Annotated in this window: 47 protein-coding genes and 1 pseudogene (2 of these 48 cut by a window edge); 24 read left to right on the top strand and 24 right to left on the bottom strand. The window is 60.5% G+C overall.

From position 1 onward, the window contains the following. Positions 1–336, bottom strand: partial view of an RNase E specificity factor CsrD gene (csrD, locus tag ACJ8PI_RS16755; protein WP_033636174.1) — the beginning only. 1599 nt of this gene lie to the left of the window's left edge; the window shows 336 of its 1935 coding nt (coding positions 1–336); it begins with the start codon at positions 334–336; the stop codon falls past the left edge of the window. Positions 337–541: 205 nt separating this feature from the next. On the opposite strand from csrD, the gene acuI reads away from it, so the two are divergent. The 11 genes from acuI (at position 542) to fis (ending at position 10277) form a co-directional block, all read left to right on the top strand. Beyond that, positions 542–1519 carry an acrylyl-CoA reductase (NADPH) gene (acuI, locus tag ACJ8PI_RS16750; RefSeq protein ID WP_047570383.1) on the top strand — a complete coding sequence of 326 codons (978 nt, stop codon included), beginning with the start codon at positions 542–544 and terminating at the stop codon, positions 1517–1519. A 156-nt stretch (positions 1520–1675) separates the two neighbouring features. Further along, positions 1676–2677: a protein-methionine-sulfoxide reductase catalytic subunit MsrP gene (msrP, locus tag ACJ8PI_RS16745; protein WP_033636176.1), complete on the top strand. Its 1002-nt coding sequence runs from the start codon at positions 1676–1678 to the stop codon at positions 2675–2677. Continuing rightward, positions 2678–3277, top strand: coding sequence for a protein-methionine-sulfoxide reductase heme-binding subunit MsrQ (msrQ, locus tag ACJ8PI_RS16740; protein WP_041036869.1), 600 nt, complete (start codon positions 2678–2680; stop codon positions 3275–3277). It begins immediately after the preceding gene. Positions 3278–3564: 287 nt separating this feature from the next. Next, positions 3565–4017 carry a type II 3-dehydroquinate dehydratase gene (gene aroQ, locus ACJ8PI_RS16735; protein ID WP_004936891.1) on the top strand — a complete coding sequence of 151 codons (453 nt, stop codon included), beginning with the start codon at positions 3565–3567 and terminating at the stop codon, positions 4015–4017. Between the two features lie 32 nt (positions 4018–4049). Continuing rightward, positions 4050–4517 carry an acetyl-CoA carboxylase biotin carboxyl carrier protein gene (gene accB, locus ACJ8PI_RS16730; protein ID WP_033636178.1) on the top strand — a complete coding sequence of 156 codons (468 nt, stop codon included), beginning with the start codon at positions 4050–4052 and terminating at the stop codon, positions 4515–4517. Positions 4518–4529: 12 nt separating this feature from the next. Beyond that, positions 4530–5879: an acetyl-CoA carboxylase biotin carboxylase subunit gene (gene accC, locus ACJ8PI_RS16725; RefSeq protein WP_004936886.1), complete on the top strand. Its 1350-nt coding sequence runs from the start codon at positions 4530–4532 to the stop codon at positions 5877–5879. Positions 5880–6030: 151 nt separating this feature from the next. Next, positions 6031–6273, top strand: a complete 243-nt coding sequence (locus ACJ8PI_RS16720; RefSeq protein WP_033644445.1) for a YhdT family protein — start codon at positions 6031–6033, stop codon at positions 6271–6273. Beyond that, complete coding sequence (gene panF / locus ACJ8PI_RS16715) at positions 6263–7708, top strand: sodium/pantothenate symporter (protein ID WP_033636180.1); 1446 nt, start codon at positions 6263–6265, stop codon at positions 7706–7708. Before ACJ8PI_RS16720 ends, panF begins: the two co-directional genes overlap by 11 nt. Positions 7709–7719: 11 nt before the next feature. Next, on the top strand, positions 7720–8601 hold the full coding sequence (prmA, locus tag ACJ8PI_RS16710; protein ID WP_033636181.1) for a 50S ribosomal protein L11 methyltransferase: 882 nt from the start codon (positions 7720–7722) through the stop codon (positions 8599–8601). A 393-nt stretch (positions 8602–8994) separates the two neighbouring features. Then, a complete protein-coding gene (dusB, locus tag ACJ8PI_RS16705; RefSeq protein ID WP_004936856.1) occupies positions 8995–9999 on the top strand; it encodes a tRNA dihydrouridine synthase DusB in 1005 nt (334 codons plus the stop codon). Further along, a complete protein-coding gene (gene fis / locus ACJ8PI_RS16700) occupies positions 9981–10277 on the top strand; it encodes a DNA-binding transcriptional regulator Fis (protein WP_000462905.1) in 297 nt (98 codons plus the stop codon). Before dusB ends, fis begins: the two co-directional genes overlap by 19 nt. A gap of 128 nt (positions 10278–10405) precedes the next feature. Here fis and ACJ8PI_RS16695 read toward each other — a convergent pair whose 3' ends face one another. Continuing rightward, complete coding sequence (locus ACJ8PI_RS16695) at positions 10406–10747, bottom strand: hypothetical protein (protein ID WP_004936850.1); 342 nt, start codon at positions 10745–10747, stop codon at positions 10406–10408. A gap of 257 nt (positions 10748–11004) precedes the next feature. Here ACJ8PI_RS16695 and lpxO point away from each other — a divergent pair, with 257 nt between their 5' ends. The 3 genes from lpxO (at position 11005) to ACJ8PI_RS16680 (ending at position 13946) form a co-directional block, all read left to right on the top strand. Continuing rightward, positions 11005–11910 (top strand): lipid A hydroxylase LpxO, encoded by a 906-nt coding sequence (lpxO, locus tag ACJ8PI_RS16690; protein WP_164134686.1) that lies wholly within the window; start codon positions 11005–11007, stop codon positions 11908–11910. Between the two features lie 297 nt (positions 11911–12207). Further along, positions 12208–13128 carry a kdo(2)-lipid IV(A) palmitoleoyltransferase gene (gene lpxP, locus ACJ8PI_RS16685; RefSeq protein ID WP_033648968.1) on the top strand — a complete coding sequence of 307 codons (921 nt, stop codon included), beginning with the start codon at positions 12208–12210 and terminating at the stop codon, positions 13126–13128. Positions 13129–13247: 119 nt separating this feature from the next. After that, positions 13248–13946, top strand: a complete 699-nt coding sequence (locus ACJ8PI_RS16680) for a CTP synthase C-terminal region-related (seleno)protein (protein ID WP_319861418.1) — start codon at positions 13248–13250, stop codon at positions 13944–13946. A gap of 48 nt (positions 13947–13994) precedes the next feature. On the opposite strand, the pseudogene ACJ8PI_RS16675 reads toward ACJ8PI_RS16680, so the two are convergent. The 3 genes and pseudogenes from ACJ8PI_RS16675 to ACJ8PI_RS16665 all read right to left on the bottom strand — a co-directional run. Beyond that, positions 13995–28532 (bottom strand): annotated as a pseudogene (locus ACJ8PI_RS16675) (amino acid adenylation domain-containing protein); the annotation flags it as partial. A gap of 705 nt (positions 28533–29237) precedes the next feature. After that, positions 29238–29927: an LrgB family protein gene (locus ACJ8PI_RS16670; RefSeq protein ID WP_004936833.1), complete on the bottom strand. Its 690-nt coding sequence runs from the start codon at positions 29925–29927 to the stop codon at positions 29238–29240. Beyond that, positions 29920–30342 (bottom strand): CidA/LrgA family protein, encoded by a 423-nt coding sequence (locus tag ACJ8PI_RS16665; RefSeq protein ID WP_004936830.1) that lies wholly within the window; start codon positions 30340–30342, stop codon positions 29920–29922. Before ACJ8PI_RS16665 ends, ACJ8PI_RS16670 begins: the two co-directional genes overlap by 8 nt. Before the next feature lie 140 nt (positions 30343–30482). Here ACJ8PI_RS16665 and ACJ8PI_RS16660 point away from each other — a divergent pair, with 140 nt between their 5' ends. After that, positions 30483–31370: a LysR family transcriptional regulator gene (locus ACJ8PI_RS16660; protein ID WP_025304429.1), complete on the top strand. Its 888-nt coding sequence runs from the start codon at positions 30483–30485 to the stop codon at positions 31368–31370. Between the two features lie 73 nt (positions 31371–31443). Here ACJ8PI_RS16660 and ACJ8PI_RS16655 read toward each other — a convergent pair whose 3' ends face one another. From ACJ8PI_RS16655 to ACJ8PI_RS16635, 5 genes are all read right to left on the bottom strand, one after another. After that, positions 31444–33093, bottom strand: a complete 1650-nt coding sequence (locus ACJ8PI_RS16655) for a Na+/H+ antiporter (RefSeq protein ID WP_025304430.1) — start codon at positions 33091–33093, stop codon at positions 31444–31446. 196 nt (positions 33094–33289) lie between these two features. Continuing rightward, positions 33290–34651 carry an NCS2 family permease gene (locus tag ACJ8PI_RS16650; RefSeq protein WP_033636185.1) on the bottom strand — a complete coding sequence of 454 codons (1362 nt, stop codon included), beginning with the start codon at positions 34649–34651 and terminating at the stop codon, positions 33290–33292. Between the two features lie 332 nt (positions 34652–34983). Continuing rightward, on the bottom strand, positions 34984–35391 hold the full coding sequence (locus tag ACJ8PI_RS16645) for a VOC family protein (protein WP_103830357.1): 408 nt from the start codon (positions 35389–35391) through the stop codon (positions 34984–34986). A gap of 47 nt (positions 35392–35438) precedes the next feature. Continuing rightward, on the bottom strand, positions 35439–36107 hold the full coding sequence (locus ACJ8PI_RS16640; RefSeq protein ID WP_039569625.1) for a glutathione S-transferase family protein: 669 nt from the start codon (positions 36105–36107) through the stop codon (positions 35439–35441). Beyond that, positions 36104–36547, bottom strand: coding sequence for a lipocalin-like domain-containing protein (locus ACJ8PI_RS16635; RefSeq protein ID WP_041036882.1), 444 nt, complete (start codon positions 36545–36547; stop codon positions 36104–36106). Before ACJ8PI_RS16635 ends, ACJ8PI_RS16640 begins: the two co-directional genes overlap by 4 nt. Positions 36548–36743: 196 nt before the next feature. Here ACJ8PI_RS16635 and bhsA point away from each other — a divergent pair, with 196 nt between their 5' ends. Together bhsA and ACJ8PI_RS16625 are read left to right on the top strand one after the other, a co-directional pair. Next, a complete protein-coding gene (gene bhsA, locus ACJ8PI_RS16630) occupies positions 36744–37004 on the top strand; it encodes a multiple stress resistance protein BhsA (protein ID WP_033636189.1) in 261 nt (86 codons plus the stop codon). A 149-nt stretch (positions 37005–37153) separates the two neighbouring features. Continuing rightward, on the top strand, positions 37154–37903 hold the full coding sequence (locus ACJ8PI_RS16625; RefSeq protein ID WP_039569629.1) for a 3-oxoacyl-ACP reductase family protein: 750 nt from the start codon (positions 37154–37156) through the stop codon (positions 37901–37903). A gap of 62 nt (positions 37904–37965) precedes the next feature. Here ACJ8PI_RS16625 and ssb1 read toward each other — a convergent pair whose 3' ends face one another. After that, the gene (gene ssb1 / locus ACJ8PI_RS16620; RefSeq protein ID WP_033654707.1) at positions 37966–38499 is read right to left on the bottom strand and encodes a single-stranded DNA-binding protein SSB1; all 534 of its coding nucleotides are present in this window, start codon (positions 38497–38499) and stop codon (positions 37966–37968) included. A 277-nt stretch (positions 38500–38776) separates the two neighbouring features. Here ssb1 and uvrA point away from each other — a divergent pair, with 277 nt between their 5' ends. Both uvrA and ACJ8PI_RS16610 read left to right on the top strand, forming a co-directional pair. Continuing rightward, entirely contained in the window at positions 38777–41605 is a 2829-nt protein-coding gene (uvrA, locus tag ACJ8PI_RS16615) for an excinuclease ABC subunit UvrA (protein WP_060427051.1), read from the top strand. A 229-nt stretch (positions 41606–41834) separates the two neighbouring features. Further along, positions 41835–42887, top strand: a complete 1053-nt coding sequence (locus ACJ8PI_RS16610) for an NAD(P)-dependent alcohol dehydrogenase (RefSeq protein ID WP_060438292.1) — start codon at positions 41835–41837, stop codon at positions 42885–42887. A 30-nt stretch (positions 42888–42917) separates the two neighbouring features. On the opposite strand, the gene maa is transcribed toward ACJ8PI_RS16610, so the two are convergent. From maa to ACJ8PI_RS16585, 5 genes are all read right to left on the bottom strand, one after another. Further along, positions 42918–43475, bottom strand: coding sequence for a maltose O-acetyltransferase (gene maa, locus ACJ8PI_RS16605; protein WP_041036886.1), 558 nt, complete (start codon positions 43473–43475; stop codon positions 42918–42920). 150 nt (positions 43476–43625) lie between these two features. Then, a complete protein-coding gene (locus ACJ8PI_RS16600; RefSeq protein ID WP_019453210.1) occupies positions 43626–43979 on the bottom strand; it encodes an MmcQ/YjbR family DNA-binding protein in 354 nt (117 codons plus the stop codon). A gap of 4 nt (positions 43980–43983) precedes the next feature. Continuing rightward, positions 43984–44400, bottom strand: a complete 417-nt coding sequence (locus ACJ8PI_RS16595) for a secondary thiamine-phosphate synthase enzyme YjbQ (RefSeq protein ID WP_004936779.1) — start codon at positions 44398–44400, stop codon at positions 43984–43986. Between the two features lie 126 nt (positions 44401–44526). Continuing rightward, the gene (locus ACJ8PI_RS16590; RefSeq protein ID WP_033649714.1) at positions 44527–45720 is read right to left on the bottom strand and encodes an amino acid aminotransferase; all 1194 of its coding nucleotides are present in this window, start codon (positions 45718–45720) and stop codon (positions 44527–44529) included. An 86-nt stretch (positions 45721–45806) separates the two neighbouring features. Beyond that, a complete protein-coding gene (locus ACJ8PI_RS16585; protein ID WP_004936775.1) occupies positions 45807–46274 on the bottom strand; it encodes an Lrp/AsnC family transcriptional regulator in 468 nt (155 codons plus the stop codon). A gap of 215 nt (positions 46275–46489) precedes the next feature. On the opposite strand from ACJ8PI_RS16585, the gene ACJ8PI_RS16580 reads away from it, so the two are divergent. Beyond that, positions 46490–47257 carry a transporter substrate-binding domain-containing protein gene (locus tag ACJ8PI_RS16580; RefSeq protein WP_033636197.1) on the top strand — a complete coding sequence of 256 codons (768 nt, stop codon included), beginning with the start codon at positions 46490–46492 and terminating at the stop codon, positions 47255–47257. Positions 47258–47301: 44 nt separating this feature from the next. On the opposite strand, the gene alr is transcribed toward ACJ8PI_RS16580, so the two are convergent. Both alr and dnaB read right to left on the bottom strand, forming a co-directional pair. Beyond that, complete coding sequence (gene alr, locus ACJ8PI_RS16575) at positions 47302–48381, bottom strand: alanine racemase (RefSeq protein ID WP_039569648.1); 1080 nt, start codon at positions 48379–48381, stop codon at positions 47302–47304. Positions 48382–48398: 17 nt separating this feature from the next. After that, the gene (dnaB, locus tag ACJ8PI_RS16570; RefSeq protein WP_025160134.1) at positions 48399–49823 is read right to left on the bottom strand and encodes a replicative DNA helicase; all 1425 of its coding nucleotides are present in this window, start codon (positions 49821–49823) and stop codon (positions 48399–48401) included. Positions 49824–49990: 167 nt separating this feature from the next. On the opposite strand from dnaB, the gene ACJ8PI_RS16565 reads away from it, so the two are divergent. Next, a complete protein-coding gene (locus ACJ8PI_RS16565) occupies positions 49991–50974 on the top strand; it encodes a quinone oxidoreductase (RefSeq protein WP_033654713.1) in 984 nt (327 codons plus the stop codon). 301 nt (positions 50975–51275) lie between these two features. Here the strand turns inward: ACJ8PI_RS16565 and pspG are convergent, their stop codons facing one another. Both pspG and dusA read right to left on the bottom strand, forming a co-directional pair. Next, entirely contained in the window at positions 51276–51494 is a 219-nt protein-coding gene (pspG, locus tag ACJ8PI_RS16560) for an envelope stress response protein PspG (protein ID WP_033636200.1), read from the bottom strand. 157 nt (positions 51495–51651) lie between these two features. After that, positions 51652–52662: a tRNA dihydrouridine(20/20a) synthase DusA gene (gene dusA / locus ACJ8PI_RS16555; protein ID WP_164134856.1), complete on the bottom strand. Its 1011-nt coding sequence runs from the start codon at positions 52660–52662 to the stop codon at positions 51652–51654. 225 nt (positions 52663–52887) lie between these two features. On the opposite strand from dusA, the gene ACJ8PI_RS16550 reads away from it, so the two are divergent. Further along, positions 52888–53319, top strand: a complete 432-nt coding sequence (locus ACJ8PI_RS16550) for a tetratricopeptide repeat protein (RefSeq protein WP_249263195.1) — start codon at positions 52888–52890, stop codon at positions 53317–53319. Between the two features lie 115 nt (positions 53320–53434). Here the strand turns inward: ACJ8PI_RS16550 and ACJ8PI_RS16545 are convergent, their stop codons facing one another. Continuing rightward, a complete protein-coding gene (locus ACJ8PI_RS16545) occupies positions 53435–53596 on the bottom strand; it encodes a hypothetical protein (protein WP_160909115.1) in 162 nt (53 codons plus the stop codon). Between the two features lie 741 nt (positions 53597–54337). Between ACJ8PI_RS16545 and ACJ8PI_RS16540 the strand changes: the two genes are divergently transcribed. Further along, positions 54338–55348: an acyltransferase family protein gene (locus tag ACJ8PI_RS16540; RefSeq protein WP_164134857.1), complete on the top strand. Its 1011-nt coding sequence runs from the start codon at positions 54338–54340 to the stop codon at positions 55346–55348. 171 nt (positions 55349–55519) lie between these two features. On the opposite strand, the gene ACJ8PI_RS16535 is transcribed toward ACJ8PI_RS16540, so the two are convergent. Continuing rightward, positions 55520–55804, bottom strand: a complete 285-nt coding sequence (locus ACJ8PI_RS16535) for a hypothetical protein (RefSeq protein ID WP_164134858.1) — start codon at positions 55802–55804, stop codon at positions 55520–55522. Between the two features lie 122 nt (positions 55805–55926). On the opposite strand from ACJ8PI_RS16535, the gene zur reads away from it, so the two are divergent. Continuing rightward, a complete protein-coding gene (gene zur / locus ACJ8PI_RS16530; protein ID WP_015379223.1) occupies positions 55927–56439 on the top strand; it encodes a zinc uptake transcriptional repressor Zur in 513 nt (170 codons plus the stop codon). A 102-nt stretch (positions 56440–56541) separates the two neighbouring features. Here zur and ACJ8PI_RS16525 read toward each other — a convergent pair whose 3' ends face one another. Next, positions 56542–56751 (bottom strand): CsbD family protein, encoded by a 210-nt coding sequence (locus ACJ8PI_RS16525; RefSeq protein WP_033636203.1) that lies wholly within the window; start codon positions 56749–56751, stop codon positions 56542–56544. 315 nt (positions 56752–57066) lie between these two features. Next, a protein-coding gene (gene dinF / locus ACJ8PI_RS16520; protein ID WP_033636205.1) for an MATE family efflux transporter DinF crosses the window boundary here: on the bottom strand, positions 57067–57671 show its end. Its footprint extends 733 nt past the window's final position; the window shows 605 of its 1338 coding nt (coding positions 734–1338); its start codon lies off the right edge, out of view; its stop codon occupies positions 57067–57069.

Here is a 57671-nt window from a genome sequence, read left to right as displayed (position 1 = left end):
CAGGGGACGCGAGACCTGACGATAACCGTTCAGCGCATCCCAGTGCTCTTTTTCCTGCGTCGGCAATTGATAGTCGAGCAGTTGGCTGCTACCGGCCTCTATGCGGATCGACACGATGCCGAGCGTGCGCATGACGATCGGCAACCATTTTTCCTGCTCCTGCGGCGGCTCGCTCAGCATGGCTTGATCGAGAGTGGTGACCAGCGAATCCAAGCGGCGCTCCTGGCGATCCTGGGTAACGTAAAAGAAGCTGTATGAGCATCCCATCAGCATCAAAAACATCGCCAGCGCGACCAACAGAGTGATCAATGCAGAGAGTTTGGTGGTAAATCGCATCCCTGTGCCTTGTCCGCTATGGTTAAGTGAGTGTTCACCCTTTAGCTAAAAGGGGCCGTCCAACCCTAACAAGCCTTGCCGAGGAATTAAACCTGCAAGCGCCATTTTTGTCCTTTATCAGGACTTGGGCCGCTTATTATGCATATAGTCAAATAACTGTGATTCAGCCATTGAATAGAAAAGTGTAAACGAGAGGAAGAGTGACATGCGTGCACTGTTATTGGAACAACAAGACGACCAAACTCTGGCTCATATCAAAGATATCGACAGCGATCGGTTGCCGGAAGGCGATGTCACCGTCGACATCAACTGGTCCAGCCTGAACTACAAGGACGCGCTGGCGATCACCGGCAAAGGCAAGATCGTGCGCAACTTCCCGATGGTGCCGGGCATCGACTTCGCCGGCACCGTGCGCCACAGCCGCGACGATCGCTTTAAAGAGGGGCAAAGCGTGGTGCTCACCGGCTGGGGCGTGGGCGAACACCACTGGGGCGGGTTGGCCGAGCAGGCGCGCGTCTCCGGTGAGTGGCTGGTGCCGCTGCCGAACGGCCTGGATGAGCGCAAGGCGATGATCATCGGCACCGCCGGCTTTACCGCCATGCTGTGCGTGATGGCGCTGGAGGAAGGCGGTGTGCACCCGGACGACGGCGATATCCTGGTCACCGGCGCCAGCGGCGGCGTGGGCAGCACCGCCATCGCCCTGCTGGCGGCGCTGGGTTACCGGGTGACCGCCATCAGCGGCCGCGACAGCAATACCGACTACCTGAAAGCGCTCGGCGCCAAAGAGGTGATGCCGCGCGATGGCTATATCGACATGCCGCGTCCACTGGAGAAACAGCTGTGGGCCGGCGCGGTGGACACCGTCGGCGACAAACTGTTGGCGCGGGTGCTGGCGCAGATGAACTATAACGGCACCGTCGCCGCCTGCGGCCTGGCGGGCGGTTATCAGCTGCCGACCACCGTGATGCCGTTCATTCTGCGCAACGTGCGCCTGCAGGGCGTGGATTCGGTGCATACGCCGCTGCATCGCCGCCAAACCGCCTGGGAACGGCTGGCCGGCATTCTGCCGGACAGCTTCTATCAGCAGGCCACGCACGAAATCTCCCTCGAGCAGGCGCCGGCCACCGCCGCCGCGCTGTTGAACAACCAAATCACCGGCCGCACCCTGGTGAAAATCCGCTGACCCTATCCCCCCGGCGACGGGGGGATCGCCCGCTTCTGCGAAATTTCATATTTTCCTGCGTCCCCTCGCTTCCGGCCGCCTTTAGCGCCATGCTTATTTCATGGAGACCCGTCAGCCGCTCGCAGGCGGCGGGAATCAGTCGCGGAGAACATAAGCATGAACAAACACCCCAAATTGACCGAGGCCGACGTCACGCCGGAGAGCGTATTCCACCAGCGGCGCAAGGTGCTGCAGGCGCTCGGCATCACCGCCGCTTCGCTGGCGCTGCCCACCGGCGCACAGGCGGACCTGCTGTCGTGGTTCAAGGGCAACGATCGCCCCAAGGCGCCGCCGGGCAAAGCGCTGGAATTCAGCAAACCGGCCGCCTGGCAGGCGCAGCTGGCGATGACGCCGGAAGACAAGGTCACCGGCTACAACAACTTCTATGAGTTCGGCCTCGACAAGGCCGATCCGGCCGCCAACGCCGGCGGGCTGAAAACCGAAGGCTGGAAAGTGCGCATCGACGGCGAAGTGGCGAAGCCGATAACGCTGGATATCGACGATCTGATGAAGCGTTTCCCACTGGAACAGCGCATTTACCGCATGCGCTGCGTCGAGGCCTGGTCGATGGTGGTGCCGTGGATCGGTTTCGAGCTGGGCAAGCTGATCAAGCTGGCCGAACCGAACGGCAACGCGCGCTACGTGGCCTTCCAGACGCTGTACGATCCGGAGCAGATGCCCGGCCAGAAAGATCGCTTTATCGGCGGCGGCCTGAAATACCCCTACGTCGAAGGGCTGCGGCTGGACGAGGCGATGCATCCGCTGGCGCTGCTGACCGTCGGCGTGTACGGCAAAACCCTGCCGCCGCAAAACGGCGCGCCGCTGCGGCTGATCACGCCGTGGAAATATGGCTTCAAGGGCATCAAATCGATCGTGCATATCCGTTTGGTGCGCGATCGGCCGCCGACTACCTGGAACCAATCCGCGCCGAACGAGTACGGTTTTTACGCCAACGTGAATCCGCACGTCGATCATCCGCGCTGGTCGCAGGCCACCGAGCGTTTCATCGGCTCCGGCGGCATTCTCGACGTCAAACGCCAGCCGACGCTGCTGTTCAACGGCTATGCCGACCAGGTGGCGTCGCTGTATCGCGGCATGGATCTGCGGGAGAATTTCTAAGTGCGCCTGACGCCTGTTCATATCAAATGGCTGAAAGCCGCCCTGCATTTAGCGGCGTTTCTGCCCTTTCTCTGGCTGGTGCTGGCGGTGGATCAAGGCTGGTTCAGCGCCGATCCGTCCAAGGACATCCAGCATTTTACCGGCAGGATGACGCTGAAACTGCTGCTGGCCACGCTGGCTATCGCCCCGCTGGCGCGCTACGCCCGCCAGCCGCTGCTGATTCGCTGCCGCCGCCTGGTGGGGCTGTGGTGCTTTGCCTGGGGCACGCTGCACCTGATAAGCTACTCCACGCTGGAATTGGGGCTAAGCAACCTCGGCCTGCTGGGCAGCGAGCTGGTGAACCGCCCTTATCTGACGCTCGGCATCCTCACCTGGCTGATCCTGCTGGCGCTGGCGGCCACCTCAACGCTGTGGGCGATGCGCAAACTGGGCGCCAAATGGCAACTGTTGCACAACTTCGTCTATCTGGCGGCGATCCTCGCCCCCATCCACTACCTGTGGTCGGTCAAAACGTTTTCCCCCCAGCCGTTCATCTACGCGCTGCTGGCGGTGGCGCTGTTGGGCCTGCGCTACAAGAAATTCCGCGCCTGGTGGCGCTGAACTACGCGGCGGCGCGCGTTATTGGTACGGAAAAACGCGCGCCGCCGGCGGGAACTTTTTCTGTGTTCCAGCGCTCATATTCCTGTCACGGATCCCCGAGTTCGTCGATTTGGGGTTGAATATCTTCGCTGATAAGACCAGTATTTAGCTGCGAATTGCTACGATATCGTTATAATGCCCGACCTTGTTTCTGTTCTCAGGGTGAATTTGCCCCTTAACAGGTGACAAATCGATAACATCGGGTTATTTTCTACGATGATGGTTTTATTGCCGGAGATACCAGCACAATGGCGGATAAGTTTCACATTTTGCTTCTGAACGGCCCCAATCTCAATCTGCTGGGGACGCGTGAGCCGGAGAAGTACGGCAGCACGACGCTGACAGAGATTGTTAACGGATTGGAAAACCAGGCATCCGCATTGGATATTACCCTGAGCCATCTGCAGTCCAACGCCGAGCATCAGCTGATCGATCGCATTCATCAGGCGCGCGGCAACACCGATTTCATTCTGATAAATCCGGCGGCGTTCACGCACACCAGCGTGGCGCTGCGCGATGCGTTGCTGGCGGTGCAGATCCCGTTCATCGAGATCCACCTGTCCAACGTGCACGCCCGCGAACCTTTCCGCCATCACTCTTATCTCTCGGACGTAGCGGTAGGGGTGATTTGCGGCCTCGGCGCGGATGGCTACGCTTTCGCTTTACAGGCAGCGGTTAACCGTCTGTCGAAAACCCACTAATTGCTCCACAAAAAGAGTACGGAATCACACTCATGGATATTCGTAAAATCAAGAAACTGATCGAACTGGTTGAAGAATCAGGCATTTCTGAACTGGAAATCTCTGAAGGCGAAGAATCGGTTCGCATCAGCCGTGCCGCACCGGCGCAGGCTTATCCCGTCATGCAGCAGGCCTACGCGATGCCGGCACAGCAGCAGCCAGCCCTGGCTAACGCCGTTGCCACCGCGCCTGCGGCAGAAACCCCTGCAGCACCGGCGGCCGTGAGTGGCCACGTCGTTCGTTCCCCAATGGTAGGCACCTTCTACCGCACCCCAAGCCCGGACGCGAAAGCCTTCGTGGAAGTGGGCCAGAAAGTGAACGCCGGCGATACCCTGTGCATCGTTGAAGCCATGAAAATGATGAACCAGATCGAAGCGGACAAGTCCGGCGTCGTGAAAGCCATCCTGGTGGAAAACGGCCAGCCGGTCGAATATGACGAGCCGCTGGTCGTCATCGAATAACGAGGCGCCCCCATGCTTGATAAAATTGTTATCGCCAACCGCGGCGAGATCGCGCTTCGCATCCTGCGTGCCTGTAAAGAACTGGGCATCAAGACCGTTGCGGTTCACTCCGCGGCCGACCGCGATCTGAAACACGTGCTGCTGGCCGACGAGACCGTCTGCATCGGTCCTGCGCCATCGGTAAAAAGCTACCTGAACATCCCGGCCATCATCTCGGCGGCGGAAATCACTGGCGCGGTGGCGATCCACCCGGGCTACGGCTTCCTGTCCGAGAACGCCGACTTCGCCGAGCAGGTTGAACGCTCCGGCTTCATCTTCATCGGCCCGAAAGCCGAGACCATCCGCCTGATGGGCGACAAGGTTTCCGCGATCAACGCCATGAAGAAAGCCGGCGTGCCGTGCGTACCTGGCTCCGACGGCCCGCTGACCGACGACATGGATAAAAACCGTGCCTTCGCCAAGCGCATCGGTTATCCGGTGATCATCAAGGCCTCCGGCGGCGGCGGCGGTCGCGGCATGCGCGTGGTGCGCAGCGACAAAGACCTTGAGCAGTCCATCAACATGACGAAAGCGGAAGCCAAAGCGGCTTTCAACAACGACATGGTGTACATGGAAAAATACCTGGAGAATCCGCGCCACATCGAGATTCAGGTATTGGCCGACGGCCAGGGCAACGCCATCTATCTGGCCGAGCGCGACTGCTCCATGCAGCGCCGCCACCAGAAAGTGGTCGAAGAAGCGCCGGCGCCGGGCATCACCAGCGAAATGCGCCGTTACATCGGCGAGCGCTGCTCGAAAGCCTGCGTGGAAATCGGCTACCGCGGCGCGGGTACCTTCGAGTTCCTGTATGAAAACGGCGAGTTCTATTTCATCGAAATGAACACCCGTATTCAGGTAGAGCACCCGGTTACCGAAATGATCACCGGCGTGGATCTGATCAAAGAGCAGCTGCGCATCGCTGCCGGTCAGCCGCTGTCGATCAAACAGGAAGAAGTGAAGATCCACGGCCACGCGGTAGAATGCCGCATCAACGCCGAAGATCCGAACACCTTCCTGCCGAGCCCGGGCAAGATCACCCGCTTCCACGCGCCAGGCGGTTTCGGCGTGCGTTGGGAATCTCATATCTACGCCGGTTATACCGTACCGCCGTACTATGACTCCATGATCGGCAAACTGATCACCTTCGGCGAAAACCGTGACGTGGCGATTGCCCGCATGAAAAACGCCCTGGCTGAACTGATCATCGACGGCATCAAAACCAACGTTGAGCTGCAGCAGAAGATCATGAACGACGAAAACTTCCAGCACGGTGGCACCAACATCCACTATCTGGAGAAGAAGCTGGGTCTGCAGGAAACCTAAGGCAGCACGCAGCATCGTCTGACGAAAGGCCGGTTAATCACCGGCCTTTTTCTTTGGCGTTGCCGCCAGTAACGGCTTGGCAAAACGCCGTCATGCCGTAAAATTCCCTACCTTTGATGAATCCATCACCGTAAACCTATGGGAGACACGGATGGACAAACGCTTTATTCAGGCGCACCGCGAAGCGCGCTGGGCGCTGGGGCTGACGCTGCTCTACCTGCTGGCCTGGGGGCTGGCGGCCTATCTGCCGGACAGCGCTATCGGCGTCACCGGCCTGCCGCACTGGTTCGAAATGGCCTGCCTGCTGGTGCCGCTGCTGTTCATCGGCCTGTGCTGGCTGATGGTGCGCACGGTGTTCCGCGACATTTCGCTGGAGGACAGCGATGCAAACTGAAGTGATCCTGCCGCTGGTCGCCTACCTGTTGCTGGTATTCGGCCTGTCGGTATACGCCTATCGCCGCCGTCAGAATGGAAATTTCCTCAGCGAATATTTCCTCGGCAACCGCTCGATGGGCGGCTTTGTGCTGGCGATGACCCTGACCGCCACCTACATCAGCGCCAGTTCGTTTATCGGCGGCCCCGGCGCCGCCTACAAATACGGCCTGGGCTGGGTGCTGCTGGCGATGATCCAGCTGCCGGCGGTGTGGCTGTCGCTCGGCGTGCTGGGCAAGAAATTCGCCATCCTGGCGCGCCGCTACAACGCTATCACCCTCAATGACATGCTGTATGGCCGCTACCAAAGCCGCCTGCTGGTGTGGCTGGCCAGCCTCAGCCTGCTGGTGGCGTTCCTCGGCGCCATGACGGTGCAGTTTATCGGCGGCGCACGCCTGCTGGAGACCGCCGCCGGCATTCCTTACGACACCGGCCTGCTGATCTTCGGCATCAGCATCGCGCTGTACACCGCCTTCGGCGGCTTCCGCGCCAGCGTGCTGAACGACGCCATGCAGGGGCTGGTGATGCTGCTCGGCACCGTGCTGCTGCTGGTGGCGGTGATCCATGCCGCCGGCGGACTGGACAGCGCAGTCAGCAAACTACAGCAGATCGATCCGGCGCTGGTGTCGCCGCAGGGCGGCGATCAGATCCTCAGCCTGCCGTTTATGGCGTCGTTCTGGATCCTGGTGTGCTTCGGGGTGATCGGCCTGCCGCACACCGCCGTGCGCTGTATCTCCTACAAGGACAGCAAGGCGGTGCACCGCGGCATTCTGCTCGGCACCGTGGTGGTGGCGGTGCTGATGTTCGGCATGCACCTGGCCGGCGCACTCGGCCGCGCGGTGTTGCCGGATCTCAAGATCCCCGATCAGGTGATCCCGACGCTGATGATCACCGTGCTGCCGCCTTACGCCGCCGGGATTTTCTTGGCGGCGCCGATGGCGGCGATCATGTCGACCATCAACGCCCAACTGCTGCAATCCTCCGCCACCATCATCAAGGATCTCTACCTTGGCGTACGCCCACAGCAGATCCACAACGAGCGGCTGATCAAGCGCTTCTCCAGCCTGACCACGCTGATCCTCGGCCTGTTGGTGCTGTTGGCGGCCTGGCGGCCGCCGGAGATGATCATCTGGCTCAACCTGCTGGCTTTCGGCGGGCTGGAGGCGGTGTTCCTGTGGCCGCTGGTGCTGGGCCTGTACTGGGAACGCGCCAATGCTCAGGGAGCGCTTAGCTCAATGGTGTCGGGTGCGGTATGCTATACGCTATTGGCCAGCTTCAACCTGCAGCCGGCGGGGCTGCACCCTATCGTGCCTTCGCTGTTGCTCAGCCTGTTGGCGTTTTATCTCGGTAACGTCGTCGGCGAAAAGCGCCGGACGGCGTCATCATTACCCTCTTGAAGAGAATTGCTATGCCTTGGATCCAACTCAAACTGAACACCACCGGCAGCCAGGCGGAAGACCTGAGCGACGCGCTGGTGGAAAGCGGCGCCGTGTCGGTGACCTTCCAGGACACCCACGACAACCCGGTGTTCGAACCTTTGCCGGGTGAAACCCTGCTGTGGGGCGATACCGACGTGATCGGCCTGTACGACGCGGAAACCGATATGGCCGAGGTGGTGGCGATGCTGGAACAGCACCCGCTGCTGGGCGCCGGTTTCCGCCACAAGATAGAGCAGCTGGAAGATAAGGACTGGGAGCGCGAATGGATGGATAACTTCCACCCGATGCGCTTCGGCGAGCGTTTGTGGATCTGCCCGAGCTGGCGCGACGTGCCGGATCCCGATGCGGTCAACGTGATGCTCGATCCGGGCCTGGCGTTCGGCACCGGCACCCACCCGACCACCGCGCTGTGCCTGCAGTGGCTGGACGGCCTCGATTTGGCCGGCAAAACCGTTATCGACTTCGGTTGCGGTTCCGGCATCCTGGCAATCGCCGCGCTGAAGCTGGGTGCAGCGCGCGCTATCGGCATCGACATCGATCCCCAGGCCATTCAGGCCAGCCGCGACAACGCGCAGCGTAACGGCGTTTCAGAGCGTCTGGAGCTGTATCTGCCGAAAGACCAGCCGGCGGACCTGCTGGCGGACGTGGTGGTCGCCAACATCCTCGCCGGCCCGCTGCGCGAGCTGGCGCCGCTGATCGGTTGCCTGCCGAAGGCCGGCGGCCATCTGGGGCTGTCCGGCGTGCTGGCCAGCCAGGCGAGCAGCGTTGCGCAAGCCTACGAAGAGAAGTTCACGCTCGACCCGGTCGCCGAGCGTGAAGAGTGGTGCCGCATCACCGGCCGCCGCAAGTAAGCGTCACGGTCTATTGCTCCCTCATCCACCGGCCCTGCGCCGGTGGATTTTTTTTGCCTGGCGATCGGCCCGCGGGCGAGACAAAATTTTATGCAATTTTTCGCCGTTCAACGACGGATCGCCCTGACAATGCGCCTTCCAGGCAGGCTATCCCGGCAAAAAACGCGGGTGAATGCAGATAATATTCTGCGCAAAGGCGAATATTTTACCGCACACAAAATAAGCACTTTTCGTCAACTCATTGTAAAATATATACAATATTTTTATGAATCACTGCGCAGCGCATTTTTTGCCCTAATATCGCGCCAATTGGTTAAAGTTTGGCCTTTCATCTCGGCGCAAAAATGCGTAATATACGCGCCCTTGCGGACACAGTATGGTCACTCTTTGTCTATGCGCATTGGACACCACCAGCTTACTAATTGCCTGATTGCGGCCCCGATGGCCGGTATTACAGATCGCCCGTTCAGAACCCTCTGTCATGCAATGGGTGCTGGGATGGCTGTATCCGAGATGCTCTCCTCCAACCCGGAGGTGTGGCGGACGGATAAGTCGCGTCTGCGTATGGTGCATAGCGATGAACCAGGGATCCGCTCCGTGCAGATTGCCGGATGCGATCCTGATGATATGGCCGCCGCCGCGCGTATCAACGTGGCCAGCGGCGCGCAGATCATCGACATCAATATGGGATGCCCGGCCAAAAAAGTGAACCGGAAGCTTGCCGGGTCCGCCTTGTTGCAGTACCCGGATCTGGTTAAACGGATCCTCCACGCGGTGGTTGACGCGGTGGATGTGCCGGTAACGCTGAAGATTCGCACCGGCTGGGCGCCAGAGCATCGTAACTGTGTAGAGATTGCCCAACTGGCCGAAGACTGTGGTATTCAGGCCCTGACGATTCACGGCCGAACCCGCGCCTGTCTGTTTAACGGCGACGCGGAATACGACAGCATTCGGGCAGTTAAGCAGAGTGTTTCCATTCCGATTATCGCGAATGGGGATATTACTGACCCGCATAAAGCCAGAGCAGTGCTCGACTACACCGGGGCCGATGCCCTGATGATAGGCCGCGCTGCTCAGGGGAGACCCTGGATCTTCCGGGAAATCCAGCATTATCTGGACACTGGGGAGTTGCTGCCGCCGCTGCCGCTTGGCGAGGTGAAGCGCTTGTTGATTGGGCACATTCGGGAATTGCACGGCTTCTATGGCCAAGGCAAGGGATTCCGGATTGCTCGTAAGCACGTGTCCTGGTATCTCCAGGAACACGCTCCGAATGACCAGTTTCGGCGCACATTCAACGCCATAGAGGATGCCAGCGAACAGCTGGAGGCGTTGGAGGCATATTTCGAAAATCTTAGCGTAAAAAAAGAGCTGACAGAACTATGTTCGAACAACGCGTAAATTCTGACGTACTGACCGTTTCTACCGTTAACTCACAAGATCAGGTGACTCAAAAGCCTCTGCGTGACTCGGTTAAACAAGCACTGAAGAACTATTTTGCTCAACTGAACGGTCAAGACGTAAATGACCTGTATGAGCTGGTACTGGCTGAAGTTGAACAGCCACTGTTGGACATGGTGATGCAATACACCCGTGGCAACCAGACCCGCGCAGCCCTGATGATGGGCATCAACCGCGGCACGCTGCGCAAGAAGCTGAAAAAATACGGCATGAACTGATACTAGTCAGTTAACGTGTTGAAAAGGCGCTTTATCTCATTTGATAAGCGCCTTTTTCTTTTGGGGCGCCCCCGGTTTGCGGGCAATAAAAAAGGCCGCAGTGCGGCCCTTGTGGCAAAGCGGCGACCTTATTCGGTCACTTTGTTCTTGAGGCTTTCCGCCCCTTGCTTGGTCTTATCCCAAGCCTTCTCTGAACCTTGCTTGGTGGAGTGCCAGGCCTTTTGCGAGCCTTCGCTCACTTTGCTGCCGACGCTGTCGCTCTTGCCTTCGGCGGCGTGCTTGGCTTTCAGCTTCAGCTCTTCACCCTTGTCCTGAGACTGGTGCAGCTTTTCTTTGGCGGTATCCGCTCCTTTGTGCGCTTCGGCAACGACCTCGTTGCTGGCGTGAGCGGCGGTGTCGGTCGCGGTCTCAGCGGCGAACACCGGGGAAGCGAGCAGCAGTGCAGACAAGGCAATGATTGATTTCTTCATAAGTCCCTCTTTTCTCAGATACGTGCCATTCGTCATGAAATAAGATGGCACACAATCACGTTAAAGAAACCTAAGAATAGTACGAAAACCAAAAATACCAACATAAAATATCAACACTCACATCTTTATTAACTTTTCATGCCATCTACGTTCAACAATGGCGAAATGGCACGAAAAAGTTAAATTTTATCTGTCACAAAACTATAATTTTTACGTTTTTTACCTCGTAATAATCAGTAATGACAGGGATGGATTCTATGGTTGCCGTCATCATCATAGGCGTTTTTATCGTCAGCTTCCTTTACGCACACTCCCGCGGCAAGGAGAAACAAAAGCTTACCCGCCAACTGTTCGATCACTCCACCTTTATGGGGCCGATCAATATGTTTATGACCGGTTTCTCCCGTTTGCCCGCCAGGCAGCCCTATTTCGACGAAAAAGGTTTCCCGGAGCTGCAGACGCTGACCGACAACTGGCAGGTGATCCGCGAGGAAGCGGTGCGCTTGCAGCATCACATCAAAAAGGCGCAGTCGCACAACGATGCGGGGTTCAACACCTTCTTCAAACGCGGCTGGAAACGTTTCTATCTGAAGTGGTACAGCGACAGCCACCCTTCGGCGCAGGCGCTGTGCCCAAAAACCGTCGAGCTGCTCAACCGCATCCCGTCGGTCAAGGCCGCGATGTTCGCCGAGCTGCCGCCCGGCAGCCATTTGGGTAAACACCGCGATCCTTACGCCGGCTCGGTGCGCTATCACCTGGGGTTGATGACGCCCAACGACGATCGCTGCTTCATCGAGGTGGACGGCGAGCAGCACAGTTGGCGCGACGGCGAGGCGGTGATCTTCGACGAAACCTACGTGCACTGGGCGCAGAACGCCACCGACCAGACGCGTATCATTCTGTTTTGCGACGTCGAGCGGCCGATGAAATGGCGCTGGGCGCAGGCGGTCAACCACTGGGTCGGTTCAACGCTGATGTCGGCGGCCAGCTCGCCGAACGACGATCAGGATCGCACCGGCGGCATCAACCGCATCTTCAAATACGTCAACGCGGTGCGCGATGCCGGCCAACGCCTGAAGGCGCGCAACCGCCGCGGTTACTACCTGCTGAAATGGCTGGTGATCGCTGCGATCTTCGCCGCGATTATCATTCCCAGCCTATAAAACGAGCCAATCTTCAACTCAGGGGCAACGCGAATGAGAATATTCGCATGCCCCTCTTCCGCCACACCCCGTACCCTGTGTTAACATACACGTTCCTAGAGCCGCCTCCGCTGGCCAACAGCTATCCCTCCGAAGCCTGATAGCAGCGCAAACCGCCCTTCGAATGTAAATGTTTAGTCAATTATGGAATTCCGACTAAACCCTGGCCGTACTTGGGTGTCTGAGTAGTCGTATCGCTATCGAGTGGATCCTTTATGCGTTACAGGTTGCTACCCCCTAACGCATAAACGAGCTGCTATGAAACGCCAAAAGAGATTTCAACTTTCCTTGCTGCACCCGCGCTACTGGCTGACCTGGTTCGGCCTGGCTCTGCTGTTCCTGCTGGTACAGCTCCCTTACCCGTTGCTCAATCGGCTGGGGGTGTGGATGGGGCGCACTTCGATGCGTTTTCTTAAGCGTCGCGTCACCATTACCCGCCGCAACCTCGAACTGTGCTTCCCCGAGATGGACGAAGCGCAGCGCGAACGTAAAGTGGTGGGCAACTTCGAATCGCTCGGCATGGGCCTGCTGGAAACCGGCATGGCCTGGTTCTGGTCGGATAAACGCGTCAAGCGCTGGTTCAACGTCTCCGGCATCAACCACCTCAAAATGGCGCAGCGCGACGATCGCGGCGTGCTGGTGATCGGCGTGCACTTTATGTCGCTGGAGCTGGGCGGCCGGGCGATGGGCCTGTGCCAGCCGATGATGGCGATGTACCGCCCGCACAACAACAAGGCGATGGAGTGGGCGCAGACCAAGGGCCGCATGCGCTCCAACAAAGCGATGATCGATCGCAAGGATCTGCGCGGCATGGTGCACGCGCTCAAGCGCGGCGAGGCGGTATGGTTCGCGCCGGATCAGGACTACGGCCCGCGCGGCAGCGTATTCGCGCCGCTGTTCGCCGTCGATCAGGCCGCCACCACCAGCGGCACCTTCATGCTGGCACGCATGGCCAACCCGGCATTGGTGCCGGTGGTGCTGATCCGCCGCGAAGGCGGCCGCGGCTACGACCTGCTGATTCAACCGGCCCTGGAAGACTACCCGCTCAGCGACGAACAGGCGGCGGCGGCTTACATGAACAAAGTGATCGAGAAAGAGATCATGCGGGCGCCGGAGCAATACATGTGGCTGCACCGCCGCTTCAAAACCCGACCGGCCGGCGCGCCCTCGCTGTACTGAGCCTCTTTTTTCTTTCCAGCCCGGCCAACGCCGGGCTTTTTTGTGCGCCACGTTTAAAAAGCGGCGGCTCGACACTCTACTTTCCTGTAATCTCCTTTTTTACCCGCACAGGAAAGGAAATGATGAAAGCTCAAGTTCGCATTGCTCTGGTCGGTGATTACAACCCGCAAGCCGTGGCCCATCAGGCCATCCCCGTGGCGCTCCAGCTCACCGCCGCCCATCTCGACATCGACGTGCAGCCCCAATGGCTACCGACAGAAACCCTGACCTCCCCCGACGTCCTGCAAAATTTCGACGCCATCTGGGTGGTGCCGGGCAGCCCGTATCGTTACGACGACGGCGCCTTTATGGCGATCCGCCATGCGCGGGAAAACGACGTGCCGTTCCTCGGCTCATGCGGCGGTTTTCAATACGCCATCGTCGAGTACGCCCGCAACGTGATGGGCTGGCACGACGCCGGCCATGCGGAAACCGACAGCGGCGGCCGATTGGTGATCGCCCCGCTGAGCTGTTCGCTGGTGGAAAAAACCGGCGACATCGCTTTTCAGCCTGACACCCGCGTCGCGCAGGCCTACGGTAGCCTGAACACCCATGAAGGCTACCACTGCAACTTCGGCGTAAATCCGGAGTTCGTCGCCGATCTTGAGCGCTTCCCGCTGATCGTCAGCGGCCACGACATCGAAGGCGACGTGCGCGCCATCGAACTGCCGGGCCGGCGTTTTTACGTCGCCACGCTGTTCCAGTCGGAACGCGCCGCGCTGCGCGGCGAGCTTTCACCGCTGGTGGTGGAACTCGTCAAAACCGCCGCCAACGGGTAAAAAAAAGCCCTCTTGCGAGGGCTTTCTCATCGGATACATCTCGCCGGCTTACGCCTGTCCGAGCTCGCGCAACGCCAGGTTGAAGTGTTGCCCCAGTTCACGCCGATGAACCGGATGCTCCATCATCGACACATGGTCGCCGTTGACCTGGCTGACGCGGACGGTCGCCGGCGGCAGCAGCTTATCCCATCCCAACGCGGAAGCGTCTTCGCGGCAATATCCCGCCTGCTTGATCCTCTGCCAATACGCCTGGAACTGTGCGTTCTGCGAATTGACGGAAACCTGCTCCTGCTTCGCCTTGAACAGATGGATTTTCAGCGATGCGGGCTGCACCAGGGTCGCTTCCACCAGTTTGGCGTAGTGGTGTCGCTGCTGCCAGAGCGCCGCCTCGTCGGCCACTTCCTCACGCTGAGTCTTGATCCCGGCGCGTTGCACGGCCGCGATCGCCTCCGGCAACGGCAGCTCGGCCAACTGCTGACAGAACTGCGGATCCGGCCTTTCCTGCGTTGACTCCACCCAGTTCAGCAACAGCTGGACCGGGCTGTGCATCGCCTCCACCGGCCGCAACGTGTCGATCAACCCCAGGAAGGCGACCGCTTCCCCGGCCGATTGCAGCTGCTCGGCGATGGCATAGGCCAACACCCCGCCGGAAGAGTACCCCGCCAGATGGTATGGCCCCTGCGGCTGCACTTCGCGAATCAACGCCACGGCGCTGGCGGCCATATCGGACATGGTGGCCGGCTTCTCCTCCACCGCCGGCCACGGCACAGCGTAGACCGGGAAGGTCTCGTCGATCTCCTTGGCCAATTCAAACACGTAGGAGTGGTCGCCAAAGCCGGTCGGGACGAAGAATAGCGGCGGCCGGCTGCCGCTGCTGCGAGCCGGCACCGCTTTGCGCAGCGGAGCCTCTGCGGTGCGACGATCTATCTGCTCGGCCAGCTCGGCCAATATCGGATGGTTGAAGATCGCCTGTACCGGCAAGGTGATGCCTTGCTGACGCAGCTGGCTGGAAAGACGTACCGCCAGCAGCGAATGGCCACCGAGCTCGAAGAAATTGTCGTGGCGCCCTATCTGGCCAATCTCGAGCAGCTCGCACCATACCCGCGCCAGCGTCGTTTCGGTCTCCCCCTGAGGCGCCGCATATTCCCGAGTGCCGACTGCCGCACGCTCCGGCTCCGGCAAGGCACGCCGATCCAGCTTGCCGTTGGCGGTCAACGGCAGCGCATCCAGCCAGACATAAGCCGACGGCACCATATACTCCGGCAAACGTTCGCTCAGATAGGCCCGTAGCTGTCCCTGCAACGCGCTGTGGTCAACGTCGGCCGTCGGTACGATCCAGGCGACCAGGCGCGGATGATGTTCCGTCGAACAAACCTGCACCACCGCTTCCCGCACCCACGGGCTCGCCGCCAGCTGCACCTCAATCTCGCCCGGTTCGATGCGGAACCCGCGCAGCTTGATCTGCTGATCGCATCGCCCCTGGTATTCAAGACTGCCGTCCGGTAAATAACGCGCCAGATCGCCGGTGCGATACATGCGGCCGCCGCCGACCGGATTGAACGGATCGCTCAGGAAGCGCTGTGCCGTCAGTTCCGGTCGGTTCAGGTAGCCCAACGCCACCCCCACGCCGCCGATATGCAATTCCCCCACCGCCCCCATCGGCACCGGGCGCCCGCGGGCGTCCAGCAAGTAAGCGCGGGTATTGCCGATCGGTTTCCCAATCGGCAAGCGCGCCTCCCCTTCAGCCCGCTCGATACGTGCCGTTGTCGCAAAGGTGGTGGTCTCCGTCGGCCCATAGGCATGGATCAGGTGCACCGGCCCCCGCTCTTGCAACAACCGCGCATAAGCGCCCGGATCCTCTTTCTCCCCTCCGCTAATCAGATATTTCAACTGCGCCAGTGCGCCACTGATGCTGTGCACATACTGATTGAACAGCGCAGTGGTCAAGAACAGCGTGGTGATGCGATGGCGTTGCAGTTCGGCCGCCAGACGCTCGGCCTCCATCATCACCTCCGGCGCGATCACCACCAGCGCACCGCCATTCAACAGGGCGGCCCAAACCTCCATCGTGCTGGCATCAAATGCCGGATTGGCGGCAAAGGCAATGCGGTCGTCGGCGTCAAAAGCGGCGTAGCGGTTGTTGCGCACCAAACGCGTGATCCCCTGGTGCGGCGTCATGACGCCTTTCGGCGTACCGGTCGAGCCGGAGGTATACATGATGTAAGCCGTCGCGCCGCTCGACACGCGCAACGCCGGGTTACCGTTATGATCTTCAGCTTCGCGATCCTCGACCGTCAGCTGCGGGATCTCCTCGTCGCCGATGGCGTCCGTCAACATCAGGCAGGCGCCGCTGTCGTCGGCGATCCACGCCTGACGCGCGGCCGGCAGTTGCGGATCGATGGGCACATACGCCGCCCCGGCCTTGATTACCGCCAATTGGGCGCAGACCAGTTCGATGCTGCGCGCCAGCCGCACCGCGACCCGGTCGCCCGGTTGTACGCCGCGCTCAATCAGCCGATGCGCCAACCGGTTGGCGCGCGCATTCAACTGTGCGTAGCTGAGCCGTTGCGCATCCTGGATCAAAGCGATGGCCTGCGGCGTCTGCAGCGCCTGCTGTTCAAACAGTTCGTGCACGCAGGTATCCGCTGGGTAAGCTTCCGCCGTATGATTCCAGCGGCACAGCTGCAGCGCATACTCTTCATCCGGCATCACCTCCAGTTCACAGACCGGTGTCTGAGGCGCCTGCTCCAATGCCTGCGCCAATGCGCTCAACGCCTGCGCCATATAGCCACACACGCGCTGCGCTTCAATCGGCTGCCTGACCTGCGCCGTCAGGCCCAGCGAATCACCGCCGTCCTCGACCGACAGCACGAACGGATAGTTGGTGCGTTCCTGGCTATCGAGCAGCGTTACGCCGGTCGGCAATGCGGTGTCCTCGCCACTGTTATGCCGGTAGTTCAGCAGGGCACTGAACAGCGGCGTGCCCGCGGCGACGCCGTTGCAGCGCTGCGCCAACGCCAGCGGCGCATGCTCATGGGCCAACAGCCCGCTCAGCCGGATGTGCGCCTGCAACACCGCCGATTCCGCGCCGACCTCGTTGACATCCAGCCGCAGCGGCAACGTATTGATAAACAATCCGAGCGCCCGTTCCGCCCCGTCTCCGGCCTGCATGCGGCCCAACAATACGGTGCCGAATACCACCTCATCGCGGCCGGTAGCGCGCGCCAACACCTGCGCCCAGGCCAGGTGGCACAGGCTGGCCAGGCTGACGCCCAGCCGCCGCGCCTGCCGCCGCAGCTGTTGGTTGAGCGCAGGCGGTAAAGCCAGGTGCGCCGTCGAGATATCCCGCCCTTCGCCATGCACGTCGCTCAGGCCGAACGGCAGCGACGGTTCATCGATATCCGCCAGCATAGTGCGGAAGAACCGTTCGTGTTCTGCCTTGCTGACGCCGAGCCTTGCCTGCGCCACCGCGTTGCGGAACGGCGGTGCCTTGGCCAGTTCGTCCCCGCGCCCGGCCAGGATCAGGTTGATCTCCTCCTGCATCACCGCCAGGGTCGAGTGGTCGCCGATCAGGTGATGCCATTGCTGGAGCACGCACCAACTGCCTTCTTCCCCCTGTGCGGCGACAAAGCTCAGCAACGGTGCGCGCGTCAGATCAGGCCGCACGCGGCGCGGATCAAACAACGCCGTCAGCCGCGAACCGATCTCGCCCTCTGCCGGATTGAGCCGCAGTTCTCGCAGCGACAACTCGGCCTTGCGCCACACCACCTGCACCGGTGATGACACGCCCTGCGTGATGAACGCGGTGCGCAGAATGTCATGGCGATCGATCACCTGCTGCATCGCCGCCAGCCAGGCGTCCAGGCGCGCACGGCTGTCGAAACGCAGCACCGCGGACAGCTGGTACGGGTCGCCCCGTTCCGCCAGCAGATGGTGGAACAAAATCCCCTCCTGCAGCGGCGACAAGGCGTAGATATCCTGTACGTTGGCCACGCCGCCCGGCACCTGCGCCACCACCGCGTCGATCTCCGGCTGGCTCAGCGTCGCCAGCGGCAACATCTCCGGCGTAATGGCTACGCAGCCCGGTAGGATACCGTTGGCCGGCACGCTCACTTCCTGCTGCGTGACCAACGTCTGCGCCAGCGTTGACAGCGTCGGCGCGGTGAACAGCGTTTGCACCCCGGCGCTCAGCCCGACACGGCGCAGCTGCGCCATCAACTTCACCGCCAGCAGCGAGTGGCCGCCCAATTCGAAGAAGTTATCGTGGCGCCCGACCCGCTCAATGCCCAGCAGCTCGCGCCAGATCCCCGCCAGCAGCGTTTCCAGTTCGCCTTCAGGTTCGGCGTAAACCTCACGCACGTAGGCGTCCTCCTGCGGCTCAGGCAGCGCGCGCCGATCCAGTTTGCCGTTCGGCGTCAGCGGTAGCGTATCCAGCGCCACCCAGGCCGCCGGCAGCATAAACTCCGGCAACATCCCCGCCAGATACTGTCGCAGCGTCACCGCCAACGTCTGGCGATCCGCGTCAGCCTCCGGCACCACCCAAGCTACCAGTCGCTTATTGTCCGCTTCGCCGAGGACATCCACCACCGCTTCGCGCACCGCCGAATGACCGGCCACTCGCGCCTCGATCTCACCGCATTCGATGCGGAAGCCGCGAATTTTCACCTGCCGATCGTTGCGTCCCAGGTAGTCGATATTGCCGTCCGGCAGATAGCGTGCCAGATCGCCGGTGCGATACATCCGCTCGCCTGGGTTAAACGGATCCGCCAGGAATCGCTCTGCCGTTAACTCTGCGCGGTTGAGATAACCCAGCGCCACCCCGGGGCCGGCGATGTAGATCTCGCCGGTCGCGCCGAGCGGCACCGGTTGCCCGTGCTCATCCAGCAGATAAATCCGGGTATTGCCGATCGGCCGCCCGATAGGCAAACGCTGCCATGGATCCACTCGCTCGATCGTGGCCGTCGTGGCGAACACCGTACACTCGGTCGGCCCATAAGCGTTGATCAGCCGTACCGGCCCAGCCTCTTTCAGCATGCGGGCAAAGGCGTGCGGATCCGCCGCTTCACCGCCGCTCAGCAGATATTTCAACTGCGCCAGCGTCGCGGCGATGCTATGGGCATATTGGTTAAACAACGAGGTGGTCAGGAACAAGACGTTAATCCCTTGCCGCACCAGCGCCGCCGCCAACGCCTCGGCTTCCGTCAACACTTCCGGCGCAATGATCGCCAGACTGGCGCCATTCAACAGGGCTCCCCACATTTCCAGCGTGCTGGCGTCAAACGCCGGATTGGCGGCGAAAGCGAAGCGATCGCCGCGTTCAAACGACGCAAAACGATTGTTGATCGCCAGCCGGAGGATGCCTTGGTGCGTCACCATGACGCCTTTAGGCGTACCGGTCGAGCCCGAGGTATACATGATGTAGGCCGGCGCGTCGCCGGCGCGAGGCACCGCCGGATCGTGGGTCGGATTCTGCCGCAGCCGATCGATACGCAGGCAGGCGATCTCGCCGGCTATCTCGCGGTCGATATCGCGATCGCACAAGATCAACGACGCCCCGCTGTCGCCGATGATCCACGCCTGCCGCGCTACGGGCAGGTGCGGATCGAGCGGCACATAAGCGCCCCCCGCCTTGAGGATCGCCAGTTGGGCGATGACCAGAGAAACGCTGCGTTCAAGCGACGTGGCCACGCGATCGCCCGGGCGCACGCCCTGCGCGATGAGTTGGTGCGCCAGTTGGTTGGCGTGGGCGTTCAATTGGGCGTAGCTCAGGCTGTCCCGATCGTTCACCACCGCAACGGCGTCCGGCGTACGCTGCACCCACTGTTCAAACAGGACGTGGGCACTGCTCTGCGCCGGATAAACTTCCGCGGTTCGGTTCCAGCCGTACAACAACAGTTCGCGCTCGGCAGCCGGCAGCAGATCGAGATGCGACGCAGGCTGCGTAGCATTTGTCGCCATCGCCCGCAGCACCTGCACCAGGTAAACGCCGTAACGTTCGGCGGTAGCGCGGTCGAACAGCGCCGTGGCGAAGTTCAGCGTCCCGCTGATTTGCTCGTCGCGCTCCGCCAGATCGAGCGTCAAATCATACTTGGCGATCTGATAGCCCAACTCGGCACTCTCAGCCTGCAGCCCAGGCAGCGAGATATCGCGCACCGAGCCGTCCTGCCAGGCCAACATCACCTGGAACAGCGGGGTATAACCCAGGTGGCGCGGCGGATTGACCAGCTCCACCACCTGCTCGAACGGCAGATCGCGATTTTCCCGAGCCGCCAGCACCGCGTGGCGGATCCGCGCGATCAGCGTCGGCAGATCAGGATCGTCGCGAAGATCGATGCGCAGCGCCAGCGTGCTGACGAAGAAGCCGACCAGCGATTCGGTTTCCAGCCGGCCACGGTTGGCCTCCGGCGTACCGATCACCAGCTCCTGCTGCCCGGCCATGCGCGCCAGCACCAGGCTCCAGGCCGCCAGCACCGTCATGAACAACGTGCCGCCATGCTGCCGGCTGAACTGCCGCAGCGCCTGCGTCAGCTCGGCGTCGATCGCGATCGGCACCTCCCCGCCGCTGAAAGACTGCACCGTCGGACGCGGCCGGTCGGTCGGCAGCGTCAGCAGCGCCGGCGCATCGCTCAGCGTTTCGCGCCAGTATTGCGCCTGCGCCGCCAGCCGCTCCGGCGTCAGATAGCGACGCTGCCAGGCGGCGTAATCTGCGTATTGCAGCGGCAGCGGCGGCAGCGGATCGGCATCGCCGCGACGCAAAGCGCCGTACAACGCCCCCAGTTCACGCAGCAGAATGCCGGTCGACCAACCGTCGGAAATGATGTGATGACAGGTGAGCAGGAACAGGTGCTCCTCATCCGCCAGGCGGATCAGCGCGGCGCGCACCAGCGGCCCCTGCGTCAAATCAAAAGGCGCCTCCGTCAGGCGCTGCGCCAGTTGCCGCGCCTGGCTCTGAGCATCCTGCCGCCCACGCAGATCGTGAACCGTCAACGGCAGCGCGTCTGCCGGCAGAATGTGCGCCTGCGGCTGCCCCTCGACGGTGACAAACCGGCTGCGCAACGCTTCGTGGCGGGCATAGAGCGCATCCAGGCTCTGCCGCCAGGCGGGCAGATCCAGCTCGCCGCGCAGGCTCAGCGCCAGGGGAATATGGTAAGTTTCACTCAGGCCTTCCAACTGCGTCAGGAACCACAAACGCTGCTGAGCAAACGACAGCGGCAACGCGGCGCCGCGTGGCATAGCCTCGATCGGCGGCAGCGCCTCATCGGTTCTCCGCAGTTGCTGCGCCAATGCCAGCAGCGTCGGATTGGCGAACAGGACCTGCAACGGCAGCTGCCATTCCATCTGCTGCAGACGGTTGGTCAGACGCACCGCCAGCAGCGAGTGCCCTCCCAGTTCGAAGAAGTTATCGTGGCGCCCGACCCGCTCCACGTTCAGCAGCTCGCGCCAGATCGCCGCCAGCAGCGTTTCGTGTTCACCCTGCGGCGCTTCGTACGCTGCCTGGCTCTGCGCCCCCTGCGGCTCCGGCAACGCCCGCCGATCCAGTTTGCCGTTCGGCGACAGCGGCAACGCCGCCACCACCACCCAGGCCGACGGCACCATATAGTCCGGCAGCGCCGCGCTCACATGCTGCCGCAGCGCGCCCGCCAGCGTCTCTTCCGCCACGTCCGCGGCCGGCACCACCCACGCCACCAGCCGTTTGTCGTCGCCCACCGCCCGTGCATCCACCACCGCTTCGCGCACCGCCGGGTGCGTCGCCAGCGCCGCCTCTATCTCGCCGCATTCGATGCGGAAGCCGCGGATTTTTACCTGCTGATCGTTGCGCCCCAGGTACTCGATGTCGCCGTTCGCCAGATAACGCGCCACGTCGCCGGTGCGGTACATCCGCCCGCCCGGCGCGAACGGATCGCTCAAGAAGCGCTCCGCCGTCAGTTCAGGCCGGTTCAGGTAGCCCCGCGCCACCTGCACCCCGCCGATATACAGCTCGCCCACCGCCCCCAGCGGCACCGGCTGCCCGCGCTCGTCCAGCAGGTAGATGCGCGTGTTGGCGATCGGCCGCCCGATCGGCACCGACACCCGCTCCGCCTCCCGCGAACAGTGCCAGGCGGTCACGTCCACCGCCGCCTCCGTCGGCCCATACAGGTTATGCAACTCCGCCTGCGGCAGCCGGCGGTAAAACTCCGCCACCAGCGTCGCCGGCAGCGCTTCCCCGCTGCACATCACCCGCACCACCTGCCCGCAGCGCGTCGCCGCCTGCCCGTCCGCCAGGAAGCTTTGCAGCATCGACGGCACGAAGTGTAGCGTGGTGACGCCATACTGTTCGATGGCGCGGCTCAGGTAATCCGGATCCTTGTGCCCTTCCGGCTTCGCCATTACCAGACGCGCGCCGACCATCAGCGGCCAGAAGAATTCCCACACCGAGACGTCGAAGCCGAACGGCGTTTTTTGCAGCACCGTGTCCGCCGCCGTCAGGCCGTAGGCCTCCTGCATCCACACCAGCCGGTTGACCACCCCGCGGTGTTCGTTCATCGCGCCCTTCGGTTTACCGGTCGAGCCCGAGGTGTAAATCACGTACGCCAGGTGCGACGCCTGCGCGCGCGGTGCCGGGTTCTCGGCACTCAGCGTCTCCGGCAACGCCGCCTCCAGCGCCAGCTGCGGCGTCACGGGTTCGCCCAGCGCCGCCCGGCCGGCGGCGTCCGCCAGCAGCAGCACCGGGTCGGCATCCTGCAGGATGTACTGCAGGCGTTCGCCCGGATAGGCCGGATCGAGCGGCACATAGGCGCCGCCGGCCTTGAGGATGCCGAACAGCGCCGTCACCATGTTCAGGCCGCGTTCGGCGCACACCGCCACCCGGCTGTCCGGGCCGACGCCGCGCGCTATCAGCGCGTGCGCCAGCCGGTTGGCGCGGGCGTTCAGCTGGGCGTAGCTCAGGCTTTCCGCGCCGCTCACCAGCGCGGTGGCGTCCGGCGTGCGATGCACCTGCTGCTCGAACAGCGCCGTCAGCGTCTGATCCAGCGGGTAGTCACGCTCGGTGCGGTTCCAGCCATGCAGCAGATGCTCCCGTTCGGCGGGCGGCAACAAATCGATATGGGATACTGACCGTGGGCTATTCAGCGTCATCGCCCGCAGCGCCTGTACCAGGTAAACGCCGTAGCGTTCGACGGTGGCGCGATCGAACAATGCCGTGGCGAAGTTCAGCGTACCGCTGATGCCTTCGCCGGTATCGGCCAGATCGAGCGTCAGATCAAACTTCGCCGCGCTGTATTCCAGCCCGGCCAGCTCGGCCTGCAGCCCAGGCAGCGGAATATCGCGCACCGAGCCGTCCTGCCAGGCCAGCATCACCTGGAACAGCGGGGTATAGCCCAGATGACGCGGCGGATTGACCAGCTCCACCACCTGCTCGAACGGCAGATCGCGATTTTCCTGCGCCGTCAGCACCGTGTGGCGGATCCGCGCGATCAGCGTCGGCAGATCCGGATCGTCGCGAAGATCGATGCGCAGCGCCAGCGTGCTGACGAAGAAGCCGACCAACGATTCGGTTTCCAGCCGGCCACGGTTGGCCTCCGGCGTGCCGATCACCAGCTCCTGCTGCCCGGCCATGCGCGCCAGCACCAGGCTCCAGGCCGCCAGCACCGTCATGAACAGCGTGCCGCCATGCTGCCGGCTGAACTGCCGCAGTGCCTGCGTCAGCTCGGCGTCTATCGCGATCGGCACCTCCCCGCCGCTGAAAGACTGCACCGTCGGACGCGGCCGGTCAGTCGGCAGCGTCAGCAGCGCCGGCGCACCGATCAGCGTTTCGCGCCAGTATTGCGCCTGCGCCGCCAGCCGCTCCGGCGTCAGATAGCGACGCTGCCAGGCGGCATAATCCGGGTATTGCAGCGTCAGCGGCGGCAGCGGATCGGCATCGCCGCGACGCAAAGCACCGTACAACGCCCCCAGTTCACGCAGCAGAATGCCGGTCGACCAACCGTCGGAAATGATGTGATGACAGGTGAGCAGGAACAGGTGCTCCTCATCCGCCAGGCGGATCAGCGCGGCGCGCACCAGCGGCCCCTGCGTCAAATCGAACGGTTGAGTGGCCGCCTGACGGCACAGCGTGTCGGCTTGCGCGGGGTGACGTCGCAGATCGTGGAACGCAAGCGGCAGCCCGTTTGCCGGCAAAATCTGCACCTGTGGCCGATCTTCCCGGGTGATGAACCGGCTACGCAGCGATTCGTGACGCGCATAGAGCGCATCCAGACTATGTTGCAGCGCCTGCCGGTCCAACCGGCCGTGCAGCCGCAGCGCCAGGGGGATATGGTAGGTTTCGCTCATCCCCTCCAACTGGGTCAGGAACCACAGGCGTTGCTGGGCGAACGACAGGGGCAAATCGCCGTCGCGCGCCACCGGCAGTATCGGCAGCGGTTCCTGAGCCGGCGCAACTTCCAGCGCCTGCGCCAGCACGTGCAGTACCGGGCTGGCGAACAGCGCCTGCAACGGTAACTGCCATCCGGCCTGTTGCACGCGGTTAGCCAAGCGCACCGCCATCAGCGAATGCCCGCCCAGTTCGAAGAAGTGGTCATAGCGACCGACGCGCTCTACGCCCAGCAGCTCGCGCCAGATAGCCGCCAGCAGATTTTCCGCCTCGCCCTGCGGCGGCGCATAGGCTTCACGCACATAGGCGTCGACCTGCGGCACCGGCAGAGCCCGCTTGTCCAATTTGCCGTTGCCGGTCAGCGGCAACGCCTCCAGCCAAACGTAAGCCACCGGCACCATATAATCCGGCAGCCGCGCCTGCAGATGCTGACGCAGCCCGGTCGCCAGCGTAGCGCGTTCGGCTTCCGGTGCCGGAACCACCCACGCCACCAGTCGCTTGCCCCCGTCGCCATCGTCAATCGCGTCCACGGCTACGCTGCGCACGCGCGGATCGGTACTCAGCTGAGCCTCCACCTCGCCGCATTCGATACGGAAACCGCGGATTTTTACCTGCTGGTCATTGCGCCCCAGGTATTCGATATCGCCCCCCGGCAGATAGCGCGCCAGATCGCCGGTACGATACATGCGCGCACCCGGCGCCCGGTTGAAAGGATCATCGAGAAAACGTTCCGCCGTCAATTCGGGCCGGTTCAGGTAACCCCGCGCCACCCCTTCGCCGCCGACGTACAGTTCGCCGATCGCCCCCATCGGCACCGGTTCGCCGTCGGCGCCCAGCAGATACATGCGCAAATCCGGGATGCGGCTGCCGATCGGACTGGTGGTGATCGCCGTATCCTGCGCCGACAGCGGCCGATAAGTCACATGCACCGTGGTCTCGGTGATACCGTACATGTTGATCAACCGTGTCTGCCGGTTCTCTGGACGAGCAAACCACGGCGCAAGATCGCAAGGCTTCAGCATTTCGCCACCGAACACGATCTCGCGTAGCTGCTGGCGCGCTTCGCTGTGCGCCTGAGCCTGGATAAAGGCTTTGAAGGCGCTCGGCGTCTGGTTCAATACCGTGATGCCGCTGCGGCAGACGAAATGATAAAAATCCGGCGCCGAGCGGGCGATCGCCTGCGGTACGATGAACAGCTGGCCGCCATACAGCCAGGCGCCCCAGATCTCCCAGACCGAGAAGTCGAAGGCGAATGAGTGGAACAGGCACCACCTGTCGGCGGCGCTGAAGTTGAACCAGGCGTTCGTCGCGCTGAACAACCGCGCGACCTGCCGGTGCTCCACCATCACCCCTTTGGGTTTGCCGGTCGAGCCGGAGGTATAAATCACATATGCCAGGTGCGCCGGGCGCACCCCGACGTCCTGCAGATCGTCGCTTTCTCCCGTCAGTGGCTGTTCCAGCGCCAGCACCGGCACCTCGCAGTCACCCAGCGCTTGTCGGCCGAGCTCATCCGCCAACAGCAGCACCGGCGCTGAGTCCGCCAGGATGTACTGTAGCCGCTCGCCGCTATAGGCGGGATCCAGCGGCACATAGGCGCCGCCGGCTTTGAGTATCCCCAGCAGCCCGACCAGCATCGGCAGCCCACGCCCGGCACACAGCGCCACCAGGCTGTCCGGCTGCACGCCAAGCTGTACCAGCCAATGGGCCCAACGGTTCGCCTGGGTATTCAATTCCGCGTAGGTCAGGCTGTCATCGCCATACGTCACCGCGATCTCCTCCGGCGTCCGTTTAACCTGTGCTTCGAACAACCGGTGCAGACAGGCCGTCGGCGAATGTGAAGCGACGGTGTGGTTGAGGCCCTGCAGCAACTGCGCGCGTTCTTCCTCGGAAACCAGACTGAGTTCGCCGACGGTGCGACGATGAGAACCCGCCCTCACCGCGTCGTTGAGCAGCATCAGCAGATGTTGCGTCGCCCGCAACATCTGCTCGTCAGCCACGGAGGCGGCGTCGTAGACCCAACGGAAAGCGCCGTCAGCCTTGCAGATTTGCAATACCGCGCGCGAGCCGGAAGCCATGATGGCGGCAACCCCCTCGTCTTCAGGCTGCAACCCCTGCGCCGAGCGCCGGCTGACGATCGATACCGCCGTCGGCCAAGTCTGAGACGCTCGCAGGTCCGCATCGCGCGTCAGCAACGCGGGATGATAATCGGCATGAGCGCGCAGCTGGCTATATTCCTGTTCCAGCGCGGCCAACGCCTGCTGGAAATTGCCGGTGTGATCAACAGAGACCTGCAGCGGCAGCACGCGCGCGCTCAGGTGAGCCCAACGCCCCCAATTCCGATCGTCCGGGGTGATCCACCCCAGCTGAAAATCGGTTTCATTGCACATGCGCGCCAGATAAAGGGTTGCTGCCGCCAGCACCTGCTCGCCGGCAATTTTTTCCATGCGCTGCCAAGCCGTCGCCTGCCAGCGTGCGGGAAGATCCGCCTGGCGGCCAGGCCCCGGCGGGAACGGCGCCGGATAATAACGCGTCAGGCGCGGTTGCCAAAAAGCGGCGCTATCGGCGCTGGCGCCATACGCCGCGCCTAACAGCGAGGCTTCGGCAGCGTTAATCGTCGGCAAGACCGAGCCGACAGACAGGCCGCAGGCCTGCGCCAGCGCATCGCCTGGCTGAGCCGAGCCGTCGGCGCGCAAGAACGGCCCGACGCGCACCACGCCGGGGTTCGCGGCAATTACCCAGCCGTCGGCCTCGACGTGCAGCAGGGTACCGGGTTCGGCCTGCCGCTCATCGCTCACCGCCTGCAGCGCCGTCACGCCCAACACGCGCTCCGCCAGCAGCATCTTCGCCGCGCATCCCGCGCCATGGCTCAGCGAGCTCACCAGGCGCTGCAGCGCCTCAGCCGGGCGATCCCAACGAATGATGCCGCCAGCAGGCGGTTGCCGACGGTTGGTGTAAAAGCTGCCGCCGGCCTCGGCATCCGCCAGCGCCGCCACTTGCCGATCCAACGCCTCGATCGTCCCCGCCGTTGATGCGTTCAGCGCCCGTAAAATAAACTGGAAACGGCGCTGCAAAACATCCAGATCGCCTAATGAATTTGCATAATCGGCGTCAGAAAAAGTGACGTCCAGCTCATTCGCCTGCTGGTCTTCATACAGCATAATCTGTAGATCGCCGGACGGAATATTCCCGCCATAATACCAACGGGTGCGGCATCCCCAGAAAGGATCGCCGTGGTCGAAAGAAACAATGTTAATTGAAGGGCCAAACCAGGCGGAATCCGTCGCGCCATTGTCACGCCGAATGTCCTCCCCACGATATAATTGATGACGAACCACTTTTGCTATTTCGGCTGCGACCTTTTGGATAAATTCGGCCAGACTCAGCTGGGGTTCAACCTTGATAATCAAAGGGACAACGTTAGAGGTCATACCAATACTGTTTCGTTCTCTCGTTCCGGTCACCGGCATGCTGAAATTAAGATATTCACTGCCGGTCAGGCTGTAGAAACATAATGCTACGGCGGCGGCCAATATATGTGCGCGGTGTACGCCGATATTGTCAGCTTGTTGCTGCAGCTGATCCAATGCCTCTTTTTCCAGCAGCTGCGTGTTGCGGTTCATCGCGGCGTCCGGGGTCAATATGGCTCTACGCGACAAACTCTGCGGCGCAGCGGCAGTATATTCCCGCCAAAAAGCCTGATCGGAAGAAAAGCGTGAAGAGTCGCGGTATTTGATGTCGTTTTCATAAAGCAGAGAGAAATTGCAGTTGGCGAATTCAGGGATGACACCGCCGGACACCAGCGCGTTATAGTAAGCCGCGATGCGCCGCATCACTTCCTCGGCACTGCGGCCGTCGGTGATCATATGGTGGAAACGCCGATAGAGGACATAGCGCTGCGGAGCGAGCGTAATCACATAAAAACTAAAAGGTTCCTCTCCCGTGGCGCGGCGCGGCAGCGCCGCATCCGCCACCATCCAGCGTCTGGCCGCCTGCAGGGGATCGGGTTCCTTACTGAGATCGAGTGTGAACAGCGGCTCATGTGTGCGTGGCGCGCGGTATTGATAAAGCTCACCGTCTTTTTCCACAAAATGCGCTTGCAGAGCCGGCGTTTCTTCGACGATAGCATCGATGGCTTGCCGCAGCAGCTTAACGTCGAGAGGCCCGTCAACCTGCCCATAGCCCCAGATATTGAACGACAACTCTTTGGAAATATTTTCCCCCAGCCAGAGTTCACGCTGGGCGATAGTCATTTCATGCAGTTCGACTTTCTCCGCCGCGGCCTGAGCACCCGTACGGAGTTCCCCACTCTTCACATCAGTTTGTTTGTTCATAATATTCTCTAGCACGTTTTCATTACGTTAATGAAAGGGACCGTCCGGATTTAGGCAAAGCCTGGCCGTCCGACAGTTCAGGTCAGAATAAAAAAACCGTAGAAAAGTTGGGTCTCCCCCCAACTAAGAAAGGATGAAATGGTTAATCCAGAGGTTCCCCCTGTGCCTCAATTTGTTGAGCTGTGAAGTATAGGAGAGGATATTTTTTTTGGCGAAATGTGCGAAAGGGAATAAATGACCATTTTATTTCCCCGATATTACTCAGGGATGACGAGCGTATTCCGCTTGTATTAATCTGAGATAATTAGAGAGGAACTCATATTCTTTTGTATTATTCACCTCAGTTAATGTGCAGCAATGCTTACGATAAGAGCCTCTCGATATCAATAAGTTATACTTTATTGTTTTTATGATAATAATTTATTATTTAATTAATTCATTGGCATTTAAAATGAACGGCAATTTTGCTCGCGGCGCATCTATCGTTTTTTGTTATAACGATGGGAAAAATTATGCTGAAAAATTTCTTCGTTTTTTCGGGCGTCAATCAACGGCATCGTTCCCAATGCCAGACAACGTAAAACGGGGCGGCAGAGCCCGCCCCGAGAGGTCTTACCACATCAGCCGACCGATCAGCGGCGCGGCCACCACCGTGATAATGCCGGCCAACATCATCACCAGGCTCGACACCACGCCCTCCTGCGGCCCCAGTTCATAAGCGCGGGCGGTGCCGGCGCCGTGCGACGAGGCGCCAAACCCGGCTCCCTTCGCCAGGCGGCTGCGCACCGCCAGCCGCAGAAACAGAATGTCGCCCACCGCCATGCCGAACACCCCGGTGATCACCACGAACAGCGCCACCAGATCCGGCTGCCCGCCCATCTGTTTGGCGGCCTCCAGCGCGAACGGCGTGGTAATCGAACGCACCGCCAGGCTGCGCTGCACCTCTTCCGGTAGCGTCAGCAGGCGCGCCAGCCACACCGAGCTGTACACCGCCACCAGCACCGCCGTCGTTACCCCGGCGGTCAGCGACAGCCAGTGGCGGCGGATGATATGCAAATTCTCGTACACCGGCACCGCAAAGGCGATGGTCGCCGGCCCCAGCAGCCACAGCAGCCAGTGGGTTTCGCCGATGTAGTCCTGATAAGAGATATGAGTGACCACCAGCAGCAGCACCAGGATCATCGGCGTCAACACCAGCGGCATCAGCAGCAACGTGCGGCGGCGGCGGTACAGCTTCTTGTTGGCGAAGTAAAGCGCCAGCGTCGCCAGGAAGCAGGCCAGGCTGAGGATAAAATCATTCATGGCGCTGCTTCCGCCGCTGCAGCCAAATCTCCAGCCGATACACCCTGTCCACCACCAGCCCGGTAGCGCCCAGCGTCAGCATGGTGCTGACCGCGATCACCAGAAAGATCTTCCAGCCCTCGACCATCAGCAACTGAGCATAGTTGACCACCGCCACCACCGCCGGCACGAAGAACAGCAGCATTTCCGCCAGCAGCCAGCGGGAGCCGGCCTTGACCCAGCTCAGCGGCAGAATGCGCAGCAGGATCAGCGCCAGCAGCATCAGCATGCCGACGATATTGGCGGGGAGCGGCAGGTGGAATTGTTGCACCAGGCGATCGGCGATCAGGAACAGCGCCGCATACAACGCCACCTGAATCGGCACCTGCAAACGGGTCAGCAGGGAGGGGGCAACGCGGCGTAACGCCAGAGACATGAAAGATGACCTCAAACAATAAATTGACGGCCTACAGTATACGCAGCCGGGAAACCACGCCTGAAATGAATTAAAATTATCGACATCATGCCGTCCGGGAATAGTTTCCCGCCGGTAGCGCCCTCAAGGAGAACCCTAACGTGGATGTCCGCACCCTGCGCTACTTCGTTGAAGTGGTGCGCCAGCAAAGCTTCACCCGCGCGGCGGAAAAACTGTTCGTCACCCAGCCCACCATCAGCAAGATGCTGCGGCATCTGGAAGAGGAGCTGGAATGCACGCTGCTGATCCGCGAAGGCCGCAAGCTGCGCCTGACCGACAGCGGCCAGGCGGTGTATCAGCGCGGCCTGACGATCCTCGACGAATTCCGCCAGCTGGAGGCGGAGCTGGAAGACATCAGCTCGGTGAAAAAGGGCGTGCTGCGGCTGGGCATTCCGCCGATGGTGGGCAGGCAGATCGCCGATCTGATCCGCCGCTTTCGCCAGACCTACCCCGGCATCGAATTAAAAATTTCCGAGCTGGGCGGGCTGTCGGTCGAACAGGCGGTGATGTCCGGCGAACTGGATCTGGCGATGACGGTGCTGCCCTTCGATTCGGAACAGCCGCTGACCTTTCTGCCGCTGCTGGGCCATCCGATGTGCGTGGTGGCGCCGCGCACGCCGCAGTGGCTCAACCGCACCCGCATCAATATCGCCGAATTGGCCGACAGCCCGATCCTGATTTATAACGAAGACTTTGCGCTGTACAAGATGCTGATGAAGGCGTTTCGCCAGGCCGGTTTTGAACCGCAAATCGCGGTGCGCAGCGGCCAATGGGATTTCCTCGCCTCAATGGTGCAGGCCGGCGTGGGCATCGCCATGCTGCCGGAGCCGGTCTGCCGCTGGCTGGACAAGGAAAACCTGGTCTGGCTGCCGCTGGAGCCGCGCATGGAGTGGAAAATCGGGCTGATCTGGCGCCAGGGCAGCTACCTGTCGCACAGCGCGCAGGCCTGGATCGCCTGCTGCCGCGACTACTGGCCGCCGCTCAAGTAGCCAAAAAACAAGGGCCGCACAGGCGGCCCTTCGGGAAGAAATAAAGAGGAAAACATGATTCCTCTTCTGAGGTTTACCCTTCGCGCTCGATCAGCAGCGCTTCGAGCAGGTCGAGATCGTGCAGCAGTTTTTGCAGCGTCTCGTTGCTGATTTTCTGCGTGGCACGCAGGTGGTACAGCTCGCCGCGCTCGGCGCGCAGCGCCGTCAGGCGGAAACGCCGCTCGAGGTTTTCCATCGCCAGCGCATTCTCGATATCGTCTTTCGACGCGATGCGCCGCCGCAACATGCCCGTCACCCGCGAGCTGACCTCTTTCAACACCTGCGGATCGAGGTTCTCTTCGGTATCGGCGACCAGACGCTCTTCCATTTTATTCACGCTCTCGATCGCCACTTCGGCCGCCATGGCGATCGCCATGCGCTCTTCGTGTTTGCTGGCGCTCTTGTCGGCCACCTGAACGCCGCGCAGCAGCAGCGGCAATGCCAGCACGCCGACGATCAACGACAGCAGGATCACCCCGGCGGCGATAAACACCAGCTGATAGCGCGCCGGGAAGGCGGTGCCGTCGCTCAGCAACAGCGGTATCGACAGCACACCGGCCAGGGTAATCGCCCCGCGCACCCCGGCGAACGACGCCACCCACAGCTCACGCGTGCTGTAGTCGCCAAACTGCAGCGGGCGCTTTTTCATAAAGCGGTTGCTGGCTTTCTTCATCACCCACAGCCAGGTGAAACGCAGCACCAGCAGCGCGGCGTAGATGGTGGCCACGTCGGCGAACAGGTACCAGGTCTGGATGGTCGGATCCAGCTCCGCCTGCAGGATAGAGGTTTCAAGAATGCCCGGCAGCTGCAGGCCCAACATGATGAACACCATGCCGTTGAACACGAACTCCAGCATCGCCCATACGCTGTTGGCGCGCAGGCGCATCGCCAGGGGCGCGTTGCGGATCACGCCGGATTGGCTGATGGTCATCCCCGCCGCTACCGCCGCCAGGATGCCAGAGACGCCGATGTGTTCGGCGATCAGGTAAGAAGCGAACGGCAGCAGCAGCAGGAACACGATCTGGGTCGCCGGATCGTCGCCGCTCCAGCGGCTCATCACCCGCAGCGATTTACTGTAGGTCCAGGTGACCGCCACGCCGGCCAGCAGGCCGCCGATCGCCACTTTGAGAAACTCGAGGGTTGCGCCGCCCACGGTGAACACCATGGTGCCCATCGCCACCGCGATGGCGAACTTGAGCGACACCAGGCCGGACGCGTCGTTCATCAGCGCCTCGCCCTCGAGCACGCCCATGATCGGCTTGGGAATGCGCCCTTTGCCGACGATGCCGGACAGCGCCACGGCATCGGTCGGCGACAGCACCGCCGCCAGCGCGAAGGCTGCCACCAGCGGAATGCCCGGCACCATGGCGTAGATCAGATAACCGACGCCGACCACGGTGATCAGCACCAGCACCAGCGCCAGGCCGAGAATTTCACGCCCGTGGTGCAGGAATTCGCGCGTCGGCGTTTTCCAGCCGTCGGCGAACAGCAGCGGCGGAATGAACAGCACCAGGAACAGTTCGGGATCAAAGTCGACGTGCAGCCCGAAATGCGGCCAGGCCAACAGGGCCCCGATGGCGATTTGCATCAGCGGCAGCGGCACCTGGAACGGCAACATGCGCGTCACCACCCCGGACAGGGAGACCACCAGGATCAAAATGAGGATTGTAAAAAAGATTTCCATGCTTTCCTTAGACTCTACGATTCAGACGACATCGGCTCAGGGCCTGCGTTGGTCCCGATAGTAGATCACTTTTTTTACAGCCGTTAAAGCTTGTTGTGCCTTTCAAAACGCGGTGCAGAGCAGAAGAAGACTTATCTTAAGAAGGGAAATGCCGTGACAGCTTCCCCCGCCCGCCGGGCGAGGGAAACCCGAGGGCTTAGATCGCCCAGCCGCCGGCGTAGAACGCCACCAGCGCCACGGCGATCAGCACGGTGCCGATGTTCAGCTTGCGCCATTCGCCGGAGAAGATGCGGCCGATGACCAGAGAGCTGAAGCCCAGCATGATGCCGGTAACGATGTTGCAGGTCAGCACGATGAACACCGCGCACAGCAGGCCGGCCATCGCGTCGACGAAGTCGTTGAAGTCCAGCTTGGTGACGTTGCTCAGCATCAGCAGGCCGACGTACATCAGCGCCGGTGCGGTGGCATAGACCGGCACCAGATAGGCCAGCGGCGACAGGAACAGGATCAGCAGGAACAGAATGCCGACCACGGTGGCGGTCAGGCCGGTCTTGCCGCCCGCGGCGGTGCCGGCGGCGGATTCGATGTAGACCGCGGCGGGCGCGGCGCCCACCAGGCCGGAGAAGATGCTGCTCAGAGAATCCGAGGTCAACGCCTTGCCGCCGTTGATGATCTGCCCGTCTTTATCCAGCAGGTTGGCCTGCCCGGCCACCGCGCGGATGGTGCCGGTGGCGTCGAACACCGCGGTCATCACCAGCGCCAGCACGCTCGGCAACACCACCGGCTGCAACGCGCCCATGATATCCAGGCTGAAGATCAACGATTTGCCGTCAGCGTCCGCCAGGCTCGGCATGGCGAACAGCCCCTGGTATTTCACCGCCGGGTCGAAGATCAGGCCGATGATGGAAATGGCGATGATCACCAGCAAAATGCCGCCGGGCACGCGCAGTTTTTCCAGGCCGAAGATCACCGCCAGGCCGACCAGCGTCATTACCACCGGGAAGGAGGTGAACGCGCCGAGCGCCACCGGCAGGCCATCCAGCGGATTCTTCACCACCAGGCCGACGCCGTTGGCGGCGATCAGCAGCAGGAACAGACCGATACCGATGCCGGTGCCGTGCGCCACGCCCATCGGCAGGTTGCGCAGGATCCAGGCGCGGATACCGGTGACCGAGATGACGGTAAACAGTACGCCCATCAGGAACACCGCGCCCAGCGCCACCGGAATGCTGATGTGCTGGCCCAGCACCAGGCTGAAGGCGGTGAAGGCGGTCAACGAGATCGCACAGCCGATCGCCATCGGCAGGTTAGCCCACAACCCCATCAGCAGCGAGCCCAGACCGGCCACCAGGCAAGTGGAGACAAACACCGCCGCCGGCGGGAAGCCCGCTTTGCCCAGCATGCTCGGCACCACGATCACCGAATACACCATCGCCAGGAAGGTGGTCAGCCCCGCCACCACCTCCTGGCGCACGCTGCTGCCGCGCGCGGAAATTTTAAAATAGCCATCAAGCCCGCCGGTTGGTTTTGCGGCGTGGTTCGCTTGAGAGTTCGACATAGGTTACTTCCCCTGTGTTTCATGAATCGGCCCGTCGCAGCAGGCCTGTAATCTCGCCCGCGCCCGATCGTCACGTAATCGTTTACGTCACGTTCCGCATCCGTGCCCTTCCGTCGCAGCGCCAACGGCGATGCGCACCAAGGCAAACGTTTAACTCGCAGTGCGCGGTACGGGTGATTTATGGTGGTTTATTCAAGGCAAACGATTATCCTGCCTTCCCTAGCGTCTAATCAACTAAAGATCGCGGCAATTTATGCAGAAAGCGGCGGAAATGGCGCCTGCACGATAAAACCGGGGCGACGAGCGCCCCGGCGAACGCCGTCGCGGCAAGGTTATTGCGTCTGCACCGCAGCGGGATCCATATACATCAATTCCCAGATATGGCCATCCAGATCCTGAAAACCGTGGCCGTACATCACGCCGTAGTCCCGCGGCGGGTGGTAGGTGTTGCCGCCGCCGGCGACCGCCTTGCGCACCAGTTCGTCCACCGCCGCCCGGCTGGGTTGCGACAGGCATACCAGCACTTCGGTGGCCTGCTTGGCGTCGCCGATCGGGTTCGGGGTAAACACCCTGAATTTGTCATGGGTCAGCAGCATCACGTAAATCGTGTCGCTGACCACCATGCACGCGGCGGTGTCATCGGTAAATTGCGGGTTGAAAGTGAAACCCAGGTGGGTGAAAAACGCCATCGAGGCGGGCAGATCGCTGACGGGCAGGTTAACGAAGATTTGCGTAGCCATGGGCTACCTCCGATGAAGAATGACCCCATCGAGTATAGCCCATCCGCTTAACTCAGCAGGTCGTAAGGACCGCCCTGCTCCAACGCCCGCTGGTAGGCGGGTCGGGCATGAATACGCTGCAGAAAGCCGCGCAGTTTCGGGCAATCATCCAACGCGCCGCGCGCCGCCATCGCCTCCAGCGGGAAGCTCATCTGAATGTCCGCCGCGCTGAAGTCGTTGCCGACAAACCAGCTGCCCTTGTTCAAGTGCTGCTCGAGATACTCGCAGTGCGGCGCGATCTGCTTGTCGAGATATTCGCGCTGCACGCCCTTGCCGATCGCGCCGGCCACCGGCCGCAGCAGCCAAGGGATCGGCGGCTGGCCGAGGCGGCTGAACACCAGTTTCATCACCAACAGCGGCATCAGCGATCCTTCGGCGTAGTGCAGCCAGTAGCGGTATTGCTGGCGCGCGTGGAAGTCGGTCGGCATGAACATCCCTTGCGCGTCATAGGCTTCCTGCAGGTATTCGATGATGGCGCCGGATTCCGCCAGCGTCAGATCGCCGTCGACGATCACCGGTGATTTGCCCAGCGGGTGGATCTTTTTCAGCGCCACCGGCGCCAGCATGGTCTGCGGATCGCGTTCGTAGCGTTGCACCTGATAGGGCACGCCCAGCTCTTCCAGAAACCACAGAATGCGCTGCGAGCGCGAATGATTGAGATGATGAACAATGATCATAAAGAAGCTCCTGTCCGCTGCCACACCAGTTCGCCCACCTGCACGCCGTTGCCGAGCTGCAAGGGCACCGTGCGCAACGTCAGCCGATCGCCGCTGAAAGCGTAAAAACGCACCTGACGGCTGCCTACCCAGTTGGGGAACGAACAGCCTTCGACCTGATGCACCACCCGCTGCTCGCTTTCCTCCACCTGATAGCGGCCGAAGTAGCAAATCATATTGATGAAGGCGGCGCGGATCTCCCGCTCGGATCCCTGCGCCAAATCGTCGGCGGCGAAACGCGGCCGCACGGCGCTGTAAAGCTGCGCCGCCATCGTGCCGTTGGTCTCATAATGGATGCGCCCCAGCACCTGCTCGCCCAGCGGGTAATTCAGCTCGCCGTCCTGGTTCTCAAATGCCGAGGACACCAGCGCCCAGCTGCCGATAAATGCGTTTACCGTCATTACGCTTCTCCGGTTAAGGATCGTCTGTAAAGGGTAGTGGCGATTTTTACCGCGCGCCAGCGGATGAAAAAACAATCAGTTTATTTGACAGAGATACTCAAAACTCTCCGATTTTTTATTCCAGCCTGCCGCACTACTATTTAATACATCGAGAGACAACGGGCTCTCATCCAATCAATACGCTGAGGAATACATCATGAAAAACGTCAAAATTTTTGCTACCGCTGCGCTGCTGGCTACCGCTTCTTTCGCTACCTTCGCCGCTGACCTGCCGTCCAGCCAACCCGCTGCAGACGCCCAGAAAATCGGCGTAGTCTCCGTTAGCGGCGCCAGCAACCTGAGCGCGCTGGAAAGCGAACTGGCCAGCAAAGCCGCTGCGTCAGGCGCCAGCTCATACCGCATCGTCGCCGCCGGCGGCCAGAACAAACTGTACGGCACCGCAGAAATCTTCAACTGATCGTCGAACAGCCAACCGACGGAAGAAAGAAGCCCCGCAAGGGGCTTTTCTCGTTGTGGGCAGGCAAAGCTCTTTGTGAACAGTGGCCGCCAGACATTTCACCGATACTGGGAATAACGCCTTACCCTCACCCACTTTGGAGAAATAACATGACCACAGCACAACCTCTGCAAGGCAAAGTCGCGTTCGTCCAGGGCGGCTCACGCGGCATCGGCGCCGCCATCGTGAAACGGTTGGCGAGCGAAGGGGCCGCGGTCGCCTTTACCTACGCCGCCTCGGCCGATCGCGCCGAAGCGGTGGCAAGCGCCGTTACCGCCGCCGGCGGCAAAGCCCTCGCCATCAAGGCCGACAGCGCCGATGCGGCGGCACTGCAGCAGGCGGTGCGCCAGGCGGTCAGCCAGTTCGGCAACCTGGATATTCTGGTGAACAATGCCGGGGTGTTTACGCTGGGCAGCACCGAGGAGCTGGCGCTGGACGATCTGGATCGCATGCTGGCGGTCAACGTGCGCAGCGTGTTCGTCGCCAGCCAGGAAGCGGCGCGCCACATGAACGACGGCGGCCGCATCATTCACATCGGCAGCACCAACGCCGAGCGCGTGCCGTTCGGCGGCGCGGCGGTGTATGCGATGAGCAAATCGGCGCTGGTCGGCCTGACCAAAGGCATGGCGCGCGATCTCGGCCCGCGCGGCATCACCGTCAATAACGTGCAGCCCGGCCCGGTAGACACCGAGATGAACCCGGACGCCGGTGAGTTCGCCGAGCAGCTCAAGCAGCTGATGGCGATCGGCCGCTACGGCAAAGATGAAGAGATCGCCGGCTTCGTCGCCTACCTCGCCGGCCCGCAGGCGGGTTATATCACCGGCGCCAGCCTGAGCATCGACGGCGGCTTCTCGGCGTAACCATCCCTGAAATGCAAAAAGCCCCGTGAAGGGGCTTTTTTTTGGCTGCAAACGGCCGGATATCAGAACGGGATATCGTCGTCGAAATCCATTGGCGGTTCGTTGCTGCTGGCCGCCGGAGCGCTGTTCTGCGCCGGGCGCGACTGCTGCTGGCCGCCGCTGAACTGGTTGCCGCCCTGTGGCTGCTGAGGCTGGCCCCAACCGCCCTGGCCGCCGGCAGATTGACCGGCCGGTGCGCCGCCGCCCTGACGGCCGCCCAGCATCTGCATGGTGCCGCCGACGTTAACCACGATCTCGGTGGTGTAGCGATCCTGGCCGCTCTGATCCTGCCATTTACGGGTCTGCAGGGAGCCTTCGATGTAGACCTGAGAGCCTTTACGCAGGTATTCGCCCGCCACTTCGGCCAGTTTGCCGAACAGCACGACGCGGTGCCACTCGGTCTTCTCTTTCTGTTCGCCGGTCGCCTTGTCACGCCAGCTTTCGGAGGTCGCCAGGGTAATGTTGGCCACTGCGCCGCCGTTCGGCATGTAACGGACTTCTGGATCCTGACCCAGATTCCCGACCAGAATTACTTTGTTTACGCCTCTGCTGGCCATGAGCACTTCTCCCGATGATTGATTTCTACACAGTATAAACGCGTCAGTTTACCACGCTGAGTGCGAAACCACACCCGTGTTGATAAGTGCGAATTGCATTCCAGAATTGTCTTTTCGATCGACCTTGTTACATTCGCATACTGGATATTCATTCAGGTTTTTTTGTGTCATAATTATGCGTTTCGACCTGGCTGTGCCGGTTTTTTGCGAGATCCATCACAAAATCCCCCGCAAAAATCGCGACAGGCGCGGTGTATCATCAAGACGGGAAGTGTAAATGGACAATATCGAAGTTCGTGGTGCTCGAACCCATAATCTGAAAAACATCAACCTGATTATCCCGCGTGACAAACTGATCGTCGTCACCGGCCTGTCCGGTTCCGGCAAGTCATCGCTGGCTTTCGATACGCTGTATGCCGAAGGGCAACGCCGCTACGTCGAATCGCTCTCCGCCTATGCGCGCCAGTTCCTGTCGCTGATGGAAAAACCGGACGTCGATCATATCGAGGGCCTGTCGCCGGCGATCTCCATCGAGCAGAAATCCACCTCGCACAACCCGCGATCCACGGTCGGCACCATCACCGAAATCCACGACTACCTGCGCCTGCTGTTCGCCCGCGTCGGCGAGCCGCGCTGCCCGGATCACCATGTGCCGTTGGCGGCGCAAACCGTCAGCCAGATGGTCGATAACGTGCTGAGCCAGCCGGAAGGCAAGCGCCTGATGCTGCTGGCGCCGGTGGTGAAAGACCGCAAGGGCGAGCACACCAAAACGCTGGAAAACCTGGCCGCCCAGGGCTATATCCGCGCGCGCATCGACGGTGAAGTGTGCGATCTGTCCGATCCGCCGAAGCTGGAGCTGCAGAAGAAACACACCATCGAAGTGGTGGTCGACCGGTTCAAGGTGCGCGAGGACATGGCGCAGCGCCTGGCCGAATCGTTCGAAACCGCGCTGGAGCTGTCCGGCGGCACCGCGGTGGTGGCGGATATGGACGACGAGAAAGCGGATGAGCTGCTGTTCTCCGCCAACTTCGCCTGCCCGATCTGCGGCTACAGCATGCGCGAGCTGGAACCGCGCCTGTTTTCCTTCAACAACCCGGCCGGCGCCTGCCCAACCTGCGACGGCCTGGGCGTGCAGCAGTTCTTCGATCCAGATCGCGTGGTGCAAAACCCCGAGCTGTCGCTGGCCGGCGGCGCGATCCGCGGCTGGGATCGCCGCAACTTCTATTACTTCCAGATGCTGCGCTCGCTGGCGGAGCACTATGAGTTCGACGTCGAAGCGCCGTTCAACACCCTGAGCGCCGACGTGCAGAAGGCGGTGCTGAGCGGCTCCGGCAAAGAGTCGATCGAATTCAAATACATCAACGATCGCGGTGATACCACCGTGCGTCGTCATCCGTTCGAAGGCGTGCTGCACAACATGGAGCGCCGCTATAAAGAGACCGAATCCAGCGCGGTGCGCGAAGAATTAGCGAAGTTCATCAGCAACCGCCCTTGCGCCTCGTGCCACGGCACTCGCCTGCGCGAAGAAGCGCGCAACGTGTTCGTCGAAGACACCACGCTGCCGGAGATTTCCGATCTGAGCATCGGCCATGCGATGACCTTCTTCCAGAACATGAAGCTCAGCGGCCAACGCGCCAAGATCGCCGAAAAAGTGCTGAAAGAGATCGGCGATCGCCTGAAATTCCTGGTGAACGTCGGCCTGAACTACCTGTCGCTGTCCCGCTCGGCGGAGACGCTCTCCGGCGGCGAAGCGCAGCGTATTCGTTTGGCCAGCCAGATCGGCGCCGGCCTGGTGGGCGTGATGTACGTGCTGGATGAGCCGTCGATCGGCCTGCACCAGCGCGACAACGAGCGCCTGCTGGAAACGCTGATCCACCTGCGCAACCTCGGCAACACGGTGATCGTGGTGGAGCATGACGAAGACGCCATCCGCGCCGCCGACCACGTGATCGACATCGGCCCCGGCGCCGGCGTACACGGCGGCCAGGTGGTGGCGGAAGGCACCGTCGACGACATCATGGCGCAGCCGGACTCGCTGACCGGCCAGTTCCTCAGCGGCAAGCGCGAGATCGCCATTCCGGCGCAGCGCGTGCAGGCAGATCCGACCAAGGTGCTGAAGCTGAGCGGCGCGCGCGGCAACAACCTGAAGGACGTGACGCTGACGCTGCCGGTCGGGCTGTTTACCTGCATCACCGGCGTTTCCGGCTCCGGCAAATCGACGCTGATCAACGATACGCTGTTTCCGATCGCTCAGCGCCAGCTCAACGGCGCCACCATCGCCGAGCCGGCGCCGTTCCGCGAAGTGACCGGCCTGGAGCATTTCGACAAGGTGATCGACATCGATCAGAGCCCGATCGGCCGCACGCCGCGCTCCAACCCGGCCACCTATACCGGCATTTTCACCCCGGTGCGCGAGCTGTTCGCCGGCGTGCCGGAATCGCGCAGCCGCGGTTATACGCCGGGCCGTTTCAGCTTCAACGTCAAGGGCGGGCGCTGTGAAGCCTGCCAGGGCGACGGGGTGATCAAGGTCGAGATGCACTTCCTGCCGGACATCTACGTGCCGTGCGACCAATGCAAGGGCAAACGCTATAACCGCGAAACTCTGGAAGTGAAGTACAAGGGCAAAAGCATCCACGAAGTGCTGGAGATGACCATCGAAGAAGCGCGCGAGTTCTTCGACGCGGTGCCGGCGCTGGCGCGCAAGCTGCAGACCCTGATGGATGTCGGCCTGTCCTACATCCGCCTCGGCCAGTCGGCCACCACGCTCTCCGGCGGTGAGGCGCAGCGCGTCAAGCTGGCGCGCGAGCTGTCGAAGCGCGGCACCGGCCAGACGCTGTATATCCTCGACGAACCGACCACCGGCCTGCACTTCGCCGATATCCAACAGCTGTTGGCGGTGCTGCATCAGCTGCGCGATCAGGGCAACACCATCGTGGTCATCGAGCATAACCTGGACGTGATCAAAACCGCCGACTGGATCGTCGATCTGGGGCCGGAAGGCGGCAGCGGCGGCGGCGAGATCCTGGTGGCCGGCACGCCGGAAACCGTGGCCGAGTGTGAAAAATCGCACACCGCGCGCTTCCTGAAACCGCTGTTGAACAAGTAGTATCGCCGGCGTGCGGGCCGTCGCTCAGGCGGCCCGCACGCTGACCCGTTTCGCTGCAATCAAACAGAAACGGGCAAGGTTTCGACATTTTCAGGCATTTCCCTCCGCGCTCACCGCTTTTATCATCAATGTTCCCTCTGCGGCCGCCCTGTCTGATTCAGGCCGCGTCTCACCGGCACTCCGCTGCCGGCCAAGCGTTGTCCCCCATACATTGATAACTGGAGCGACCATGAACATTACCTATGCCTATGCCGCGCATGATGCGAAGTCTGCGCTGGTGCCTTTCGATTACCCACCGCGCGCCCTGCGCGACCACGATGTGCAAATTCAGGTGTTGTTCTGCGGCGTCTGCCACTCGGATCTGCACCAGGCGCGCAATGAATGGAGCAATACCATTTACCCGGTGGTGCCGGGCCACGAAATCGTCGGCCGCGTCAGCGCCGTCGGTGGCCATGTCTCGCGTTACCGGGTCGGCGATCTGGTCGGCGTCGGGTGCATGGTAGATTCCTGCCGCAGCTGCCCGAGCTGCGATGAGGGGCTGGAGCAGTATTGCGAGAACGGCTTCACCGGCACCTATAACGGTCAGGACCGCCAGACCGGCGCCGTGACCTACGGCGGCTACTCCACCGATCTGGTGGTGGATCAGGACTTCGTGCTGCGCGTGCCGGAGAATCTCGATCCGGCCGGGGTCGCGCCGCTGCTGTGCGCCGGCATCACCACCTATTCGCCGCTGCGCCAGTGGGGCGCGGGGCCAGGCAAAAAGGTCGGCATCGTCGGGCTCGGCGGACTGGGGCACATGGGCGTCAAACTGGCGCGGGCGATGGGCGCGCACGTGGTGCTGTTCACCACCTCGCCGTCGAAAATCGAAGACGCTAAGCGTCTTGGCGCGCATGAAGTGGTGATTTCGCGCAACCCGGAGGAGATGGCGCAGCACGTCAACAGCTTCGACTTCATCCTCAACACGGTAGCGGCCCAGCACGATCTGAATCCGTTCCTCAACCTGCTGCGCCGCGACGGCACCCTGACGCTGGTCGGCGCGCCGGAGCACGATCATCCGTCGCCGCAGGTGTTCAATCTGATCATGAAGCGCCGCCGCATCGCCGGTTCGCTGATCGGCGGCATCGCGGAAACGCAAGAGATGCTGGACTTCTGCGGCCAACACGGCATCACGTCGGATATCGAGCTGATCCCGATGCAGCAGATTAATGAAGCCTATGAGCGCATGCTGAAAAGCGACGTGAAGTACCGCTTCGTGGTGGACATCGACTCGCTGCGGGTCTGATGACGGCGGGCGCCCAACGGCGCCCGTTTCTTATAGCTGCTTGATGATCCTGGCCGGGTTGCCGCCCACCACGCAATTGGCCGGCACGTCTTTGGTTACCACCGCGCCGGAGGCAACGACCGCATTGTCGCCGATGGTCACCCCCGGATTGATCACCGCGCGCCCGCCGATCCACACGTTATCGCCAATCCTGACCGGCTTGCCGAACTCCGCCCCGCCGACGCGGGTCTCGGCGTCCAGCGGATGGGTCGCGGTGTAGATATGCACGCCCGGCGCCAGCAGGCAGTTGTCGCCGATATGCACCTCGCACACGTCGAGGATCACGCAGTCGAAGTTGGCGTAGAAGTTCTTGCCCAGATAGATGTTATAGCCGTAGTCGCAGCGGAAGGTCGGCTCGATGGTGCCGCCCTGATAGCCGCCCAGCAGCTCGCCCAGCCACTGTTTGCGCAGCTCGCCCTCTTCCGGCGAGGAGTGGTTATAGCGATGCGTCAGCTGGCGCGCGCGCCGACGTTCGCTGCGCAGCAGGTCATCGCCGGCGTCGTACAGTTCCCCGGCGATCATCTTGCGCTTTTCTTCGCTGATGGCCATGTCGGCCTCCTTATTTTACCCGCGTTTCTTGAATGCCCAAGCGTAGCCGCTTTAGCCCGGCAACAGAAAGGGAACGTTCCCAACTTAAAACCGCGATCACGCTTTAACATGAAAAAGCAGGAGAAAACGGGCGGCGCCGCCGCCCGGCAATCAGGCGCGCAGTTCCTGGCGCACGTGTTCGGGCAGGCCTTCCACCACCAGCTGATAGGAGCTGTCGATCAGCGTGTAAAACTGCGAGTTCGGCAGGTTGCCGTCAAGAAACACCGTGTTCCAGTGCGCCTTGTTCAGGCCGTCGCAGGCGACGATCTCCGGATGGTGTTCACGCAGGCTTTCCGCCAGCTCCGGGCTGGACTTGACCGCCAGCGCCGGCCGCCCTTCGACCTCGCACACCATGGCGAACATCACGTCGCCCACCTTGATCTGGCTGGCCTGCCACTGGTTCTGGTCGCTTTGTTCCGCGCCCGGCTTCGCCATGCAGTACTCCAGCAATGCACTGTTATTCATTGGGTTATTCCCCCTGTAACGTGGCCACAATACGGCGTGCTCCGCCGTGGATGCGGTGCTCCCCCAGCCAGATGCCCTGCCATGTGCCCAACATCAGCCGCCCGTGCCTGACGGGCAGCGTCAAGGAAGCGCCCAGCAGCGAGGATTTGATGTGCGCCGGCATGTCGTCCGGCCCTTCGTAGTCATGCTGATAGGGTGCGTTTTCCGGCACCTGACGCAGGAAATGCTGCTCCATATCGGCTCGCACCGTGGGATCGCAGTTCTCGTTGAGCGTCAGCGAGGCCGAGGTATGCTGCAGCAACAAATGCAGCAGGCCGGTTTGCAGGCGGTGTAAGTGGGTTAACTGGTTGACGATCTCGTCGGTAACCAGATGAAAGCCACGCGCTTTTGCGCTGAGGATTAGCGTTTGCTGATGCCACATGAGTGAGCGCCCCTCAATCAGTATATTCTCTCTCCGGTTTGCGGCAACTTCGGCGGCGCGCCGGCAATAAAAAAGGAGCGATATCGCTATCGCTCCCCGATGAACGTCCCTTCAGACTAACAGGCGTTACTGCACCGCGGCAAACGCCTCGGCCACCTGACGCACGTTGTTGTGGTTCAGGCCGGCCACGCACATGCGGCCGCTGTGGATCAGGTAGACGCCGAACTCTTCACGCAGGCGATCGACCTGCGCCGCGCTGAAGCCGGTGTAGCTGAACATGCCGCGCTGCGCCAGCAGGTAATCAAAGTTGCGCTGCGGCAGCGCGCTCTTCAGGGTGTCCACCAGCGCGTGACGCATCTCGAGAATGCGGGTGCGCATGCTCTCCACTTCGTCCAGCCACTGGGTTTTCAGCTGGGCGTCGTTCAGCACCTTGGCCACCAGCTGCGCGCCGAAGTTCGGCGGGCTCGAGTAGTTGCGGCGCACGGTGGCCTTCAGCTGGCCCAGCACGCGCCCGGCCGCCTCTTCGCTTTCGCACACCACCGACAGGCCGCCGACGCGCTCGCCGTACAGCGAGAAGATCTTCGAGAACGAGTTGCTCACCAGGCACGGCAGGCCGGCCGCCGCGATGGCGCGAATGGCGTAGGCATCCTGCTCCATGCCGCCGCCGAAGCCCTGATAGGCGATGTCGAGGAACGGAATGATTTCACGCTCGGCGATCACCTTGACCACCTCATCCCACTGGGCAGGGGTCAGGTCGGAACCGGTCGGGTTGTGGCAGCACGGGTGCAGCAGCGCGATGCTGTGCTTCGGCAGCTGTTTCAGCGCAGCGAGCATGGCGTCGAACTTCACGCCCAGGCTTTCGCTGTCGAAATACGGGTAGGTATTCACCTTGAAACCGGCGCCGCTGAAGATGGCGACGTGGTTTTCCCAGGTGGGATCGCTGACCCACACCTGCGAATCCGGGAAGTAGCTTTTCAGGAAGTCGGCGCCCACTTTCAGCGCGCCGGAACCGCCGACGGTCTGAACGGTGGCGATGCGCCCCTGCTGCAGCATCGGGTGCTGCGCGCCGAACAGCAGCTGCTGGATGGCGGAACGGTAGGGTTGCAGCCCTTCCATCGGCAGGTATACCGAGGCGCCGTGCTCGACGCTGTTCAACTGCGCTTGCGCCGCGGCGACCGCCCGCATCTGCGGGATGATGCCCTGCGCATCGTAGTACAGGCCGATACTCAGGTTCACCTTGTGCGCGCGCGGGTCTTGTTTGAATTTTTCCATCAGCGACAGAATGGGATCGCCGGCATAGGCGTCAACGTTCTGGAACACGGGGGTTTTCTCCTGGTTTATTTATTGTGGTTTGGGCACAGCGTTACGTTCCTAATATAGACGGAAAACCGCATTCGGTTTTAGCTTTATCTCGCCACCGGCAACAAACCGTTTTCCTTGATGCGATTGAGCACCACCGCCGTTTTGATATGCGCCACGCTTTTGTGCGGCGACAGCGTCTGGCTGATGAACTCGCTCAGCGCCGGCAGGTCCGCCACCGCCACTTTCAGCAGGTAATCGGCGTCGCCGGTGGTCTTGTAAGCGTCAAGGATCGCGTCCACCTCCTCCAGCATCTGATGAAAGCTGTCGATCTGCTCCTGCGCGTGCGTGATCAGGCTGACTTCGATCAGCCCCACCAGCCCCAGGCCGACCGCCTCCGGCGCCAGCCGCGCGTGGTAGCCGCGGATCAGCTGCGCCTGCTCCAGGCTGATGCGCCGCCGCGAACATTGGGAGGCGGAGAGCCCGACCAGCTCGCTCAATTCCTGATTGGTCAGACGGCCGTTGGCCTGTAACAGCGTCAGGATTTTCATATCAAAATCGTCAATGTTGTACATAGCCACCTGTAAACTGTGTTAATAAATGTTGACGTTACAGCCTACCAGTTTTTTTACCGTTGCCGACGTCACACCCTGGCGCTTAAATCGCGTACAGCAGCAACGCCCGGCGTTTTCGCCAGTAAGCGGCATAAAAAACGGCTAACTCATGCAGGTAAACGACAATTAACGGCGAAGTAACGCATAAAACCACGAATGTATAAAAAGGACGCCAGATGAAAAAGCTACTCCCTCTCGCGCTGCTGCTCGCCGCCGGCGGCGCCGGCGCGCAATCCCACCTGGACAAGGTGCTGCAGCAAAAGACCCTGGAGGTCTGCACCACCGGCGACTACAAGCCCTATACCTTCCTCAAGGAAGACGGCGGCTATGAAGGCATCGACATCGATATGGCGGAGTCGCTGGCCAAGAGCCTGGGCGCCAAAGTGAAGTGGGTGAAAACCAGCTGGAAAACCCTGACGCCGGACTTCACCTCCGGCAAGTGCGATATCGCGATGGGCGGCATATCCGTCACGCTGGAGCGACAAAAACAGGTGTTCTTCGCCGACAAGCTGGATACCGACGGCAAAATCCCGCTGGTGCGCTGCACCGACGTGAAGAAATACCGCACTCTCGAGCAGATCAACAAACCGTCGGTGCGCCTGCTGGAGCCGGCGGGCGGCACCAACGAAGCCTTCGTGCACGCCTATCTGCCGAAGGCCAAGCTGACGCTGACGCACGACAACATGAGCATTTTCCAGCAGTTGGTAGACCGCAAGGCGGACGTGATGATCACCGACGCCTCAGAGGCGCTGTACCAGCAGAAGCGCTATCCGAAGCTGTGCGCGGTGAATCCGAGCAAACCGATGCAGTACGGCGAGAAGGCTTACATGCTGCCGCGCGACGATCTGAGCTGGAAACTGTATGTGGATCAGTGGCTGCACCTGGCCAAGGCGACCGGCGAGTATCAGAAGATTATCGACAAGTGGTTGGCGGTAAAGAAGTAACCCGCTGAGAAACGGGGCCGACGCGCGTCGGCCCCTGCTGCGCATCAGTCGCCGATGTATTCCATCGCCACGCGCTGCGTGAGCTTGGTGATCAGTTCGTAAGCGCTGATGCCGGTGCAGGCGGCGATGCGCTCGACCGGCAGCGCCTGGCCCCACAGCACCGCTTCATCCCCCACCTTATCGGCGGCGTCCGGCCCGAGATCGACCGAAATCATGTCCATCGACACCCGGCCGACGATCGGCACTTCGCGGCCGTTGATCAGGATCGGCGTACCGGTCGGCGCGCTGCGCGGATAGCCGTCGCCGTACCCCATCGCCACCACCCCGAGCCGGGTATCGCGCGGGCTTACCCAGGTGCCGCCGTAGCCGACCGCTTCGCCGGCCTTGTGCTCGCGCACCGCGATCAGGCTGGACTTCAGCGTCATCGCCGGCTGCAGCCCATGCTCGGCGCCGCTGCCGTTATCCAGCGGCGACACGCCGTACAGAATAATGCCGGGACGCACCCACTCGTTGTGGGCATCCGGCCACAGCAACGTGCCGCCGGACGCGGCGACCGAGCGTTGGCCCGGTTTGCCGCGCGCGAACTGCTCGAAGCAGGCGATCTGTTTCAGGGTGGCGTCGGATTCCGGCTCATCGGCGCGGCTGAAGTGGCTCATGATATTGACCGGCTGCGCCACGTTGCGGCAGGCGCACAGGCGCTGATAAAACGCTTCCGCCTGTTCGGGGCGCACCCCCAGCCGATGCATGCCGGTATCGAGCTTCATCCACACCGGCACCGGGCGCGCCAGCTCGGCCTGCTCCAGCGCTTCGAGCTGTTCGATGCTGTGTACCGCGGTTTCGATGTTGTTCGCCACCAGCACCGGCAGATCTTCGGCACAGAAGAAGCCTTCCAGCAGCAGGATCGGTTTGACGATGCCGCCGGAGCGCAGCATCAGCGCTTCGCCGATGCGCGCCACGCCGTAGCAGTCGGCGTCTTGCAGGGTATGTGCTGTTTCCAGCAGGCCATGTCCATAAGCGTTTGCTTTCACAACGGCAATCAGGCGGCTTTGCGGCGCCTGGCGGCGCACCTGTTGCAGATTATGTCGCAGAGCGCGGCGGTCGATTACAGCGGTTGCCGCTTTCATTTCAGTTCCTTAGCTGATTATTCGTCATCGTATTGTGGCCCCGCGTAGTTATCGAAACGCGACCACTGGCCGTTAAAGGTAAGGCGCACGGTGCCGATCGGGCCGTTACGCTGCTTACCGATAATAATTTCCGCGATCCCTTTCAGATCGCTGTTCTCGTGATACACCTCATCACGATAGATGAACATAATCAGGTCGGCATCCTGCTCGATAGAGCCGGACTCACGCAGGTCGGAGTTGACCGGGCGCTTATCGGCGCGCTGCTCCAGGCTTCGGTTCAGCTGCGACAGCGCCACCACCGGCACCTGCAGCTCTTTCGCCAGCGCCTTCAGCGAGCGCGAAATCTCGGCGATCTCCAGCGTACGGTTGTCGGACAGGGCCGGCACGCGCATCAGCTGCAGGTAGTCGATCATGATGAGGCTAAGCCCGTCGTGCTCGCGGAAAATGCGCCGCGCGCGCGAGCGCACTTCGGTCGGCGTCAGGCCGGAGGAGTCGTCGATGTACATGTTGCGCTTCTCCAACAGGATACCCATGGTGCTGGAAATGCGCGCCCAGTCCTCGTCGTCGAGCTGGCCGGTACGGATGCGCGTCTGATCCACGCGCGACAGCGACGCCAGCATACGCATCATGATCTGCTCGCCGGGCATCTCCAGGCTGAAGATCAGCACCGGTTTTTCCTGGGTCATCGCGGCGTTTTCGCACAGGTTCATGGCGAAGGTGGTTTTCCCCATCGAAGGACGGGCGGCGACGATGATCAGATCGGACTTTTGCATGCCCGCGGTTTTCTTGTTGAGATCCTGATAGCCGGTATCGACCCCGGTCACGCCGTCGTGCGGCTGCTGATACAGCTGCTCAATGCGCGACACGGTGTCTTCCAGAATACGCTCGATGCCCTTCGGGCCCTCGTCTTTGCTGGCGCGGTTCTCGGCGATTTGGAAGACGCGGGATTCCGCCAGATCGAGCAGGTCTTCGCTGCTGCGCCCCTGCGGATCGTAGCCGGCGTCGGCGATCTCGTTAGCCACCGAGATCATCTCGCGCACCACCGCGCGCTCGCGCACGATGTCGGCGTAGGCGCCGATGTTGGCGGCGCTCGGGGTGTTTTTCGACAGCTCGGCCAGGTAGGCGAAGCCGCCGACCGAGTCCAGTTCGCCCTTTTGTTCGAGCGATTCGGACAGGGTGATGAGGTCGATAGGCTTGCTCATCTCCAGCAGACGCTGCATCTCGGTAAAGATCAGGCGGTGCGGGCGGCTGAAGAAATCGTTGGCGACCACGCGCTCTGCCACGTTGTCCCAGCGCTCGTTATCCAGCATCAAACCGCCCAACACCGACTGCTCGGCCTCCAGCGAGTGCGGCGGCATCTTCAGCCCTTCCATCTGACGATCTCTGGAACGCTCTCTGGTTTCGTCCGCGTTTGTTTTGTTGGTTGGTTTTTTTCCTGCCATGAAACGTAGTCTTTATCCGGTTGCGAATGAAGGATCCTGACGCGAGAGTATACGTGATTTTTGCGCCATAACCGATGCAAAAAAGGTATTGAACCCCGCACGGGCAAACTGGATCTCCGAGACTAAAAAGAATAGGGTGAAATCAGACACTCCAACGAGGTAACGATATGGCCAAGCGCATTCAATTCTCCGCCACCGGCGGGCCGGAAGTCTTGCAATACGTTGATTTTACACCGCTCGATCCGGCTGCCGGGGAAGTGCAGATCGAGAACAAGGCGATCGGCATCAACTACATCGACACCTATGTGCGCAGCGGGCTGTACGCGCCGGCCAGCCTGCCGAGCGGCCTCGGCACCGAGGCGGCCGGCGTGGTGGTCAAGGTCGGCGCCGGGGTAAGCGCGATCAAACCGGGCGACCGGGTGGTGTATGCGCAGTCGTCGCTCGGCGCCTACAGCGAGATCCACAACGTGCCGGAAGAAAAAGTGGCGCTGCTGCCGCACAACCTCAGCTTTGAGCAGGGCGCCGCCTCTTTCCTCAAAGGGCTGACGGTGCACTACCTGCTGCGCCAGACTCACGAAGTGCAGCCGGGTGAAGTGTTCCTGTTCCATGCCGCCGCCGGCGGGGTTGGCCTTATCGCCTGCCAATGGGCCAAAGCGCTGGGTGCGCGCCTGATCGGCAGCGTCGGCTCCGACGAGAAGGCCGCCCTGGCGAAACAGGCCGGCGCCTGGGCCACCATCAACTACCACAAAGAGGATATCGCCCAGCGGGTGGCCGAGCTGACGCACGGCGAGAAGGTTGGCGTAGTGTACGATTCGGTGGGGCAAAGCACCTGGCAGGCCTCGCTCAACAGCCTGAAACGCCGCGGCCTGATGGTCAGCTTCGGCAATGCCTCCGGCCCGGTGACCGGCGTCGATCTGGCGCTGCTCAACCAGAAAGGATCGCTGTACGTCACCCGCCCTTCCCTCAACGGCTACGTCACCAACCGCGCCGAACTGCAGTACGCCAGCAACGAGCTGTTCTCGCTGATCGGCAGCGGCGCCATTCGGGTGGAGGTGAGAGACGAGCAGAAATTTGCGCTGGCCGACGCCCAGCGGGCGCACCAGGTGCTGGAAAGCCGCAGCACCAGCGGCTCCAGCCTGCTGATCCCCTGATAGCGGCAAAAGAAAAGGGCTCCTTGCGGAGCCCTTTCTGTTACTGCGTTTTGTAGGGGTAGAGCAGAGTCCGCCAGAGACAGGGGGGTTGCTTTAGCAACACGAATTTTGGTTGTCTCTCACGGTGATGAAATCGGTCGCATCACTGCATCGTCCCACATCCTAACAGCCCCGTTCGGCAAAAAACACGCTTTATGTGCCACATCGCCGGGGAAAACTGCCAAGCTGTGATCGTTGCCGCATTCGCGGTGCGAAAAATTGTGCAAGTTTCAGTGTGACTGTCTGATTATTCAGCAAAAAATCAGTAACGCCTGGCCTGCGGTTTCTGCATCGCGCGGTAAATCCATACCCCGACCACCGCCAAAATCAGCCACGGCAGCAGCTTGATGACCACCGCGAACAACCCGCCCACCAGCATGAACGCCGCCGCCGCCAACAGCGCAGCGAAGATCCCCAGCAGCGAGATGCCGGTCACCATCAGCATCACCACAAAGCCAATGAGAAAGAAGATTTCCAACATGATTGCTCCTTTGCAACTCAACGTATCTGCAGAGTGAACTACAAGAAGCGTGCCAGAACGGCGAAAGTGCTAACCTATTGAAAAAACGGGGCAGGCATCCGGCAACGCGCCGAATGCCTGGCGAAAAAGACTAACTGTTGGTCAAACTTTTTGTGGGTTACGCCATTTCGACACGCGGCTGACGCACCAGCGCCAGCGCCTGCTCCACCACCCGCGCATCGGCGCCCGGCTTGTGGGCGTTCTCGCTCAGGTGGCGACGCCACTGGCGCGCGCCCGGCACGCCCTGGAACAAACCGAGGATGTGGCGGGTGATGTGGCCGAGATAGGTGCCGTTGGACAGCTCGCGCTCGATATACGGATACAGCGCTTCGACGATCGCCACGCTGTCCGGCACTGCGGTCTGCGCGCCGAACAGTTCGCTGTCGACCCGCGCCAGGATGCCCGGATTCTGGTACGCCTCGCGCCCCATCATCACGCCGTCCAGATGCTGCAGGTGCTGCCGCGCCTCCTCCAGCGTTTTCACCCCGCCGTTGATGGCGATGGTCAGCGCCGGGAAATCCCGCTTCAGCTGATAAACGCGCGGGTAGTCCAGCGGCGGCACTTCGCGGTTCTCTTTCGGGCTGAGGCCGGAGAGCCAGGCCTTGCGCGCGTGAATGGTGAACATGTCGCACTCGCCGCGCCGGGCGACGGTCTCGATAAAGTCGCACAGGAAGGCGTAGCTGTCCTGATCGTCGATGCCGATGCGGGTCTTCACCGTCACCGGGATCGACACCGCGTCGCGCATCGCCTTGATGCAGTCGGCGACCAGCGTCGCCTGCCCCATCAAACAGGCGCCGAACATGCCGTTTTGCACGCGATCGGACGGGCAACCGACGTTGAGGTTAATCTCGTCGTAACCGCGCTGCTCCGCCAGTTTGGCGCAGTGCGCCAGCGCGGCCGGATCGCTGCCGCCCAGCTGCAGCGCCACCGGATGCTCTTCTTCGCTGTAGGCCAGGTAGTCGCCTTTGCCGTGGATGATCGCGCCGGTGGTCACCATTTCGGTGTACAGCAGCGTTTCCTTGGTCAGCAGGCGGTGGAAGTAACGGCAATGACGATCGGTCCAGTCGAGCATCGGCGCGATGGAGAAACGATTGGCGGCGTAGGTTGGGGCGTGGTTGTCTTTCGTCATGCTGAGTTACTGGCTACCTGAGTCTGTCTGGGTTCAACGAACGGCGCGCGGCCGCAAACGGCTATTATAACGACAATCGGCGCCGTTGGGAAAACCGGCTTGCCGGCGGCGTAAATAAGTGGGAGTAAGGCGAATAATTTCACTCGTTCAAGTTTTATCACTACGGGCGCACACGACGCCTCTGCCTTGAAGACACGACCATGAAAAGCTTCGTTAAACACCTGGATGGCCGGCTGTCTGCTGTTTTCCGGTGCGGCGCTGACGATGGGTGGCGACGGCAGCAATCAAACCCCGCCTACCTGTCCAAGAGGCCAGGTCTACGACAGCAAAACCCAGACCTGCATGGTGGATAAAGGCGGCAGAATCGGCGACGCAGACCGCACCAGCTATGCCTATGCGCTGGCGAAAAGCGGCCGCTATCAGGAAGCGATCGATGTACTCAACACGCTGAAAGATCCCAGTACCGCCGTCGCACTGAATTATCGCGGCTATGCCACGCGCAAACTTGGCCGCACCGATGAGAGGATCGGCTATTATTTAAAATTAGCCGCCCTCGTGCCGAAATCCCCTAAAGTGCACGAGTACCTGGGGGAAGCCTATATGCTGAAAAGCCGGCCCGATCTGGCAGCGGCCATCGTTCACCAACCGGAATCTTGATCAGATGCACCTGCGGAGGTGACTATCAGCGGCGGTGCGATACGCGATGAACTCGGCCACTATCTTTTCCGCCTGTGGTGCTATGCTCAGGAACGCGCTACGCAATTCCCCCAGTTCATACCTGAATCGCTGGTTGTTTTCCATCTTGCACCCCATCTGGCCCAATGAAGTTCGCGCCCAGCATCTTCGCCAAGGGCAAGGCTGCATGGCGGCGGAAGAGCTTGGCGATGCAGACAACGGTGAACAGCCGGTCTGGTTCAATGAAGTGATGCGGCATGTCAGCCGACTGCCATCGGCTCAGCACAACTCGCTGTTTCTGGTGTATGGGTTATCCTACCGGGAAGCAGCAAAGTGCTGGCGGCCGCACGTCTGGCATTGGCCGATGACCGACAGCGGCGAACCGACAATTTGCACCATTAAGGAGAGCCATCCTCCCCCCCTTTCCCCGCACTCGCCGATAAACCGCAGGCCGCCAATCCGTGTTGAGCGCCCTATTCCAACGTGCGGATAACCTGGCACGGCTGCGCTAGCGAGGCTTATTGTTCGTTGCCCAAAGAACCAAAAGATAACAATGCCCAGAACTGGTTACCTTTACCATTGTAAATATTCTGACACTATTGTTTTATTACCGCCAAAAGAAAAGTTAAGGATATTCCTAAAAAAAAGAAAATACTGGAAAATTTACATTCGCCACCTTAACATAGGTGCTATTTATTTACATTTGTCATTATTTAATTGCTGACGCAAGCATATATATATTTAGTTACTTAAAGTTAATTTATAAATCTCGTTCAAACAGAATGGTCAGAAATAAATTATCTAACACTATTAGTTATAAGAGCAACCATTGTTGATAGCTAACTACCCCAGCAGGAAAGCAACGACATACGTCAACCAAGGGAGCTTCTAGCAATACAAAACATTTGTATACCTGAGTTGAGTTCAAGCGTTCAGGATGAAATTAAGCTTTTAAATTCAATCAACTGAAATCACTAACATAACCATTAAAAAGGCAATCATGAAGAAATTAGAATCATTGCAGTACGCTAGGGCGATAGCAGCAATGCTTGTCGTCATAGACCATACTGTAACGCAATTCTCACTCTACCAATCTACAGGTGTTGACTTTATTGATACAATGTTAAAGAAAACAATAAACATGGGCAACATAGGTGTATATGTTTTCTTTGCCATTAGTGGTTATATAATGTCCTACACGACAAAAAATAAAAATTTTGATATTTTATATGCTAAAATATTTATACAAAAAAGAATAAAGAGGATATATCCTTTATATTGGATATATCTTTCGATATTTATTGCACTATGGGCTGTCGGCTTGGCTATGCGCTCCCATCATTATAGTTTTTCTCAAATAATATACTCATACATCCTAATACCTTATGGTGTAACTGATGATAAAATAACGCCACCAGTCTTGACTCAAGCGTGGACATTAAGATACGAAATGTTCTTTTATATAACATTTGGATTTTTTATAATGTTAAGAATAAATAAAAAAACAATGCCAATGTTACTACTCGTATTCTTTTCAACATTAGTCGTACTCTCACAATCCAATCTATTTCCATTAGCCGAACTAAATATATTTTTCTCAAATTGGCTACTTTTGCTTTTCGTGGCGGGGATATTATTAGAAAAAAACCAAGGCATTATAACTCAACTATTGACAAAAACAAAAAATCATACACTATGGATAATTACAACCCTACTTATACTAATAGCTACCTACGTTGAAAAACCAGTTATTATAGACTACTTATTAAGCATATTGATACTGATTTTTATCTTGCCAATTGATCAAGGAAGGAAAAGCCTCTTAAAAATTGGCGATGCTTCATATACAATATATTTGAGTCACTCATTCATAGTTTTAGCTTACGGGATTATATCAAAAAACACCTCAAGTATGTGGATATGTCTAATTACAGGTTTATTATCAGTACTTGCCTCTGCAGTTTTAGGCATATTCCTGTATGAGAAAATAGAAAAAAGAATACATCGTTAACTGAAAGGAAAATGATTGATAGCCATTTAAATTAAGTGGCTATCATCCTTATTAATATATCCTTCCGTCAAACAACCCCATAACACAGCCAACATTAAACCACAAAAAAATCAGAAACAAAAAAGACAACATCAAGCAATATAGCCAATAAGAATATTATTAATTAACAAATCACTGCACACTTAAAAATTTATTACCACAGATTATATCATTTTGCTGCACTGCAAATTCTACATTTCCAACGTTGCCCACATATCTTGCAGCACATCTAGATCGGTTTTCATCGCGGCTGTTGTACACCTGGCCGCTTAACAGCTTCTCTCTTTCCGTCATCGCACAAGGCTCCTGCTCATCACGCGGGTGAAGCGCGTTATACCGCTCTCGCCCGCCGCTCTCCAGCGCTAAAACCGGCAATGTTGATTTGTCGCCCTGCGGCGGGGAAAAGTTGTGATGCATCTCTCTTTTAGCGCACTCTGCGCGCCTTTCCCTGCGCAATCCTCAGGGGAAAAGGGGGCAACTCTCGGCGATTCGCCGTAATCATGGTAAAATCGGCTTTTTTACGTACCGGGATATTTGCGATGAACTCAACCACCCAGGAAAAGCTGCTGGCGCAGGCGGAACGCCTCTGCCAGCAACGCAATGTGCGATTGACGCCGCAGCGGCTGGAAGTGCTGCGTCTGATGACTCAGCAACCCGGTGCAATCAGCGCTTATGACCTGCTCGATCTGCTGCGCGTCGCCGAACCGCAGGCCAAGCCGCCGACGGTCTATCGCGCGCTGGATTTTCTGCTGGAGCAAGGGTTTATCCATAGAGTGGAATCCGCCAACAGCTACGTGCTGTGCCACCATTTCGAACAGCCGATGCACACATCCGCACTGTTTATCTGCGACCGCTGCGGCCAGGTGACCGAACGCACCACCGAAGGCGTAGAGGAAACGCTGCAGAAGCTGGCGCAGGAAGCCGGATTTGCGCTGCGGCACAGCGTGGTGGAAGCGCACGGTCTGTGCGCCGGCTGCGTGGAGGTTGAGGCTTGCGACAGCAAGCATGACTGCGCCGAACACGATCACAGCATCGCCATCAAGAAGAAGTAAGACGAAGTCAGGTACCTCCCTGTACCTGCGGCCGGGGCGCCAGAGGATGAGAGCGACGCCGGCCTGCGCTGGGCAAGCCGCCTTCAATGGCGGCCCTGCAAATTACCAGCGGTGTTTGGTGTGTTCTTCCCAGGCCTTCACCTCTTTCTCGGCCGCCTCTTTCTGGTAACCGTAGCGCTCCTGGATTTTGCCGACCAGCTGTTCGCGTTTCCCTTCGATGACCGTCAGATCGTCATCGGTCAGCTTGCCCCATTTTTCCTTCACTTTGCCTTTCAGCTGCTTCCAGTTACCGTCGGCTTGATCTTTATTCATAGTCTCTCCGTTAACCTGTGGTGAATCAGTGATCCCTGTCGCCGGCCGGGGTTAACCAGAAATTTTTCTGGCTGATGCTCCCTTCACCTTAAGGAGCACCGTTCCCCTTCATTTACCAGCCACATGATTCATTCTAGTTAAACGTGGAAATAAAAAAGCCAAAACACAGAACAAAAAACCATTAACTGACAAAATAAAAACAAAAAACGCCAGCAAACAACGAACTAACGCGAACGGGGCCAGGCTGAAAACATGTAAGCAAACATGACAGAAAACATAAGAAAAACTAACCATTACCCCAACAGAATGCCCGGGTTAATGTGCGGTAAACCAGCTGCCGCGCACCTGGTGGCGGTGCCAAATCCAGCCTAACGCCACGCCGCGCAACGTCAGAAACACCGCCAGCGCTAGCCAAAGCCCGTGGTTGCCAAGCAGCGGCACGCTGAACAGCGTCAGACCATACCCTGCCGCAGCCACCGCCATGCTGTTACGCATCTCGGCGCCGCGCGTGGCGCCGATAAACATGCCGTCCAGCAAATAGCACCACACCCCGACCAGCGGCAGAATGACCTGCCACGGTAAATAATGGGCAGCCAACGCACGCAGCTCCGGCAAGGAGGTCAACGCCGCCACGATCTGCTGGCCGGTAACGGCATACGCCAGGCCGAAGGCCAACGCGACCAGCCCCGCCTGCCTGCAGGCCGCGTGCCACACCTTACGCAGTTGGCTATCGTCCCGGGCGCCGTAGGCGTGGCCCGAATGAGCCTCCACCGCATAAGCGAAGCCGTCGAGCGCATAGGCGGTGAACGTCAGCAGATTCATCAATACCGCATTGACCGCCACCACCTCGCTCCCCAGGCGAGCGCCGAAAATGGTCAGCGACGCAAAGCACAGTTGCAGCAACAGTGAACGCAGCATGA

The organism is Serratia sp. CY82433 (genome assembly GCF_052166535.1).
GTDB lineage: Bacteria > Pseudomonadota > Gammaproteobacteria > Enterobacterales > Enterobacteriaceae > Serratia > Serratia sarumanii.
The sequence above is the reverse complement of the archived record's forward strand: the minus strand, read 5'-3'. Positions and strand labels throughout refer to the sequence as shown.

Excerpts from the sequence above, each read along its gene's own strand:
- acuI (WP_047570383.1), top strand. The coding sequence starts at position 542 with ATGCGTGCACTGTTATTGGAACAACAAGACGACCAAACTCTGGCTCAT.
- msrP (WP_033636176.1), top strand. The coding sequence starts at position 1,676 with ATGAACAAACACCCCAAATTGACCGAGGCCGACGTCACGCCGGAGAGC.
- aroQ (WP_004936891.1), top strand. The coding sequence starts at position 3,565 with ATGGCGGATAAGTTTCACATTTTGCTTCTGAACGGCCCCAATCTCAAT.
- accB (WP_033636178.1), top strand. The coding sequence starts at position 4,050 with ATGGATATTCGTAAAATCAAGAAACTGATCGAACTGGTTGAAGAATCA.
- accC (WP_004936886.1), top strand. The coding sequence starts at position 4,530 with ATGCTTGATAAAATTGTTATCGCCAACCGCGGCGAGATCGCGCTTCGC.
- ACJ8PI_RS16720 (WP_033644445.1), top strand. The coding sequence starts at position 6,031 with ATGGACAAACGCTTTATTCAGGCGCACCGCGAAGCGCGCTGGGCGCTG.
- panF (WP_033636180.1), top strand. The coding sequence starts at position 6,263 with ATGCAAACTGAAGTGATCCTGCCGCTGGTCGCCTACCTGTTGCTGGTA.
- prmA (WP_033636181.1), top strand. The coding sequence starts at position 7,720 with ATGCCTTGGATCCAACTCAAACTGAACACCACCGGCAGCCAGGCGGAA.
- dusB (WP_004936856.1), top strand. The coding sequence starts at position 8,995 with ATGCGCATTGGACACCACCAGCTTACTAATTGCCTGATTGCGGCCCCG.
- fis (WP_000462905.1), top strand. The coding sequence starts at position 9,981 with ATGTTCGAACAACGCGTAAATTCTGACGTACTGACCGTTTCTACCGTT.
- ACJ8PI_RS16695 (WP_004936850.1), bottom strand. The coding sequence starts at position 10,747 with ATGAAGAAATCAATCATTGCCTTGTCTGCACTGCTGCTCGCTTCCCCG.
- lpxO (WP_164134686.1), top strand. The coding sequence starts at position 11,005 with ATGGTTGCCGTCATCATCATAGGCGTTTTTATCGTCAGCTTCCTTTAC.
- lpxP (WP_033648968.1), top strand. The coding sequence starts at position 12,208 with ATGAAACGCCAAAAGAGATTTCAACTTTCCTTGCTGCACCCGCGCTAC.
- ACJ8PI_RS16680 (WP_319861418.1), top strand. The coding sequence starts at position 13,248 with ATGATGAAAGCTCAAGTTCGCATTGCTCTGGTCGGTGATTACAACCCG.
- ACJ8PI_RS16670 (WP_004936833.1), bottom strand. The coding sequence starts at position 29,927 with ATGAATGATTTTATCCTCAGCCTGGCCTGCTTCCTGGCGACGCTGGCG.
- ACJ8PI_RS16665 (WP_004936830.1), bottom strand. The coding sequence starts at position 30,342 with ATGTCTCTGGCGTTACGCCGCGTTGCCCCCTCCCTGCTGACCCGTTTG.
- ACJ8PI_RS16655 (WP_025304430.1), bottom strand. The coding sequence starts at position 33,093 with ATGGAAATCTTTTTTACAATCCTCATTTTGATCCTGGTGGTCTCCCTG.
- ACJ8PI_RS16650 (WP_033636185.1), bottom strand. The coding sequence starts at position 34,651 with ATGTCGAACTCTCAAGCGAACCACGCCGCAAAACCAACCGGCGGGCTT.
- ACJ8PI_RS16645 (WP_103830357.1), bottom strand. The coding sequence starts at position 35,391 with ATGGCTACGCAAATCTTCGTTAACCTGCCCGTCAGCGATCTGCCCGCC.
- ACJ8PI_RS16640 (WP_039569625.1), bottom strand. The coding sequence starts at position 36,107 with ATGATCATTGTTCATCATCTCAATCATTCGCGCTCGCAGCGCATTCTG.
- ACJ8PI_RS16635 (WP_041036882.1), bottom strand. The coding sequence starts at position 36,547 with ATGACGGTAAACGCATTTATCGGCAGCTGGGCGCTGGTGTCCTCGGCA.
- bhsA (WP_033636189.1), top strand. The coding sequence starts at position 36,744 with ATGAAAAACGTCAAAATTTTTGCTACCGCTGCGCTGCTGGCTACCGCT.
- ACJ8PI_RS16625 (WP_039569629.1), top strand. The coding sequence starts at position 37,154 with ATGACCACAGCACAACCTCTGCAAGGCAAAGTCGCGTTCGTCCAGGGC.
- ssb1 (WP_033654707.1), bottom strand. The coding sequence starts at position 38,499 with ATGGCCAGCAGAGGCGTAAACAAAGTAATTCTGGTCGGGAATCTGGGT.
- uvrA (WP_060427051.1), top strand. The coding sequence starts at position 38,777 with ATGGACAATATCGAAGTTCGTGGTGCTCGAACCCATAATCTGAAAAAC.
- ACJ8PI_RS16610 (WP_060438292.1), top strand. The coding sequence starts at position 41,835 with ATGAACATTACCTATGCCTATGCCGCGCATGATGCGAAGTCTGCGCTG.
- maa (WP_041036886.1), bottom strand. The coding sequence starts at position 43,475 with ATGGCCATCAGCGAAGAAAAGCGCAAGATGATCGCCGGGGAACTGTAC.
- ACJ8PI_RS16600 (WP_019453210.1), bottom strand. The coding sequence starts at position 43,979 with ATGAATAACAGTGCATTGCTGGAGTACTGCATGGCGAAGCCGGGCGCG.
- ACJ8PI_RS16595 (WP_004936779.1), bottom strand. The coding sequence starts at position 44,400 with ATGTGGCATCAGCAAACGCTAATCCTCAGCGCAAAAGCGCGTGGCTTT.
- ACJ8PI_RS16585 (WP_004936775.1), bottom strand. The coding sequence starts at position 46,274 with ATGTACAACATTGACGATTTTGATATGAAAATCCTGACGCTGTTACAG.
- ACJ8PI_RS16580 (WP_033636197.1), top strand. The coding sequence starts at position 46,490 with ATGAAAAAGCTACTCCCTCTCGCGCTGCTGCTCGCCGCCGGCGGCGCC.
- alr (WP_039569648.1), bottom strand. The coding sequence starts at position 48,381 with ATGAAAGCGGCAACCGCTGTAATCGACCGCCGCGCTCTGCGACATAAT.
- dnaB (WP_025160134.1), bottom strand. The coding sequence starts at position 49,823 with ATGGCAGGAAAAAAACCAACCAACAAAACAAACGCGGACGAAACCAGA.
- ACJ8PI_RS16565 (WP_033654713.1), top strand. The coding sequence starts at position 49,991 with ATGGCCAAGCGCATTCAATTCTCCGCCACCGGCGGGCCGGAAGTCTTG.
- pspG (WP_033636200.1), bottom strand. The coding sequence starts at position 51,494 with ATGTTGGAAATCTTCTTTCTCATTGGCTTTGTGGTGATGCTGATGGTG.
- dusA (WP_164134856.1), bottom strand. The coding sequence starts at position 52,662 with ATGACGAAAGACAACCACGCCCCAACCTACGCCGCCAATCGTTTCTCC.
- ACJ8PI_RS16550 (WP_249263195.1), top strand. The coding sequence starts at position 52,888 with ATGGCCGGCTGTCTGCTGTTTTCCGGTGCGGCGCTGACGATGGGTGGC.
- ACJ8PI_RS16545 (WP_160909115.1), bottom strand. The coding sequence starts at position 53,596 with ATGCCGCATCACTTCATTGAACCAGACCGGCTGTTCACCGTTGTCTGC.
- ACJ8PI_RS16540 (WP_164134857.1), top strand. The coding sequence starts at position 54,338 with ATGAAGAAATTAGAATCATTGCAGTACGCTAGGGCGATAGCAGCAATG.
- ACJ8PI_RS16535 (WP_164134858.1), bottom strand. The coding sequence starts at position 55,804 with ATGCATCACAACTTTTCCCCGCCGCAGGGCGACAAATCAACATTGCCG.
- zur (WP_015379223.1), top strand. The coding sequence starts at position 55,927 with ATGAACTCAACCACCCAGGAAAAGCTGCTGGCGCAGGCGGAACGCCTC.
- ACJ8PI_RS16525 (WP_033636203.1), bottom strand. The coding sequence starts at position 56,751 with ATGAATAAAGATCAAGCCGACGGTAACTGGAAGCAGCTGAAAGGCAAA.